The sequence below is a fragment of the Paenibacillus shenyangensis genome (assembly GCF_000346635.1).
GTDB classification, from domain to species: Bacteria; Bacillota; Bacilli; order Paenibacillales; family Paenibacillaceae; genus Saccharibacillus; species Saccharibacillus dauci.
Genome location: NZ_AOIG01000032.1, coordinates 1 through 57,671 on the forward strand (window position 1 = coordinate 1; position 57,671 = coordinate 57,671).

General features: G+C 47.3%; 53 protein-coding genes and 1 tRNA gene. 7 read left to right on the forward strand and 47 right to left on the reverse strand.

The window, feature by feature from the left end; genetic code table 11:
- Positions 1-96: 96 nt before the first annotated feature.
- The 4 genes from H065_RS0122700 to H065_RS0122715 all read right to left on the reverse strand — a co-directional run bounded on the left by H065_RS0122700 (position 97) and on the right by H065_RS0122715 (position 4,551).
- Positions 97-1,596, reverse strand: a complete 1,500-nt coding sequence (locus H065_RS0122700) for an aldehyde dehydrogenase family protein (protein WP_017815398.1) — start codon at positions 1,594-1,596, stop codon at positions 97-99.
- Positions 1,597-1,628: 32 nt separating this feature from the next.
- The gene (locus tag H065_RS0122705; protein WP_017815399.1) at positions 1,629-2,714 is read right to left on the reverse strand and encodes a 5-methyltetrahydropteroyltriglutamate--homocysteine S-methyltransferase; all 1,086 of its coding nucleotides are present in this window, start codon (positions 2,712-2,714) and stop codon (positions 1,629-1,631) included.
- A 140-nt stretch (positions 2,715-2,854) separates the two neighbouring features.
- Positions 2,855-4,021 (reverse strand): MFS transporter, encoded by a 1,167-nt coding sequence (locus H065_RS0122710; RefSeq protein ID WP_017815400.1) that lies wholly within the window; start codon positions 4,019-4,021, stop codon positions 2,855-2,857.
- Between the two features lie 65 nt (positions 4,022-4,086).
- The gene (locus tag H065_RS0122715) at positions 4,087-4,551 is read right to left on the reverse strand and encodes a VOC family protein (protein WP_017815401.1); all 465 of its coding nucleotides are present in this window, start codon (positions 4,549-4,551) and stop codon (positions 4,087-4,089) included.
- Positions 4,552-4,650: 99 nt separating this feature from the next.
- Here H065_RS0122715 and H065_RS0122720 point away from each other — a divergent pair, with 99 nt between their 5' ends.
- The gene (locus H065_RS0122720) at positions 4,651-5,562 is read left to right on the forward strand and encodes a helix-turn-helix transcriptional regulator (protein WP_017815402.1); all 912 of its coding nucleotides are present in this window, start codon (positions 4,651-4,653) and stop codon (positions 5,560-5,562) included.
- Positions 5,563-5,573: 11 nt separating this feature from the next.
- On the opposite strand, the gene H065_RS0122725 is transcribed toward H065_RS0122720, so the two are convergent.
- The gene (locus H065_RS0122725; RefSeq protein ID WP_017815403.1) at positions 5,574-6,458 is read right to left on the reverse strand and encodes a TetR/AcrR family transcriptional regulator; all 885 of its coding nucleotides are present in this window, start codon (positions 6,456-6,458) and stop codon (positions 5,574-5,576) included.
- 137 nt (positions 6,459-6,595) lie between these two features.
- Between H065_RS0122725 and H065_RS0122730 the strand changes: the two genes are divergently transcribed.
- Positions 6,596-7,174 (forward strand): isochorismatase family protein, encoded by a 579-nt coding sequence (locus H065_RS0122730; protein WP_017815404.1) that lies wholly within the window; start codon positions 6,596-6,598, stop codon positions 7,172-7,174.
- A 357-nt stretch (positions 7,175-7,531) separates the two neighbouring features.
- Here the strand turns inward: H065_RS0122730 and H065_RS28395 are convergent, their stop codons facing one another.
- From H065_RS28395 to H065_RS0122745, 3 genes are all read right to left on the reverse strand, one after another.
- Positions 7,532-7,702, reverse strand: coding sequence for an NAD(P)-binding domain-containing protein (locus H065_RS28395; protein WP_017815406.1), 171 nt, complete (start codon positions 7,700-7,702; stop codon positions 7,532-7,534).
- 70 nt (positions 7,703-7,772) lie between these two features.
- Entirely contained in the window at positions 7,773-8,531 is a 759-nt protein-coding gene (locus H065_RS0122740; protein ID WP_017815407.1) for a DUF2306 domain-containing protein, read from the reverse strand.
- A 352-nt stretch (positions 8,532-8,883) separates the two neighbouring features.
- On the reverse strand, positions 8,884-9,438 hold the full coding sequence (locus H065_RS0122745) for a TetR/AcrR family transcriptional regulator (protein WP_017815408.1): 555 nt from the start codon (positions 9,436-9,438) through the stop codon (positions 8,884-8,886).
- A gap of 164 nt (positions 9,439-9,602) precedes the next feature.
- Here H065_RS0122745 and H065_RS0122750 point away from each other — a divergent pair, with 164 nt between their 5' ends.
- Complete coding sequence (locus H065_RS0122750) at positions 9,603-10,523, forward strand: alpha/beta hydrolase (protein ID WP_017815409.1); 921 nt, start codon at positions 9,603-9,605, stop codon at positions 10,521-10,523.
- 120 nt (positions 10,524-10,643) lie between these two features.
- Here the strand turns inward: H065_RS0122750 and rlmH are convergent, their stop codons facing one another.
- The 13 genes from rlmH to H065_RS0122825 all read right to left on the reverse strand — a co-directional run bounded on the left by rlmH (position 10,644) and on the right by H065_RS0122825 (position 28,742).
- Complete coding sequence (gene rlmH / locus H065_RS0122755) at positions 10,644-11,123, reverse strand: 23S rRNA (pseudouridine(1915)-N(3))-methyltransferase RlmH (protein ID WP_017815410.1); 480 nt, start codon at positions 11,121-11,123, stop codon at positions 10,644-10,646.
- 499 nt (positions 11,124-11,622) lie between these two features.
- Complete coding sequence (locus tag H065_RS0122765) at positions 11,623-14,781, reverse strand: S-layer homology domain-containing protein (protein ID WP_017815412.1); 3,159 nt, start codon at positions 14,779-14,781, stop codon at positions 11,623-11,625.
- Positions 14,782-15,078: 297 nt separating this feature from the next.
- A complete protein-coding gene (locus H065_RS0122770) occupies positions 15,079-17,157 on the reverse strand; it encodes an acyltransferase family protein (RefSeq protein WP_017815413.1) in 2,079 nt (692 codons plus the stop codon).
- Between the two features lie 470 nt (positions 17,158-17,627).
- Positions 17,628-17,795 (reverse strand): CxxH/CxxC protein, encoded by a 168-nt coding sequence (locus H065_RS27535; RefSeq protein WP_017815415.1) that lies wholly within the window; start codon positions 17,793-17,795, stop codon positions 17,628-17,630.
- Between the two features lie 39 nt (positions 17,796-17,834).
- The gene (locus H065_RS0122785) at positions 17,835-19,109 is read right to left on the reverse strand and encodes a S1C family serine protease (protein WP_017815416.1); all 1,275 of its coding nucleotides are present in this window, start codon (positions 19,107-19,109) and stop codon (positions 17,835-17,837) included.
- Positions 19,110-19,182: 73 nt separating this feature from the next.
- Positions 19,183-20,022 (reverse strand): MBL fold metallo-hydrolase, encoded by an 840-nt coding sequence (locus H065_RS0122790; RefSeq protein WP_017815417.1) that lies wholly within the window; start codon positions 20,020-20,022, stop codon positions 19,183-19,185.
- A 6-nt stretch (positions 20,023-20,028) separates the two neighbouring features.
- Positions 20,029-20,775, reverse strand: a complete 747-nt coding sequence (gene yycI, locus H065_RS0122795) for a two-component system regulatory protein YycI (RefSeq protein ID WP_017815418.1) — start codon at positions 20,773-20,775, stop codon at positions 20,029-20,031.
- Positions 20,776-20,793: 18 nt separating this feature from the next.
- Entirely contained in the window at positions 20,794-22,107 is a 1,314-nt protein-coding gene (locus H065_RS0122800) for a YycH family regulatory protein (protein WP_017815419.1), read from the reverse strand.
- Entirely contained in the window at positions 22,104-23,954 is a 1,851-nt protein-coding gene (gene walK / locus H065_RS0122805; protein WP_017815420.1) for a cell wall metabolism sensor histidine kinase WalK, read from the reverse strand. The genes H065_RS0122800 and walK overlap by 4 nt, the downstream gene beginning before the upstream one ends.
- 1 nt (position 23,955) lies before the next feature.
- The gene (gene yycF, locus H065_RS0122810) at positions 23,956-24,687 is read right to left on the reverse strand and encodes a response regulator YycF (RefSeq protein WP_017815421.1); all 732 of its coding nucleotides are present in this window, start codon (positions 24,685-24,687) and stop codon (positions 23,956-23,958) included.
- A gap of 143 nt (positions 24,688-24,830) precedes the next feature.
- Positions 24,831-26,399 (reverse strand): peptidoglycan DD-metalloendopeptidase family protein, encoded by a 1,569-nt coding sequence (locus H065_RS0122815; protein ID WP_017815422.1) that lies wholly within the window; start codon positions 26,397-26,399, stop codon positions 24,831-24,833.
- A gap of 370 nt (positions 26,400-26,769) precedes the next feature.
- A complete protein-coding gene (locus tag H065_RS0122820) occupies positions 26,770-28,056 on the reverse strand; it encodes an adenylosuccinate synthase (RefSeq protein ID WP_017815423.1) in 1,287 nt (428 codons plus the stop codon).
- A gap of 308 nt (positions 28,057-28,364) precedes the next feature.
- Entirely contained in the window at positions 28,365-28,742 is a 378-nt protein-coding gene (locus H065_RS0122825) for a GNAT family N-acetyltransferase (protein ID WP_017815424.1), read from the reverse strand.
- Between the two features lie 242 nt (positions 28,743-28,984).
- On the opposite strand from H065_RS0122825, the gene H065_RS0122830 reads away from it, so the two are divergent.
- On the forward strand, positions 28,985-29,353 hold the full coding sequence (locus H065_RS0122830) for a DUF2512 family protein (protein ID WP_017815425.1): 369 nt from the start codon (positions 28,985-28,987) through the stop codon (positions 29,351-29,353).
- A 190-nt stretch (positions 29,354-29,543) separates the two neighbouring features.
- On the opposite strand, the gene dnaB is transcribed toward H065_RS0122830, so the two are convergent.
- From dnaB to mnmG, 21 genes are all read right to left on the reverse strand, one after another.
- Positions 29,544-30,902: a replicative DNA helicase gene (gene dnaB, locus H065_RS0122835; protein WP_017815426.1), complete on the reverse strand. Its 1,359-nt coding sequence runs from the start codon at positions 30,900-30,902 to the stop codon at positions 29,544-29,546.
- A gap of 2 nt (positions 30,903-30,904) precedes the next feature.
- Positions 30,905-31,348, reverse strand: a complete 444-nt coding sequence (rplI, locus tag H065_RS0122840; RefSeq protein ID WP_017815427.1) for a 50S ribosomal protein L9 — start codon at positions 31,346-31,348, stop codon at positions 30,905-30,907.
- Entirely contained in the window at positions 31,345-33,336 is a 1,992-nt protein-coding gene (locus tag H065_RS0122845) for a DHH family phosphoesterase (RefSeq protein WP_017815428.1), read from the reverse strand. Before H065_RS0122845 ends, rplI begins: the two co-directional genes overlap by 4 nt.
- Positions 33,337-33,347: 11 nt before the next feature.
- Positions 33,348-34,241: a DUF2232 domain-containing protein gene (locus H065_RS0122850; RefSeq protein WP_274517944.1), complete on the reverse strand. Its 894-nt coding sequence runs from the start codon at positions 34,239-34,241 to the stop codon at positions 33,348-33,350.
- A gap of 136 nt (positions 34,242-34,377) precedes the next feature.
- On the reverse strand, positions 34,378-34,836 hold the full coding sequence (locus H065_RS0122855) for a CBS domain-containing protein (protein ID WP_017815430.1): 459 nt from the start codon (positions 34,834-34,836) through the stop codon (positions 34,378-34,380).
- 154 nt (positions 34,837-34,990) lie between these two features.
- Positions 34,991-36,013, reverse strand: coding sequence for an LCP family protein (locus H065_RS0122860; protein WP_017815431.1), 1,023 nt, complete (start codon positions 36,011-36,013; stop codon positions 34,991-34,993).
- A 445-nt stretch (positions 36,014-36,458) separates the two neighbouring features.
- Positions 36,459-38,096, reverse strand: a complete 1,638-nt coding sequence (locus tag H065_RS0122865) for a copper amine oxidase N-terminal domain-containing protein (RefSeq protein ID WP_017815432.1) — start codon at positions 38,094-38,096, stop codon at positions 36,459-36,461.
- A gap of 521 nt (positions 38,097-38,617) precedes the next feature.
- A complete protein-coding gene (gene rpsR / locus H065_RS0122870; RefSeq protein ID WP_017815433.1) occupies positions 38,618-38,893 on the reverse strand; it encodes a 30S ribosomal protein S18 in 276 nt (91 codons plus the stop codon).
- 21 nt (positions 38,894-38,914) lie between these two features.
- Positions 38,915-39,412, reverse strand: a complete 498-nt coding sequence (gene ssb / locus H065_RS0122875) for a single-stranded DNA-binding protein (RefSeq protein ID WP_017815434.1) — start codon at positions 39,410-39,412, stop codon at positions 38,915-38,917.
- Between the two features lie 38 nt (positions 39,413-39,450).
- Entirely contained in the window at positions 39,451-39,738 is a 288-nt protein-coding gene (rpsF, locus tag H065_RS0122880; RefSeq protein WP_017815435.1) for a 30S ribosomal protein S6, read from the reverse strand.
- A gap of 307 nt (positions 39,739-40,045) precedes the next feature.
- Positions 40,046-40,137 (reverse strand) — tRNA-Ser (locus H065_RS0122885).
- 606 nt (positions 40,138-40,743) lie between these two features.
- Entirely contained in the window at positions 40,744-40,959 is a 216-nt protein-coding gene (locus H065_RS0122890) for a DUF951 domain-containing protein (RefSeq protein WP_017815436.1), read from the reverse strand.
- 125 nt (positions 40,960-41,084) lie between these two features.
- A complete protein-coding gene (locus H065_RS0122895; RefSeq protein WP_017815437.1) occupies positions 41,085-42,107 on the reverse strand; it encodes a mechanosensitive ion channel family protein in 1,023 nt (340 codons plus the stop codon).
- A 24-nt stretch (positions 42,108-42,131) separates the two neighbouring features.
- Positions 42,132-42,389 (reverse strand): putative Se/S carrier protein, encoded by a 258-nt coding sequence (locus H065_RS0122900; protein WP_026136402.1) that lies wholly within the window; start codon positions 42,387-42,389, stop codon positions 42,132-42,134.
- 263 nt (positions 42,390-42,652) lie between these two features.
- Positions 42,653-43,153, reverse strand: a complete 501-nt coding sequence (locus H065_RS0122905) for a DUF4446 family protein (RefSeq protein WP_017815439.1) — start codon at positions 43,151-43,153, stop codon at positions 42,653-42,655.
- Positions 43,154-43,367: 214 nt separating this feature from the next.
- Positions 43,368-44,534: an aminotransferase class V-fold PLP-dependent enzyme gene (locus H065_RS0122910; protein WP_036630650.1), complete on the reverse strand. Its 1,167-nt coding sequence runs from the start codon at positions 44,532-44,534 to the stop codon at positions 43,368-43,370.
- A 58-nt stretch (positions 44,535-44,592) separates the two neighbouring features.
- Positions 44,593-45,441 carry a ParB/RepB/Spo0J family partition protein gene (locus H065_RS0122915; RefSeq protein ID WP_017815441.1) on the reverse strand — a complete coding sequence of 283 codons (849 nt, stop codon included), beginning with the start codon at positions 45,439-45,441 and terminating at the stop codon, positions 44,593-44,595.
- Positions 45,434-46,195, reverse strand: coding sequence for a ParA family protein (locus tag H065_RS0122920; RefSeq protein ID WP_026136404.1), 762 nt, complete (start codon positions 46,193-46,195; stop codon positions 45,434-45,436). Before H065_RS0122920 ends, H065_RS0122915 begins: the two co-directional genes overlap by 8 nt.
- An 82-nt stretch (positions 46,196-46,277) precedes the next feature.
- Positions 46,278-47,096, reverse strand: a complete 819-nt coding sequence (gene noc, locus H065_RS0122925; RefSeq protein ID WP_017815443.1) for a nucleoid occlusion protein — start codon at positions 47,094-47,096, stop codon at positions 46,278-46,280.
- A gap of 308 nt (positions 47,097-47,404) precedes the next feature.
- Complete coding sequence (gene rsmG / locus H065_RS0122930; protein WP_017815444.1) at positions 47,405-48,127, reverse strand: 16S rRNA (guanine(527)-N(7))-methyltransferase RsmG; 723 nt, start codon at positions 48,125-48,127, stop codon at positions 47,405-47,407.
- A gap of 2 nt (positions 48,128-48,129) precedes the next feature.
- Complete coding sequence (gene mnmG, locus H065_RS0122935; RefSeq protein WP_017815445.1) at positions 48,130-50,016, reverse strand: tRNA uridine-5-carboxymethylaminomethyl(34) synthesis enzyme MnmG; 1,887 nt, start codon at positions 50,014-50,016, stop codon at positions 48,130-48,132.
- Between the two features lie 251 nt (positions 50,017-50,267).
- On the opposite strand from mnmG, the gene H065_RS0122940 reads away from it, so the two are divergent.
- Positions 50,268-50,462, forward strand: a complete 195-nt coding sequence (locus H065_RS0122940; protein ID WP_017815446.1) for a YjzC family protein — start codon at positions 50,268-50,270, stop codon at positions 50,460-50,462.
- A gap of 36 nt (positions 50,463-50,498) precedes the next feature.
- Here the strand turns inward: H065_RS0122940 and mnmE are convergent, their stop codons facing one another.
- The 5 genes from mnmE to rpmH all read right to left on the reverse strand — a co-directional run bounded on the left by mnmE (position 50,499) and on the right by rpmH (position 54,430).
- Positions 50,499-51,875 carry a tRNA uridine-5-carboxymethylaminomethyl(34) synthesis GTPase MnmE gene (mnmE, locus tag H065_RS0122945; protein WP_017815447.1) on the reverse strand — a complete coding sequence of 459 codons (1,377 nt, stop codon included), beginning with the start codon at positions 51,873-51,875 and terminating at the stop codon, positions 50,499-50,501.
- A 117-nt stretch (positions 51,876-51,992) separates the two neighbouring features.
- Positions 51,993-52,739 (reverse strand): RNA-binding cell elongation regulator Jag/EloR, encoded by a 747-nt coding sequence (gene jag / locus H065_RS0122950; protein WP_017815448.1) that lies wholly within the window; start codon positions 52,737-52,739, stop codon positions 51,993-51,995.
- A gap of 63 nt (positions 52,740-52,802) precedes the next feature.
- Positions 52,803-53,663, reverse strand: coding sequence for a YidC/Oxa1 family membrane protein insertase (locus tag H065_RS0122955; protein ID WP_026136405.1), 861 nt, complete (start codon positions 53,661-53,663; stop codon positions 52,803-52,805).
- Positions 53,664-53,739: 76 nt separating this feature from the next.
- A complete protein-coding gene (gene rnpA / locus H065_RS0122960; RefSeq protein ID WP_017815450.1) occupies positions 53,740-54,090 on the reverse strand; it encodes a ribonuclease P protein component in 351 nt (116 codons plus the stop codon).
- Between the two features lie 205 nt (positions 54,091-54,295).
- Complete coding sequence (rpmH, locus tag H065_RS0122965; RefSeq protein WP_017815451.1) at positions 54,296-54,430, reverse strand: 50S ribosomal protein L34; 135 nt, start codon at positions 54,428-54,430, stop codon at positions 54,296-54,298.
- A 248-nt stretch (positions 54,431-54,678) separates the two neighbouring features.
- On the opposite strand from rpmH, the gene H065_RS0122970 reads away from it, so the two are divergent.
- Positions 54,679-55,623, forward strand: a complete 945-nt coding sequence (locus H065_RS0122970) for an SMI1/KNR4 family protein (RefSeq protein WP_017815452.1) — start codon at positions 54,679-54,681, stop codon at positions 55,621-55,623.
- A gap of 668 nt (positions 55,624-56,291) precedes the next feature.
- The gene (gene dnaA, locus H065_RS0122975; protein WP_017815453.1) at positions 56,292-57,644 is read left to right on the forward strand and encodes a chromosomal replication initiator protein DnaA; all 1,353 of its coding nucleotides are present in this window, start codon (positions 56,292-56,294) and stop codon (positions 57,642-57,644) included.
- Positions 57,645-57,671 lie beyond the last annotated feature (27 nt).

Below are 57,671 nucleotides of genomic sequence, written 5' to 3' on the forward strand. Positions count from 1 at the left end.
CTACAAAATAGGGGCTTGACCAGATTGGCAGGTAGGGCTTTTAATTAGCGTCTGAAACCGCAGCAAACTGCAGGATTCTGGAACAACCTCTACTCTTTATTCGGGAATATAAGGAAGGTCCAGCATCTTCGGCACATTGATCACATGCTGTTCCGTATACGTGCGGATGCCTCCTACGCCGTATTCACGGCCGATCCCGGACTGCTTGAAGCCTCCGAAGGGGAACCGAACATCCAGCCCCTGTACGGCAGCGGTATTAATCATCGTCGTTCCGGCTTCGAGCTGACGTGCCAGGAGAATCGCATCTTCTTCTTTCCCCCACACCGAACTCGTCAATCCGTAGATGCTTTCATTGTGGAGATGGATTACCTGCTCTTCATCGTCGAACGGCAGAACCGGAACCGTAGGGCCGAATTGTTCCTCCACGACGATCGGGTCATGCACATTGCATCCCAACACAAGCGTAGGCTGCAGATAGTACCCTTGGTCGAACAGCTTCTGATCCAAAATTGTGCCGAGTGGAATGACCTTCGCGCCGCGCTGCTTCGCGTCTTCGACCAAACTCTGCACGTACTCTTTTTGCTTCAGGTTATTGACCGGACCTACCGTCGTATTGTGATCGAACGGATCACCGATACGAATCCAGCGATTGGCCGCCTCGATATATTTTTCCACGAACGCATCGTAGATCGAACGGTGGACATACACGCGCTTGGCGATCATGCAAATTTGACCTGTCGTCAGGAAATTGGAAACGACGATCCGGCGCATCGCGCGCTCGTCGTTCACGTCAAAGCTCTCCAGGAAGATCGCCGCGTCATTGCCGCCGAGCTCAAGCGTCATATCCTTGATCGTGTCCGAAGCTGCTCTAATAATATGCTTGGCCGTCTCGGTTCCGCCGGTAAAAGCGATTTTCGTCACGTGGGGATTCGTCGTCAGCTCCACGCCTACATCCGCAGCTCCATGAACCACGTTGATGACACCCGCAGGGAATTCACCTGCGATAATCTCAGCCACTTTCGCCGCCGCCAGCGGCGCATACGGACTTGGCTTCAGCACAATCGTGTTGCCCGCCAGCAAGGCAGGAGCGATCTTGATCGTAGACAACGCAATCGGATAGTTCCATGGACTGATCGCCGCCACCACGCCGATCGGGTCATACGACAGAATCGTCTTGCCGTGATCATGCTCCTGAATTTCATCCTTGAGAGCCGCTGCCGCTTCATTGCAAACAAACTCCATCCACATCAACGCAACATAAATTTCACCGTGTGCATCATACAGCGGCTTGCCATGCTCTCTGGACAGCAAATGTACAATTTCGTTCTCGGCTGCTCTGATCTTTTCGATCGCTTTGCGCATGCTCGCAACGCGCTGCTCGATATCGGTTTTCTTCCATGTTTTAAAGGCTTCTGCGGCGGCTTCAATCGCTTCGACAGCTTGTTCTTTCGTCGTCACAGGGAAATAGCCAACGATCTCGGCTGGATTAGCCGGATTCTCTTTGGTGGATTGGGAAAGGGACTTTACATTCTGGCCATTGATCAACGCTTCAACCGTAACGATATTCGAGGCCTGATGGTCTGCTTGAATTGTCATGTTATAACCCCTTTTTTATCTGAATAAATGGATTATGCCCATACCTCGTCTGCAATTTCCTTCACGTAACGAAGCTTACGCCATTGCTCGTCTTCTGTTAAAATATTGCCCTCTTCTGTAGACGAGAATCCGCATTGCGGGCTCAAACAAAGCTGCTCCAGAGGCACATACGTAGCCGCTTCGGCAATCCGGGCTTTGATGTGTTCTTTATCTTCCAACTCGCCGGTTTTGGATGTGAGCAGACCGAGCACGATTTTCAGATCTTTGCGATTCACATGTTTTAATGAATCAAAGCTGCCGGAGCGCTCGTCGTCAAACTCCAAAAACAATCCATCTACGTCCAAGCCGCCGAAAATCACCTCAGAAGCGTAATCATAGCCGCCCGTCGAGAAATAGTTCGATTTGTAGTTACCACGGCAAATGTGCATCGTCACTACCAAATCCGCCGGTTTATGAGCCAATGATTCGTTAATCATGCGCTGCATCGTGTGCAACTCTTCCGCGGGCTCCAACCCTTTGGCGCGCAGCTTATCATGCCCTGCTTCCGAGAAAAGGTCTGCCCATGCGGTATCGTCCAGTTGCAGGTAGCGACATCCTGCGTCATAGAACGCTTGGATCGCTTTTTGATACGCTGCAATTGTATCCTGCAGGAACGCCTCGCGATCCGTATACACATTGGCACCGTTCTCCAGGCGATATAGCAGCATGTTCGGACTCGGAATCGTCTGTTTCGCTACGACGTCACCTGCATGCTGCTTAACGAACTTGAAATCCTCCAGGAAAGGATGTGTCGAGAAATCGACTTTGCCTACAACGCGAATACCGCCTTTGCGCGTTTGCATATTGTGGAATTGCGGGCCGTCGATCTGTTCATACAACTCTACGCCGTCCAGACCGCCCAGGAAATCAAAATGCCACCAGCTTCTGCGCAGCTCACCATCCGTAACTGCGAGCACGCCGTTTTCCTTCTGCTTTTCAATGATACGAATAATCTCTTGATCTTCTACAGCTCGTAATTGCTCATGGGTGATGCTGCCTGCTTTATATTGTTCACGCGCCTGACTCAAATTGCCAGGACGTAAAAAGCTACCTACATGGTCATGTCGAAAGGGAATCATATCACTTGCTCCTTCTGCCTTTTTGTTCTAATGAGTATAACATGAGGGAAGAGGAGTTCTGTCATATGAAAAAGGTATGTCTGGTCATATGTTGGAGCTATAGCCAAGAGATTCATTTCGCATTTGCAACATCCGCTATTTCATGCTTGCTCAGCCTTTGATTTAAAAATGAATATTCGGATCACGATGAGCAAGAACGCAAGCGTACAAAACAGTACACCGCTCCAGACGAGCTGCTGCGCGCCCAATCGAGAAATAAACATACCTCCGACCCATGTTCCTAACGTAATGCCTACATTGGAAAAAGAAACGAATAAACTGTTGCCGAATTCGGGAGCTTCGTTCGCATCAGTCATCAACAAGGATTGACTTACAATCAGTCCTCCGGCATGAACAGCGCCCCACACGAATACGATGACCGTCATCGGCCAAAAATAAGAACCTCCGTAATAAGCCAATAAGTAAACGGCCGCGTACACGAGAGGAAACAGGATCACCGTTCGGGTCAGTTTTTTGTTCAGCAAAAAACCGAACAAGAAATTCCCTACAATCATCGTAATCCCGAAGATCATTAACATCAGGCTGATCCAGGTCCCGTTCATATGCGTGACTTCTCCCAGATATTCGGCAAAGTAACTATAAACCGAACTCATCGCCGTAAAAATCAGGACTACGATCAAGATCGTTAGCCACAATTGAGGTTTACGCAATACGCCGAGCTGCTTGCCGAAAGACATTCTTTCTTTTATAGGCATCGAGGGCAGCCAGACCAGTATGTCTGTAAAAGCAATGATGCTCACTGCCGCTCCGAACAAGAAAGCGACTTCCATTGAAATTTTTGCAGCGAGATAGGAGGTGATCGGAACGCCGAAAGCAAATCCGACGGTGACTCCGGCCATCACCTGGGTGATAGCTCTGCCGATCTTTTCGGGAGAAACCAGACTGGCTGCGGTCGCAAGCGCTATCGAAAAAAAGATTGGATGAAAAAACGCCGGAATAACCCGGAAAGCCAGCATCACTTCGAAACTCGACGTATACGCATACACCCCATTAGAAACGGCAAACATCAGGATCGAGAACAGCAGGATCGTTTTTCGATCCATGCCGGAGGCTAGCAGCATGAGAAACGGGCCCGATACGGCGACGATCAGAGCAAATGCGCTCACCAGGTAGCCGGCCTGCGAGGGCGTGACGTGAAACTTTTGAGCAATTTGAGGAAGAACGCCGATCATGCCCATTTCCGTCGTGATGATGCCGAATATCCCTAAAGCCATAAAAAAGATCAGCGAAGCATAGCTGTTTTTCATTACTCGTGCCTCCTTTGGCATATAAAAAAATGGCCTTCGGTGGGAAGACCATTTTTCGGAATCAATTAAGATCGGTTTGAGATGACGTTGTCCAGAAATTGATCCGCGTCGCTATTGAACTTCCAATTCACGCCGAACTGATCGATCAGCGTTCCGAAGCACGAAGACCACGGATAAGCCGATAACGGCATGGTGACATGACCGCCGACGGACAACTCTTTGAAATACTGCTCCAGTTTCGACTTATCGTCCATGACCAGACTGATCAGAATATTGTTTCCTTTCACCAGCTCGCCTGTCACCGATTGCATGGAAGGCAAAATGTCGGATATCATGATCTTCCCGCCTTCGAACTCGATCGAAGACTCCATAATCATCTTCAACTCGTTTTCGGGCATCGGATAATTAGGGTCTTGTGGAATATCCCCGAATCTTACCTTTTTAACTTCGGCTGCTTGGAAAGCCTCCGAATAAAATTCAATCGCTTGTTCTGCGTTTCCGTCAAAGTTCAAATACGCGATAGCCGACATATGATGTCTCCTCCTTTTCGTTATGGTTGTAGTATAATTCATGAAGGGTGACAGCTGTATGTCACCGTTCTATACTCATCAGAAAAAGAGGGAGAACCCATGGACAAGGTTGAACGATTAATATCGATCATTATGATCCTGCTGAAAAAAGATATCGTTTCGACTACAGAATTCGCGCAATTATTCAACGTTTCCAAAAGAACGATTCTGCGCGATATGGAAATGCTGAGCGTATCGAATATCCCTATCTATTCGGTTATCGGAGTAAACGGCGGCTATGGCAATATGGATGAATACAAAGTGGATAAACGTCTCCTGAGCAGCGCCGACTTGGAGAATATATTGACGGCGCTTAGCGGTTTGGAACAAATTCTGATCAGCGAAGAAGTCGAAGTGACGATCAGAAAAATCGAAGCCATGGTGAGCCCATTAGCTCCCAAAGCTTCGATTCATCTGTCTTTTTATGATTGGGAAGGCCGGTCCGAGATTCGTCAAACCCTGAGAACCTGCCAAGAAGCCATAGTAAAGAGTCGATTGGTTTCCTTCGATTACATCGATAAAAACGACACGGCCACCAAAAGAATCATTGAGCCTTACCAGCTTCATTTTAGCGAAACGAGCTGGTATCTGAAAGGATTCTGTTTGGAGCGTATGGGATATCGCACGTTTAAGCTCTCTCGGATGGATGATCTTGCGATGAGCGATCAGACGTTTAGCCCGAGAGAGGATTTCTTGGAGCAAGAAAGGGAGTCCGATTACCGAGCGGAACTGATCGAAGTCAAAGCCTTGATCTCCCCTAGCGTAAAAGATCAGTTTATTGAAAGGTACGGACGAAAGAGCATTGAAAACTATAGTCCCGAATATTTAATGGCAACTATTCAAGTTCCTCAAAGCAGTGCGGGATTTCAATTTCTGGCGAGTTTCGGAACGAATCTCGAGATTGTAGAGCCCAGCAGCTATATCGAAAGTTTTCGGGAGTTTTTAGCTAAAATGATGGGGAAGTATAGATGAATGGCTGCGCATTACTCTTCCATAAGCATTTGCTTCAACTGAATAACGGCACTTCTTAACTCCTGTTCGTGTTCCAAGTAACCGCACAGGGCCTGAATAAGCGATTTCTTGGGCTGAGACTGAGAGATCTCGGTCTCCAACAGTCGAACAATCTCTTGCAGCTCCTGCTTTCGAGCGAGCCCGCCAGACCACGCTTCAATCCGCGCCATTACCCTGCTCAATCCTTCTTCGATCCTTTTTTGCCTATCGTTCATCCAGTCCTGCGAATCCGGATGAATGAATGCTGCGAAAGCCTTCGGTCCAAGTAGTCCTTTGGAGCCCGAATCGGACATATGTTCAACGAGAGCATCTATTTTGTCGACAATGAACCAGGCTGTATCCTCAATCGACAGCTGCTTCGCCTCGGAGATGAGGCGCTGCAGATAATCCTTCAGAATCGCGCGATAGATGAATACAAGATCCCATAGAAAAGGTTCGATTCTCTCTCCATAAACATCAAGCAGCCAAGATTTATGCCCCTCCATCATCCGGGCACGCACATGGTTTCGAAGCGAACGGAAATTGGCATACTGCGTAATCGGCAGCTCCACAAAGTCGACCATGATATGCCGGTATTCCATAAAATACTGAAAACGAAATACGATTTGCTTCACAAGTCCTTCCTTGGGCGTGCCTGTCCAAGTTCGTCGGAGCTGTTCCGCCTGTTCAAAATAAGCCGTTTGGCAATCGTCGAAAACTTCGCATAACAGGTCTTCTTTGGAAGGAAAATATTTATAGACCGAGCCTTTTGCAATGGCACAGTCTTGAGCAATTTCTTGAATGGAAGTGGCCATGAATCCTTTTTCTTGAAACATCTTGGCAGCCGAACGAATAATATCCTGTTTGGTCACGCTCATCTTCACATACCCCCGCTTGACATTTTTAAACCCATAGTACAAAATCATGAACAGGCAGTCAAATGACCTTATGTTTAAAATATAATACTACCGGTCATTTAAGAAAACTCGATTTCTGAATAGGAGCGTGAGTGATCTTGGAAGAACTTTTGTATTCATTTCCCCGGACGGCATTGATCGTAATCGATTTGCAGCAGTGGCTGGGGAGCCATTACGCGCCTCACTCAGCAGAGCAAGTTGTCACCCGTGCCGCCGCCATGGTCCAAGCCTTCCGCGAGGCAGGAGCATTCGTTGGACTCGTTCGTGTATCTTCAAAAGATTTTAAAGACATGCCGCGTCCGCTCCTGGATCAGGCTCCTCCTGCTCTTAATCTGATACCTGGTTGGGACGAAATCGTGCCGGAGATCGGGGTAACGGATAGTGATCACCTCATTACGAAACGTCAGTGGGGAGCCTTTTACGGAACAGACCTGGATCTGCAGCTGCGCCGACGGGGCATTACGACCCTTATACTCTGCGGCATCGCTTCGGGTATCGGCGTCGATACCACGGCACGCGAAGCCTTTGCCCACGGGTATCAAGTGATTTTTGCAACAGATGCCATGACCGGCTTCAGCCAAGAAGAACATGACCATGTGGTTCACACGATCTTTCCGCGTATCGGAAGACTACGCTCGACCGAGGAGATCCTCGCCTGCGGTGCGCTTCAAATCTAAAAAAAGGACTGCAGCAGGCTTAGGGTAAGAGGCCTGCTGCAGTCCTTAACAGTAATTGCATTATGTTCGGCTCCGATCTCCGTTCTCCAGCAGATCAAGCAGCAACCCGGAAAGCGGAGCCGGAACTTGTACATGCTGCGCCGCCGACAGCAAGAGGCCGACATCTTTCTGCGGAATTTTACTGTGGGATATAGAGGACTTCTCGGCGATCATTTTGCCTTAACTTTGATAGATCGGGGCGGTAAACAGCGTGCTGGTCAGCATGTTAACGGCTGCTGCGGGATCAACTCCGCCACGCTCGGCTATTGCTAATGCCTTCCAGCGAGCGTGCGGCAGAGACGATCAGGAAGTTACCGATCAGTTTGACGAGCACGGACGAACCGCTTGCTGCGCTCCTTGGGCGACGAGCGGTTGCGCTTTTTCCGGAGTACGGTTGTATACGGTTAACGCATAGCCGGCTTGCAGCAGATTGACGGCGACAGGCATACCCAGAGATCCAAGTCCGATAAATCCAATGTTTTCTCGCATGAACGTAACCTCCCTCGCATGTTAACATCAGGGGTTTAAAATATAAAATGGCTATAACTATCAAATATGATTAAATTCCATCCTTATACCTATTCAGCCGCTGCCTCATTCCGGCAATTATGGCTTCCATGACGAGCAGATTAGGAATCCAACAAAGCCAAGCGACAACCCGAAACGCTGCCTCGAAATCGCCAAGCAGAATAGCCAACGGCGCTAAAAAGATTCGAAGCGTGACCGCTGAAAAAGTAAGCGCGTAACTGCGAAGCATCCATTCTTTATGAGCATGGATGTCTTTGGCCATAATTTTTCTCGTTGCCGTAATCGTAGTCCCTACCCACAATACATCGAGCGACATAAACCCAAGACTGGAAATCCAGCCTCCTGTCGCAAAAAGGGATAAATACACACTCACGATCCCACTAACTACAATCGAAAAAACATATCCATACCCGAATAGGCGATGCCAACGTCTTCTGGTATGTGTTGGCTTTATAAATAGTTGAAAAGGTCCTATGATCAGGGCAAATATCGCGGTAAAAATATGGATGTATAACACATACACCCATGGTTGGAGTTCAAAATCCGGCTTTTGCAATTTGAAAGAGACCAGTCCAGCATCACTCGCTTGAAGAACGCCATACTGAACCATTGCGTATCCGGCAATCGAAAATGCGAGAATGAACACGAGTGCCCGAATCATTTTACTTGTCATATTCTCAAAAAGCTCCTCTCCTATCGGTAGGATATTTACTCTAAGTATAGGGGAGTAAATACTGTAGTCTTTGCCTTTTCTGTTAAAGTTTTTGCCTGATTCAACAAATTCCGTCATTTAATAAAGAAAAATCCGCAAGCTTCATGCTCGCGGAAATTGAAAATTCGTTTATGTGTGCGTTTCACTTCAACTGCTGCTAGTCTTGATGCCATCTTGTGATATCTCTAGCTGGAAGGGCTGTTTGTTGTCAGAATCATAGTTCTAGCATATTGTGCAGTCTCTATCTGTGCATTAATTTTCAAAAGTTCACCCTACTTATGATACGGTTTAGCTTGACGGGGCTATCGGTGAAAGATAACAAGGAATTTACCTAAACAAGCGTAAAGAAAATGATGGTAAAAGGACTTGTTCTTCAGAATTAGCAATTAGCAGTAATTAGCAGTAATTAGCCGTTTCTGCATTTTGGGGACTAGCACATACTCAGGGGATTTAAGCGCTTATAGAGCTGCACAACTTGCGCTGCTACAGATTCAATATCTCTATCTATTTCATCAAGTACATAAGATTCCAATACTCCCATAGTTGCCGTTCCCAAAAACTTTAAAAAAATATGTCGATCGATAATTGGATGCGAATCCTGGTCAATCTTTTTACTTATCTCCCCCATAGTAAAAGACAATAGTTTTTTGCGAAATGATGAGGCATCTCTGCTTTTAAACAATGCGGCAAAAAATAATTTATGCTGCTCAAAATAAGAAAACCATAAGATCGAGCCTTCTATAATTCCCATTTCTTTTTTTTGATCGCATATTTCTCGCAGCTGTACGATATGGTCATCTATAATCCTGTCTAACAAATCATACTTATCCATGTAATGCAGGTAGAATGTTTTTCGAGCAATATTGGCTTCCTCCGTAATATGTTTAACCGTAATCTCGTCAAACCCTTCCTTATTCAACATTTGCAAAAAAGTCGATTGAATGCCCTGTCGAGACTTTAGAATTCTCCGATCTATTTTATCCATACGGCACGCATCTCCTTTACTTTATACACAATGAAAACAATATGCGTATTAATACACATATTGCGTAATCTGGTATTGAATCAATTGTACTTTCACCTTACTGTAAATATACATAAGACAATTAATACACACAAGTGTATTTAAACGCGAAGGAGATTTTAACTATGATAGTTATTAAAAAGAAAGTTAAATTTCGTGCCCATGGGCTACATGTGGCAGCAATTCTAAATATACCTAAATATGCTGAAGAGAAGAAACAAAACCCAGCCATTGTTTGTGTTCATCCGGGCAGCAGTTGTAAAGAGCAAACAGCGGGCATTTATGCAGAGAAACTTGCTGAGCGAGGATATGTGACGATCGTATTCGATGCATCTTATCAAGGGGAAAGCGAAGGCGAGCCTCATTATGCCGAATACCCAGCCGCTCGTGTTGAGGATATTCGGTGTGCGGTTGATTACCTCACTACCCTAGAGTATGTAGACGAAAATCGTATTGGCGTGTTAGGAGTCTGTGCGGGAGGCGGATATGCTGTAAATGCTGCAATGACAGAACGCCGCATTAAAGCAGTTGGTACAGTCGTCGGTATTAATATTGGTCGGGGCTATCGCGGTGAAGGCGATCCGATAAAAATGTTAGAGGCCGTTGCTCAACAGCGCACAGCTGAAGCGCGCGGAGCCGAACCTATGGTTACACAATGGATTCCTAATAGTCATGCTGAAAGAGAAGAATCCGGTATGACGGATATTGACCTTGTAGGAGCAGTTGATTACTATAGAACGCCAAGAGGTCAGAATCCTAACTCTCCAAACAAATTGAAATTCACCAGCGTGGACTCGGTAATCGGCTTTGATGCTTTCCATTTAGCAGAAAGTCTGTTGACTCAACCTTTACAAATCATTGTCGGCGGAGTACAAGGAGCGTATGGTTCATACAAGGATAGCCATGAGCTTTATAACCGAGCAGCTTCCGATAAAAAAGATTTGCTCATTATAGAAGGGGCGAGCCACTATGACCTATACGACAGGCCAGAACCGGTGAGCAAAGCCGTTGAAAAATTAGGTGCTTTCTATCAAGAAAATCTATAGTAATTCTGAAAATGAGGGTGTCTCGAACGACACCCTTTCGATATTTTCCCTCGAGGTTCCAATGCAATTCATACTGTCATCAGATCCCGGGCGTGTATCATATACATGATTCAAATGCCGTTACTTATGATACGGCTCTCCTCGGTTAATCTTCACCGCCCGGTAAATCTGCTCCACCAGCACCAATCGCATCAGCTGATGCGGCAGCGTCATCCGACCAAAACACAGCTTCTGCTGCGCACGCTTCAGCACTTCATCCCCAATCCCATGACTACCACCAATCACAAATACAATATGACTGCTGCCATACGTACCTAATTTATCAATCTCGGCTGCCAGATCCTCGGAGCTCCACAGCTTGCCGTCCAGCGTCAGTGTAATTACATGCGCATCCGGCTTGATCTGCGCCAGAATTCGCTCGCCTTCTTTGTCTTTCACAATCCGTACTTCGGCATCGCTGAGTGTATCTGGTGCCTTCTCGTCACTAACTTCAATCACCTGGAACTTGATGTATGGCGTCAGCCGCTTGGCGTACTCGGCGATTCCCTGTACGAGGTATTTTTCCTTGAGCTTACCTACTCCAATAATCTGTATGAACATGAATAATTTCCTCCTGAATACTACTGCTTTGTCGTCCGTCGCTGGAACTCACATGTTATTATCATACCAGATATCATGATAGAGTCTGCTAATATCCTCTTTCATCATTTCAAAAATCATGTCATACTTTATTTTCTGAGTTTTATTTTGAATAGATACTTTATTCTATGTAGACTATTTTAAGATCTATTTACATAAGGAGGCTTCATATGATTATAGGAGTTATCATTTTTTTTATTATAGTAACCTCTCCAATCTTGTATCGTCAAAATCGAAGAATACGTCTATTGGAAGAACAAGTACGTGCAATGGATGAAAAAAATAAACCTTATTATTAATATATAGAATCTTTATCCATCTTCTACTCAGCAGGAATAAAAGTCTAAAAGAAAGAGACCTCTCAATAACAGAAGGGTCTCTTTCTTCTTTAAATATACTATCCTATGTTGCAAGCTCTGTCAGACGTCAGATCGTCTGGGCAGCAGGTTGCACAAATGACTTAGATCAGTTCTGCAAATTTCAGAATCCGCTCCATCAGAGCAGCAGTCTCTGCACGAGTTACAGCGCCTTTGCTATTCAGCATACCGGCTGCATCTCCCTGCATGATGCCTTTCTCTGTCGCATAACTTACGTCCTGCTTGGCCCATCCGGAGGTTTGAACGCCGTCCTTGTAGCTGTTCAGTGCTGTTGTACTGCTGGCGGATGGGTTAATATCGGCTAGTCGGGCTGCACGGATCAGGATGGAGATAGCTTCCTGACGGGTAATGGTCTTGTCAGGCTTGAACGAACCATCGGTATAGCCATTCAGCAGGCCATACGCAGATGCTGTGCCTACATATGGCGTATACCATGTACCACTGGCTACATCGGTAAAGGATTTGCCTACTGCATGATCATCCTGAAGTCCAAATGCACGAACCGCGATCGCGGAGAATTCAGCACGAGTAATCTGGCGATTCGGATCAAACGTCGTCTCATTCATGCCTTCTACGACGAGGCGAGAAGCCATGTTATCGATAGCAGCCTTGCCCCAATGATTCGTCACATCATCGAATGTTTTCTCGTTCCAGATCAATGCATACGTTCCATTGCTCACCAGACTGTTGATCTGGGCATAATATTGACCATCAATACGCACAACCTGTGTTGGTACGTGCATGAATGAGGTCTGGTTCTCATCGTAAATGATACCTGTTGTAATACGATTCGGATCATAACCTGCTGGCAGCGGAATCAGACGCTGTGCATATTGTTCAAAGTTCGGAACCTGTGTCTGTTCTCCATTGTACGTGGAAGTCGCACCAAAGTTCATCGCCGGGCCGACCAGACTTACCTTTTTGGATGCAGCTGTATTCTGGATGCCTTGCTCGGCTGAAGTCGAAGCTGCTGATACAGTGACATTCAGATGCAGCTGGGACAGGCTGGCTGCTGCATTATTTTTGACGATAAGTTCATTTACACCAAGCTGCTTGGCTGGCAGAATATATCTTCCGGTTGGTGATTGCAGCTCGATTGCGCCATTTTTGTTATCCAGCCATTTGGCGATGGTACCATCCAGCTGGGTATGGGTCTCATCCGCATTTTCATCGGAATGAATAACCAGTATGCTGCGGTTGGATTTTTCCAGGGATTCAATCGCTTTCTCACTATCCACTGCGATCGTAGCTGTCTTTTTGCCGTCTTTTTCCTGTTTGATTAATGTAGCGATCGGTTCGCTTGTAGAAGGATCGGCAATCACCACTTCAGGAGGTGCAATCGGCTCAGGATTAGGTTTGGAAGGTACGGAGCCCCCGCCTCCGCCGCTGGTCGTATTATTATTTTTGGAGTCATCTTTTTCGGTTACATTGACCCGAATAGTGAATGTTTTGCCTGCGTATTCAATCGTAATGTCTGCACTGCCCTTGGATCTGCCCGTGATAACACCATTGCTGTCGATAGTAGCGATTCTCTCATCGGACGATGTGTAGTGAAGACCACTGGTGATGACTGCATTGGTACCATCATCGTACACCGCACGCGTTACAGTAGATTGGGTCGTGCCTTTGCGAAGTGTATAGGATTCACTGTCTACAGACAGATTTACAAGCGTCGGTGGCATAAAGTATACATTTACTGTTACCTGTGCTGTTAGACCATTGTACACTGCTGTTACGACCGTATTGCCTTCAGCTACACCTTTTACCAGACCTTTGTCATCGACCGAAGCGATCTCCGGTGCCTGAGAGCTGAATGTCACACCATCTGTAATGGTAAACAGGCTATTATCACTTTCATAGACGGATTGAGCGACTGTCTGATGAGTCTCGCCCATTTTCAGGCTGTAATTGTAGCTGTCGAGCAGTAGTGGGGACTTCTTCTTAGTCATGAAGCTGACATTGTCACCATAAGCGACGTTGCCATAGACATCAATTGCATACGCGCGATACGTATAGTTGGTATCCGGCTTCAAATCGGTAACATTCAACGTATAGCTACCTAGCTGATTATCCGGTGCTGCCTGGCGGGTGACCAGATCGCCATCATTCAGTTCAATCCCTGCATATTGTACAGGAGATTTACCTGCAGATAGCAGTTCGCCGGACAGGGAAGCGGAAGTCGAAGTGACTTTCTCTACGATTCCTGTTTTTACTTTTGGCAGATTCTGCAGAATCCAGGTATCCCGTGGAAGAGCAGATACTCCCGATGTGAATCCACCAAACATCACGATCTTGCCATTTTTGCCATCGTAAGCGAGAGCCAGATGGGCATGCGAGGTGAAGTTACTTTGTAAAGACTGCTTCTCCCACTGATTGCCATCCCAGATCCATGTGTCATTCAGGGAAGTACCACTACCGTCGCCGCCAGCCATAATGATATGTGAGTCGTCAAAGGCCATACCGCCTCCGGCTCTTGCCTGTGGTGTATGACTCGCTGACAATGTATGTTTGGTCCAACTGGAACCATCCCATGTCCAGGTATCATTATAAAATGTATTGTTACCTACACCACCAAATAATACGGTGTTCTTGTGAATCGGATCATAAGCCATCTGACCAAATGATCGGGCAGAAGGTCCTGTATTCATACCTGCCAGAACCCAGTCTGTACCGGTCCAGATCCATGTATCGCTATACTCGTTGTTATTGCTGTCCAATCCGCCAAATAGCAAGATATTGGTCCCGCCGTTATCATCTGGAGCCATCGACATATAAGGTATACGGCGTACACCTGGATTATGGGCTGTAAGAAGCTTCTTCCAATCAGTTCCCGTCCAAGCCCATGTATCGGTTCCTCCACCATCGCCACCATACATAATCACTTGGTGGCTATTCGGATCATAAGCCATACCGCCTCCGCTGCGAGCAGGAGGTTTAGTCGCTGTAGTGAGCTTTGTCCAGTTCTGGCCATCCCATTTCCATGTCTCACCCGACCATACACCGGATACCAGACCACCGAACAGAATAATATACTTATTGACTGGATCATAGGTCATCAGTGGTGCTGTTCTGCCTGTGGGATAAGTAGTAGGCTTCATTTGTACCCATGTATAGTTTGAAGAATAATCCACACTTGCGGATTCAGCGGATACGCTTGTTGTCAGACCTACTGGTGTTGTGCATACAACAGCAGCCGTTAACAGCATAATAGCTGATTTTTTGAGCACCCCTAATCGTTTCAAACCAAAACCCCCGTTTATTCACTTAGATAGTTACCAATTAAATATCGGAGGAATCTATGTAAATATTTAATTTTTTCAAAAAATAATTAAAAACTCCCTCCACGCTGACTGAATGGCAGTCGGCCCGGAGGGAGCACTTGTGATACACGATTTTCTTCCTTTTATTATATCGAACATTTGTTAAATGAGCTGTATAGGACTTACGTATGAATTGTAAAATATATCCTCTAAATCTAGTTATATACACCAGAAATCTGTTTCGCTAATATGATTTGACTACCGGCGTTCACTCCCAATTTACTTACCGGCAATCGCGTTAGCAACCAGCGTCGCGAATACTTTGGCACCTGACGGATTCACATGCACGCCGTCGGTCGCGAAGAAGCTGTCCTGTCCCTTACTCGCCGAATACCAGTCTACAACAGTAATGCGCGAATCTTCCGCAGCTACTGCGTTGATCGTATCATTCACGAGCGTCTCCCATGGACGTGGCACCCGTGTATTGACCAGGATGATCTTCTTCGCATCGCCCAGTTCATCCAGTAGACCTTCCAGCTGTTCCCGGGTAAAGGAACCATTGGTACCGAGCTCGATAATCACCTTGGAGCCCAGGTGACCACTGCGGCGCAGCTGCTGGATTTCTGCCGGGGCTTCGGTCATCTGGCGACCTACCCGGCCATCGATCGTAATACCCGGCATGACTTCGCTCAGATGACGGGCAACGTCCAGCATAACCGAATCCCCAATCGCAGTTACTCCGTCGCCAGAGACGATTTTATCCAGCACTTTCTTGTTCACCGCAGATGCAGGATCAGAAGAATTCTGCTGGGAAGCCGACGCCAGCTTGCTCGGCTGACCGGAAGTCGATTCCTTGGTACTGCCCGAATTCAGGCTGCTCGATCCTGTCGTTCTGCCGGAGGATGGCTTGCTCGTCGGTTCAGCGTTACTCTCGTTAGACTTGTTATCCGATGAGTCGGCATTTTCTTTGTTACCGGCATCCTGTCCAGCTGTGCTGTCCTGAGAAGTAGTCTTATCTTTGGGCTTCACAGTCTCTGCTACTTCCTTGGGCATCTTGTCCGTCTTCGAGTCGGACTTGTCTTCGGTAGAAGCAGGCTTGCCGACGATGAACACGGATTGCGGCTGCTGCGGATCGACTTTGGGTGCCGAACTGGAGACGACATGTCCCAGCACGAGTGCCGATACGACGAACAGCATGGCAGCACCGCCGCCGTAGATCAAGGCGCGAGAATTGCGCCATTGGCTGCGCTGTGCATACGTGCGGTTCAGCACCTGACGGAAGCCGTTTTTTCGAATCGGCTCTTCGACATATCTCCAGCTAAGCTCGGCCAGTGCCAGACTGACTGCCACCTGGATAATGGCTCGCAGAATCGAAGGCTCCTCCGTGCTGACCTGCGGCGTACTGAGCGTAATAACGGGAAAATGCCACAGGTACAGACCGTAGGAGCGCTTGCCCAGCCAGCGCAGCGGCTTGCTGCCGACGATAACTGCCAGGCGGCTCGCCGGATGAGCTAGTACAGCGATTAGAATCGCGGTTAGGATAGCGATGAGCAGCATGCCTCCGCGATACAGGAACGGCTGATATTCATTCGTATGCCAGACGAGCCAGATCAGCACCAGCAGAGAGATGGTACCTATTCCATCGAGTACATTCCGTGCAGGAGCAGATACGCTGCTTTTGAGCTTCATGCTCGGCCAGACAATCGCCAGCGCCGCCCCGATCAGCAGGGCGAATATGCGCGTATCCGTTCCATAATATACACGGCTAGGATCTTCACCCGGCACATAGATGACGGCCATGAGCAGTGCCGAGATAATGGACAGGCTGACAATCCAGCCTGCCAGATTACCGCGCTTAGGCAGGAATTTCAGTCCAAGCAGCAGCAGGAACGGCCATAACAGATAGAACTGCTCCTCTACGGCGAGTGACCAGAGATGACCGAGTGGTGAAGCCGGTCCGAAGCTCTCAAAGTACGATACTTTATGGAAAATAAACCACCAGTTGCTCACATACAGCAGGGCTGCCGGAATATCTCCAGCCAGCGCGCTAAGTCTGGAGTGGTCGCCGATCAGACACCAGACCGCTACTACGGCGATCATGACGAACATGGCCGGCAGCAGTCTGCGTGCGCGGCGAATCCAGAAGTCCTTCATGGCAAAGCGGTGATGGCGTTCCCACTGCCCAGCCAGAATATCCGTGATCAGATAACCCGATAACACAAAGAAGATTCCAACACCCAGCAGTCCGCCGGGTGCCCAATCGGTATTGAGATGATAAATAATAACAGCCAGTACGGCGAATGCCCGGAGGCCATCCAGCCCTGGCATATAACGGTGTTGCTGGAGCGGCTTAGGCATATACCCACCGCCCTCTATGTATATTGAACCCGGTATGTCCGGAGTACCTTTCCCTCTGTTGCTGCGGTTCCTTTTTGTTCATTGTGAGCATTCCATACCTGATGTCTATCATTATTCCTTTCCTTTCCCTGGGCATTCTGATTCTGCATACTGACGCGCATAAACCGACATGTCCCATTATATCCAAGTATTCTGCAGCAATCGTCTCAAAGCAGTTAAAATTGGTTTACAGCAAAGTCGTAAATGAAAAAAAGCCTACGGCTCTGAGGGCAACAAGAAACAAGGACCGCGATATCCGGTCCTTTCCCCTTTGTTCCGTCATGATCAGTACGCGCTAATGGAATGTCTGGCTGTTATATAGTAGTGTAAGGCATTCGTTATCTCTCTGTATCAGCTTGACCCGTCTCTTCTGTCTCCATTCTTGGAGCAGGCAAAGACGGGCTGTGTATCATCCGGAACGATCCGGCAAATCAGACGACCAGAAACTCACCGTGCTGATCGCAATAAATACATTTGGCGGGCGGGTCCCAGTCCGAGAATTCGGTTTCTTTCAGATCTACGACATCCGGAGCATCCTCGAATTCATCGACGAAGGCTTCCAGTGCCTCTTCCACATGATCTTTGCATACGACATACATCAATAGTTTCAAGCTTCCTTTCCGGTGTATCCTGAGTTGTTATTTATGATTATCCGGCTGGGACTCCAGAGTGACGCTGACCGTCTTCTTGGCTCCACTGCGGTAATACGTGATTTTGAGTGTATCTCCGGCTTTTTTGTGGTGATACAGATATTTGCGCAGTTCCAGCGTAGAGCCGATTTTCTCGCGATCCAACTGGACAATGACATCATCGGCTGCCAGCCCCGCCGCTTTGGCAGGTCCGCTTGCTTCGACGATCACTGCACCCTCTTTGACATCATCGGGAAGTTTCGGCTTTTTGGACTCCGTTTCTTCTTCGTCATACGATGGATAGGCATATTCATTATCCAGATCGATACTGTAGACACCGAGATACGGGCGATTGATTTTGCCATCTTTCATCAGCTGCTCGGCGTTATCCATCACTTCGTTGATCGGAATGGCAAAGCCCAGTCCTTCGACACCGGTATCGGCAATTTTCATCGTGTTGATCCCGATCACCTGGCCGCTGAGATCGACGAGTGCGCCGCCGCTGTTGCCTTCATTGATCGCTGCATCGGTCTGAATCACGTTCTGTTCCCAGTCGTAATTGCCATCCTGGTTAAGCGATACGGGGATGAGCCGGTTGTCATAACTCACAATCCCTGATGTCATCGTACCATTAAACCCGAGCGGATTGCCAATAGCCAGCACGGTCTCGCCCAGCTGTAGCTGATCCGAGTCACCAATCTGGGCGACGGTATCCACATCTTTGGCACTGACCGACAGCACAGCGATATCGCTAATAAAGTCGGCACCCACTACCGTAGCCTTCAACATTGTGCCGTCTGTTAATACAGCATCCACTTCGTCGGCATCGGAGATCACATGGTTATTGGTGACAATATAGGCTTTGCCGTCTTCTTTGCGGAAAATAACGCCAGAGCCGAGCGCTGATTCATCCAGTGCAGGCGGCGTATCCAGTTCCTTTTCCCCATTTCGGTAATTCACTATGCTGACTACCGCAGGACGTACCTGCTCGGCAACCCGGGTCAGCTGCTCATAAGGATTGCCTCCGGTCTGCTCCAGTGGCAGCAGACTGCTGGCTGATGCCGAAGCAGGGTAGCTGTTATGATACCAGATCAGGGCTCCCAGTACGGCGAATACGGTGACTGCACTCGTCAATGCACTGACCAGCACGATCTTCAGCATGGACGATCTGCGCGGCTGTACACGAAACGAGCGGGGAACCGGATAAGAAGGTGGAAGCGAAGCCTGGCGCCGGGATTTTCGCGGCACTTTGGTGGAATAGAAATCATCATCAAACAATGCCATGCTCATCGCCCCTCTGCGTTCTTCTGCTGTGCTTTATCTATTACCTGCGGTTCCCTGCTGTTCAAACGCCGGATTATAACATTTTCTCCGATATATAGGTTTCGCTGAGCATATCCCACGGTGTAGGCCGATCATAGTACGTATCACACAGCTGGAATTCGCTGTCTTTGAAAAAGCAGCCTCTGCTCTCCATCGCATCTCTCACAGTCATCTTGGCAATTTCCATCATGTTATGGTCCCGGCTAAGATGCGCCAGATACGTGCGCTTCATTTTTTTGCAGAGCAGCTCACTGAGCGCTTCTCCGGCTGCATCATTGGACAAGTGACCTACATCGCTAAGGATACGCCGCTTGGTGTTCCACGGGTAACGTCCCATGCGCAGCATTTCGATATCATGATTGGCTTCCAGCACGAGCACGTCCGAGTCGGAGATACTCTGCATCACCTTGTCGCTGACATAGCCGAGATCGGTCGCCACGCTGAGCTTCTGATCGCCATCCCGGAAAAAGTAACCTACCGGTTCAGCCGCATCATGCGAGATGCCGAATGACTCGATTCGCAGCGAACCAAAAGTCAGAAAGTCTCCCGTCTGCATAATCTGCTTTTGCTCGGGGGTAATTTTGCCGACTGCCCGTTCGATAGCCATCCAGGTCTTCTCGTTGGCATAGATCGGCAACTGATATTTGCGCGCGACTGCGCCCAGTCCTTTGACATGATCAGAGTGTTCGTGAGTGACCAGAATGCCGCTCAGTTCCTCTCCGGTCATCTCCCGCTCGCGCATCAGCTCATCGATCCGTCTGGCACTGAGGCCGGCATCGATCAGAATTGCCGCGTCTTTGTTGCGAACGACAGTCGCATTGCCTGTTGAACCACTCGATAATACTGTAAATTGTATACCATGTATGCCTATCATTTATGTCTACTCCTCATTTTCTGCCGCCGGGGATCTCATGACTTCCCCGTTTATTCCCTGTACATAATAGATTTCGCCGCTCTCCAGTACGATTCTCCAGACCGGTTCAGCTTTGAACCGGCTGCTGTCCAGCGGCTGTCCATAGAAACCCAGCGATATATCTTTAACTACCGCGTTGTCCGGCAGTTCTTTTTCAATCAAAGTACCTAGTGCTACGGAAGCCGACAGAATCTCCTGTCTTGGCTGTCCTTCATTCTCGCCATCCACCATCAATTGCGGGGCGGTATAGGAAATAATCTTCTGATTACTATAATACAGCTCCAGATTCGCATTAAACAGGGGTAAATCGTTATTTATAAGCGGATGCATCACAAAAATGCCTTCTTCGGTAATAAACGGATCATATTGATACTTGTTGATATTCTGAATCTCGCCATTCAGCTGGTTTTTCAGCTCGTCTTCATTGAAAATAAGCTGGCTGTCCACCGGACGCGACAGCTTCATCGGCTGCTGCACCGCCGGCGCATTGCTGCGATAGATCATTTCCGGCAGAATCGGAGTTTCCCTCGGAATCTGGGCGGTCACCTGCACATGCTTGTTCTCCAGGGCCCGCTGTGCATTTTCACTGAGGGAAGCGATATCCAGATTGGATTGGGCCTGATCACGTATATCCATCCAGAGCTGGTAACCCAATATGATATTCAGCAGTAAAAAGGCGCTGATCAGTACACTTTTGGCTCTTCCCCAATCCATCTTGGACCTCCTCTTCGGTTACAGTTTGTGATTTGACTGAATAAGCTGATGCGTCCCATCCTGCAGCTCTACCATCCATACCGGTGTCAGTACCACGACGCCGTTGCCCAGTGTTGGACGATAGGCAGGAGACAGATTGCGAATCGTCTGACCGGCTGGAATCTGCTGCTGCAGCAAATGGGTCAGCTGCTGGCCTCCAGGCAGAATCTGAATCTGCGAATTGGACGATAGCGGCTGATCAGCCAGCTGCTGATCGGCTGTCAGATACAGCAGGGAACGCTCATAGGAAGATACGGTATTGTATTCGACCATCAGCCGCATATAACCAAATCGGAGCTTATCTGTATCCATAATCGGATACGAATGATAGTACTGACGGAACGTAAAGCCTTTTTTGTTGTCTGTACTGCTCATATTCAGCATATACGTACCCGGCCACCCCCCGTGCTGATTGACGAATTCGACAGCAGACAGCACATTATCGACTACACTGTTCGTGCCGGTTGTCGGTGCTGTCGGATCGGTATAGGTCATCCATCTCTGCTGCGTATCGACCTGCAGACTGCGCTTGCTGTCCGTATAGATTTCCGTACCGTTCTCTTCGTTGATATTCCGAGTCGCGCCCGGATCAAAAAACAGATTGCGCTGCATCTGCTCGGTTGTCAGACTGTCCAGCTTGAGCGTAACGGTCGGAATACTCAGACCGGTCTGGGGAACATAATACCCACCTGTGGCATACTGATAGTTGATACCATTTTCGCCAATCAGTACATGCTTCAGTACATCCTGGCTGGTCCACTTCATATCAGTCGCTTCATAGACCACATCACCACCGGCACTGAAAAAGAAAGCACGCGGCGTATTATTTTCGGCAGCGTTATAGATAAGGATACGATTAACGGCATCTCCTTCGAACAGGGAATCCGGATTCAGATTCATGCTGCGTTCCAGCAGGCTGACGGGAATTCCACTGTTAAAGGTCAATTCGATCCCGGCTTCACTGCGGATCATATCCCAGTCCATACTCTGCAGCGGCAGACGACGGAATTGTCCAAAGCTGCTATTTTTGAGATCGGTATAGATCGAATTGTAATTGGATGAAGAAGGATAGAAAATCGTATGTCGATTTCCCGATTTATGAATAATCATCTGATCCGGAAACACGAGGTTCTCGACATCTGATCGTGGACCGATATCTTCTGCCTGTACATAACCGGCTTCCGAATTGGCGACCGAGTCGGCACCCGGCATCCGGTAGATCAGAAAATAACTCTGGATCAGACTGAGCACAATCAGAAGCATGAGTGCACATGATTTGATGTTCTCTCTCAACTCATACCCTCTCCTTCCTCATGCAGCGGCAGCATAACGGTCACAGTTGTGCCCTGTCCAAGCTCGGAATCCAGCTCAATCGTACCGTCATGAGCGCGTACCATTTCCCGGGCAATAGACAGACCAAGTCCGGTACCGCCCATATTGCGGGAACGGGCTTTGTCTACCCGATAAAAGCGCTCGAAGATCCGTCCCAGATCCTGCTTTGGAATACCGATACCGGTGTCCTCCACAGATAACGCCAGCATGCCATCCTCTGTACAACGCGCTCCCAGCTTGATACTGCCGCCGTCAGGCGTGTATTTGAGTGCATTGGAGACCAGATTATCGAGTACCTGATCCATCTGATCCCGGTCGATCCATACACTGCCTACTTCCGGCTGCATATCGATCGATGAACGAATATCCTTTTGTTTCATTTGTACAAAGAAACGATCAATTGTATCCTCCAGCAGCTCCAGTACATCCGTACGCTGCTTGCGCATCATCGCTTCGCTGGAATCCAGACGGGAGAGATGCAGCAGATCACTGACGAGCCGGATCATGCGCTGGGTCTCATTGCGAATTACACCAATAAAGCGTTCCGCGAGTGCACGTTCATCCAGTGCCCCATCTTCCAGTGCTTCGGTGTAGCTCTTGATCGTCGTAAGTGGTGTACGCAGCTCATGCGAGACATTGGCAACAAATTCTCTTCGTGCGCCTTCCAGCTTCTCCTGATCGGTCACGTCCTGCAGAACGGCTATTGCACCTGCAATATTGTCTTTGCGCCGGTGAATCGGACTGAATGTGACACGTATGATCGAAGTATTGCCTTCTTCTTCCTGTCCCATTTTCAAAATGACATGACGCAGCGTACCAGCCTGCAGCTTGCTGCGATCCTGTTCGGATAGTGGCAGCAGTTCGATCAGCGTTTTGCCGGTAATGTCCTGCTCGCTCGTATCCAGCATGGCACCTGCCACCCGGTTCACCAGAATCACACAGCCATGTTCATCGGTCGCTACTACGCCGTCGCTCATATTTTTGAGAATAGAAGCCAGCTTGTCTTTTTCCTCTTCATTCTGGGCCAGCGCATCCCGCAGGCGGCTGGTCATATAGTTAAAAGCTTCACTCAACTGCCCGATCTCGTCATTGCTGTATACCGTCATATGATGGTCAAAATCACCCTCAGCCACCTGTTTGGCACGCCGGGTCATTTCCTTGATCGGCTGGGTGATCGTATGAGCCAGAATCACACCGAGTACGGCAGTCAGCGCCAGTGCGATCAGCAGCCCTGACAGGAAGATCCCATTAATCCGCTTCATCGTATCGTACAGATCGGCCATCGACGCGACAATATAGACGGCACCCACTGTACGGTTGCCGCTCATAATCGGCTCGGCCACGACCCGTTTACGTTCGCCGGTCTCGTCGATAATATATTCTTCATTATCACTGATTCCCTGCAGAGCGCGGCTGACTACGGTCTGTGTATTACGTCGGGCTTCCGCATTGGAATCGGAATCCAGCGAAGAAATGACGATCCGTCCACTCACATCCAGCAGCTGAATCTCCTGAATCTCGGTACCGCTCATATTATAGAGATTGTCTACCATCAGTTTCAGATCGCTGACCGAGTTCGAGCCAGTCTCTCCGCTGCCGGACCATTTGTCAGCTGCGAGTACAGACAATAGCTCGGCACGTTCCTGCAGATCCTGAGTAAAGTTGCTGGTGAGGGAATTTTTCATTGAACTTACAAAATAGACACCGATCAGCTGCATCGCAATCAAGATGAGCAGCACATAAATAATGATCAGCCGCGCCTGAATCGTGCGGCTGAACCCTGGCAGCAGCCGAAGCCTGCGCTTCACCTTACCACCCTCCTGCTTTTGGACTGCGCATCATATAACCGAGTCCACGGCGGGTCAGGATATATTCCGGCTTGCTCGGATCATCCTCGATCTTCTCCCGCAGACGGCGAATCGTTACATCGACAGTACGCACATCCCCAAAGTATTCAAATCCCCACACCGCCTGCAGCAGATGCTCGCGCGTCATCACTCTGCCGGCATTTTTGGCCATATAATAGACCAGTTCATATTCACGGTGAGTCAGATCAAGCGGCTCTCCGCTTTTATACACCAGATACATATCCGTATCGATAAATAATTCAAATAAAGCCAGTCCGTTCTTCTCCTCCGGTACTTCCGGTACTACCGCAGCGGCTACAGGCGCTTTTTTCTGCTGACGGCGTACATGGGCTTTGACCCGGGCCAGCAGTTCACGGGTGCTGAACGGCTTGGTCACATAATCATCGGCTCCCAGCTCCAGTCCAAGCACTTTGTCGATCTCGGCGTCCTTGGCAGTCAGCATGATGATCGGCATATCCAGACGGGTCCGTACCTCGCGGCACACGTCCATCCCGTCTTTGCCAGGCAGCATCAGGTCAAGCAGAATAAGATCCGGTTCCTCGGCAAAAGCCTGTTCTACCGCACTGATCCCATCAAAAGCACATATGACTTCATAGCCTTCTTTTTCCAGGTTGAATTTCAAGATATCTGCTATCGGTTGTTCATCGTCTACGACCAGAATTTTTCCCTGCATTGGGTAGTCACCTCATACCTGCTTTGATTCTTTTATTTTACCATATTCAAGGCTATAAAAAATGCAGCTTCTGAGTATCGATTCAGAAGCTGCATTGATATAAGACAGGTCTCGTTCAGATGACCTATCCATTCCGATAGGGATTAACGCAAATAGGAGAGTGGATTCTGCAGCGCACCGCCGCTATGAATCTCAAAGTGCAGATGCGTACCGGTTGAATGGCCGGTATTGCCCATTACACCGATGTGCTGGCCCTGCTCAACGACTGCACCATTACTGACATCAATCTGGCTCAGATGACCATACAGGGTCTCGTAGCCATTGCGGTGATCGATAATAATGACATTGCCATAGCCAGTCATGGTACCCGCATAGGTAACGACGCCATCATCGGCCGCCATCACCGAGGAACTGCCCACAATATCGATTCCTTTGTGCATACGACCCCAGCGCTGTCCGAACGGACTCGTTACTGTTGCACCGCTGGATGGCCAGATAAAGTTACCACTGCCTTCGCCAACGACTACTTTGGTACCTTTAATAATGATTTTGGGTGAAGCTTCCTTGACTACTTCCTGGCCTACCCATTCTTCGCGAACCATCTGACCGTTTTCTTTGGTCACCCGGTAGTCGATCCGTTTCAAGCCTTTGCTGCCGGCAGAGATCACTTTGGATTCGCCTGCACGCATCGTATCACTTTTGCGAATCTCTACCGCAGGTTCTGTCACGACCTGCTCCGAATAATCTTCCACAGTAGTAACAGTCACCGGCGGCTGCGGTACAGTTAGTGTCAGCTCATCGCCAATCTGCAGGGAAGTTTCCTGAATACCCGGATTATTATCGAAAATTTCCTGCTGGGATACATCATAAGCAGCAGCAATCGAGCTGATTGTATCTCCTTCACGTACTGTATATTTAAGTGGTGATTCCACGCCGGTTAGCATCACTTTGGCCAGCTCTTTGCTGCTCAGCAGCTTTTGCGGATTGGCTTTGATTTCTTTGGATGTGACCTTCTCGTTGAGCTTGACCGATTCCAGCTTGTTTACCTTTTTGCTATAAGCATAGCTCTGGGTAAGCTTTTTCACGGATGTCTTGTTCATATTTTTGGCAGCATTTTCGGCTTTGCGGGTATAGTTGGTCTGTACCAGCTTAAGCGCTTGATCGATCGTTTTCTGATCATCAACGATACCGATACTTTTGCCACCGATCACGACTTCTCTACCTTTGGCATAGGCAGTCAGCATGCTATCCAGCTGCTTCAGTGTAGATGTAGAATCCACCTGGGCTTTGAATGCTTTTTCCTCGGTAGTGGTGATGCCGTTGGTATTCAATACCATTGTGGCATCCGGATACTTCTTCTGGTATGCAGCACGCTTCTCATTAAAAAGCTTATCCAGCTGCGATTTTTGCAATACGCTGCCGATAGCCTTGTCTTTGACATACACTACATAATACGAAGTGGTATTCGCGGTTACATAGTGGTTCCCCGCCAAAACAAGACCGCCTGCTACAGCTACACTGGCAGCTGCAATTATCAGACGACGACGTACTTTGTTTTTCCCCTGGCGGATCGAATCCACGGTAAGCGTGTACCACTTGGACGATGATGTCTCTTGCTGTTCACTGGACTGCTGATCGTTGTGCTGTTCTTCCCGGACTGTCTGCTGATCAGACTCGTTGCCGGTTCCCCGTTTACCTTTCAAACCTTTCATGACCGTCTCCTTTTGTGCTTTAGCATGATTCATTTTAATCGTTCAATAGCCTTTTCCGTTATGCGATTCAGCTGTTTAAGACTGCACCCGATTCATGGCATAAGGCCTATAAGGTCAAATATTACGTAAATTATGAATAATTGTAATCAATTAATGTCAAAAAATTAACCTTTATAACTCCCCGTTTACTTTACCATAATCCCGTCAAAACTTTCAACTTTCACGCTATAATAACCTCTACGCCTATCAAGTATTCTCAGCGATTCAAAAGGCTTCCATAAAAAAAGACACCCCGCAGGGTGCCTTGTCATTATTAAGCTCTGTCTCTATCATCTATATCGCTATTTCACTACATCCCTTACAGATGCAATTATACGTAAATCGGTGCCACCAGATTCGTCTGCTCACGGTTACGTCCAACCGAGAAAATCGCAATCGGAATACCGGTCAGCTCGGATACACGGTTTACATAGTTGCGCGTGCTTTCCGGCAGTTCTTCCAGCGTCTTCACGCCGGTAATATCTTCGCTCCAGCCCGGCATTTCTTCGTATACCGCTTCACATTCCGCCAGCATTTTCAGGCTTGCCGGATAGTGAGTGATGAACTCGCCGCGGTATTTGTAGCCTGTGCAGATCTTCACTGTATCCAGACCAGTCAGTACATCCAGAGAGTTCAGGGACAGACCGGTAATACCGCTGACGCGACGTGCATGACGTACTACAACGGTATCGAACCAGCCCACACGACGCGGACGTCCGGTGACTGTACCGTATTCATGACCCGTTTCGCGGATCTGATCACCTACTGCATCATGCAGCTCGGTAGGGAAAGGACCATCACCTACACGAGTAGTGTAGGCTTTGGCTACACCGATAACCTGCTGAATCTTGGCAGGACCTACACCGGAACCGATGCATACACCACCGGCAGAAGGGTTGGATGAGGTCACGAACGGATAAGTACCTTGATCGATATCCAGCATGACCCCTTGCGCGCCTTCGAACAGTACGCGTTTGCCTTCATCAATAGCATCATTCAGCACAACAGAAGAATCACGTACATAAGGACGCAGTGTCTCTGCATAACCGAGATAGTCCTGCAGGATCGCTTCTACATCAACCGGCTCGCCGCCATATACTTGTGTAATCATCTGGTTTTTCTCTTTGACCAGATGACGCAGCTTCAGTTCGAATTCTTCAGCGTCCATCAGATCCGCGATACGGATACCTGCACGGGCTGCTTTGTCCATATAACAAGGACCGATTCCTTTACCGGTAGTACCGATTTTGTTCGGTCCTTTGCGTTCTTCTTCGAGCTTGTCGAGTACCATGTGATACGGCAGAATCACGTGCGCACGATCGCTGATCGTCAGGTTTTTGGTAGAGAATCCATTTTCATGCACATAGTTGATCTCTTCGATCAGTGCAGCCGGATTGATAACCATACCATTACCGATTACACATGCTTTTTCTTCATAGAAGATACCGGATGGTACCATTGTTAATTTATATTTTTTCTCATTAATCAGAATCGTATGTCCTGCATTGTTACCACCCTGGTAACGTGCAACCACATCCGCTTTTTCTGAAAGATAGTCGGTAATTTTACCTTTGCCTTCGTCTCCCCATTGCGTTCCCACAACGACTACAGTTGACATAGAATCATTCCTCCGTGGGTGTATGTACACCGTTATATTTGGGCTGCCCGTTCCAACACACATGACAAATGGACAGCATGAAAACCTCCATGCGAGGAACGGTCGGGCGGACAAACACATAATAACCGTTTCGCGGGCGGAAGTTCATCCCTTATGGGTGAGCCGGGTATTACATCTGACAGCATACTCCCATAAATAGAGTCTGTCGCGCTTTACCGCAGCATTAACAGTGTAACAGGAGCCTTTTACAAAGTCAAACAAAAAGCGAACAATAACATGTTAAAAAAATAACATTGTTCGGAATTAATTCATTCCTTGCGCCATACGCCTCCATTACCTGTCGTAAACCCGCATTTTTGATAAAAGGAGCGATGTTCTGCAGCAAAAGTGGCGGTTACGATTTCGACGCCTTTCTGTCCGGCATACTCTAGCAGACTCTGTACTAGCTGCTGCCCGACTCCTCTTCCCTGCATGGATGGATGCACCATCACATCTTCCAGATACCCATGCTGCAAGCCCATTCCACATATATAAGCAAAAGCAATCAGCTGTCCCTGATCATCCCGACTGCCTGCATAGAACAGACATCGCTCCAGCAGTACCGGATAATCCGAATCTCGGCGATCCCAGCCTATCTGCTGTCTGAGATCCGGAACTTCATGACGCGCCAGCGGCAAATTTATCATTATTTTTGGAGTATCCAGAGAGTACACTTCCTTTGTTGATAATAGTTGACTTTCTTATGTAAGAGCCGTTGTTTCGCGAATTAGTAACTATCTGTATAGTCGCGTATGTCCTGATCCTTTCTTACTTTATCACAAAAAAAGAATATAAATAGAAATGGGAAATCAGGAATTATATGTTTAATACTGGAATAAAGGTTTATTTATACTTAACTATAATTCAAAGACATAAGGAGGCACAAAACATGGACAAAATTCTTACCAAGCTTGTCGTAAATGGTGTGGTTGTTATTGCTTCCCTGATGCTGCTGAGTAACGCAGGCTTCTGGGGTTCGCTGGTGACTGTAGTGGTATTGGGAGCACTCGCCTATGTGCTTGGAGATATGATGGTTCTTCCTGCTACCAATAATACGATAGCCACTATCTGTGACGCAGTGCTTGCTTATCTGGTATTGTGGGCAGCTTCGGCTATGGCTGGTTGGACCATGTCTTTCGTCGATCAGCTTGTTCCTGTCGTGATTGTTGGCGTATTTGAATATGTATTCCATATGTGGCTGCTGCGTGATGGCATCCCAGGACGTACACGAAGCATCAACTCCAATTCCAGTTTGTAAGCCAGACTGGATGCAGGTTTGAAGATCAACAATAGATGATGTACATCGTAGATCGATATCGCTCCCGCCTACCCATTATCATATCGGGTGATTCCATATTGGTTCCTATCGGTCTGTAACCAAATAAAAGACCCTGAACTCTGCAAACAGGATAACTGTCTGCTGCAATTCAGGGTCTTTGTTGTTGCTTTTATCCTGCGAACATATCCGACTGGACACGTTCGTAATTGACGAATTTATTGAAGTTCTTGAGGAAGACCAGTTCGACGGTACCGACCGGACCATTACGCTGTTTGGCGATAATGATCTCGATGATATTCTTCTTCTCGGTCTCCTGGTTGTAGTAATCGTCACGATACAGGAACGAGACGATATCGGCATCCTGCTCAATCGAACCGGATTCCCGAAGGTCAGACATCATCGGGCGCTTGTCCTGACGCTGCTCGACACCACGGCTGAGCTGGGACAGGGCAATTACCGGTACGTGCAGCTCACGGGCAATCTGCTTCAGTGTACGGGAGATCTCGGATACTTCCTGCTGACGGTTCTCGCCCGCTTTACCGCGTCCGGAGATCAGCTGCAGGTAGTCGATTACGATCATGCCGAGGCCTTTTTCCTTTTTGAGACGACGGCATTTGGCACGAATCTCGGAGACGGTAATCCCCGGTGTATCATCGATATAGATTTCTGCTTCTGACAGGGAGGCAATCCCCATGGTCAGCTTCATCCAGTCCTCTTCCTTGAATTCACCGGTACGCATTGCATTTGCATCCAGGTTGGCTTCTGCACAGATCATACGCTGTACGAGCTGAGCCGCTGACATCTCCAGACTGAAGATGGCGACTGTCTCTTTGGCGCGAACAGCAACATTTTGCGCGATATTCAGGGCAAATGCCGTTTTACCTACTGATGGACGGGCAGCTACGATAATCAGGTCACTGCGCTGGAATCCTGCCGTCATTTTATCCAGATCGATAAAACCTGTCGGAATACCAGTCGTATTTCCCTTATTCTCGCTCAGCGTCTCCATTTTCTCGAATACTTCCATCAATACATCACGAATCGCAATAAATCCGCTGCCTGTACGTCGATTGGAAATTTCCAAGATCTTGCGCTCTGCATCGCCGAGCATACTGCCTACATCTTCGCCACCGGTATATCCTTCGCTGACGATCTGCGTCGCTGTACGAATCAGTCGGCGCAGCATCGATTTCTCTTCAATAATCTGTGCGTAATAATCTACGTTGGCTGCGGTCGGTACAGCATTGGCCAGCTTGGCCAGGTAGCTGACACCGCCGATATCTTCCAGCTGCGAACGATCCTGCAGCAGGGAGGTCAGTGTGATCAGGTCAATCGGCTGATTCTCTTCCCCCAGATGAACCATAGCTTCATAGATCAGCTGGTGGGTTTTGTCGTAAAAGTCTTCGGTGTCTACTCGCTCCATGACGCTGATCAGTGCTTCGGCCTGTAGTAAGATGGCACCCAGAACCGCCTGCTCAGCCTCCAGATTCTGTGGGGGAACCCGGTCGTAAAATATATCGCCGCCCATGATTATTCCTCAGTCACTTGGACTTTAAGCGTTGCTTTTACTTCAGGATGCAGCTTCACAGTAATCTGGGTAACTCCCAGTGTACGGATTGGCTCATCCAGTTCAATTTTGCGCTTATCGATCTTGTGTCCCTGTTTACCCAATGCTTCAGCAATCTGCTTGCTGGTGATTGCGCCGAACAGACGGCCGCCTTCACCCGACTTGGCTTTCAGCTGAACGGTTACTTCTTCGAGCGTTTTGCCCAGTGCTTCCGCAGCTTCTTTTTCTTCCTGTTTTTGTCTTTCCACAGCAGCAGTCTGGTTTTCCAGAATTTTCACGTTACCGCCTGTCGCCGGTTTGGCGTGGCCGTTTTTGATCAGGAAATTCTGTGCGTAACCGTCCGAGACTTCCTTGATGTCTCCTTTTTTACCTGTTCCTTTAACATCTTTTAGCAAAATAACTTTCATTCGAATAACCCCTCTTCCTCATTCATTTGATGTAATACTTCGAGCAGCCGGGCTTCGGCGTCTTCGATTCCGCCTTCCAGCTGAACCGCTGCATTGGTCAGATGACCTCCTCCGCCCAGGCGCTCCATAACCACCTGTACATTCATCTTGCCAAATGAACGGGCACTAATACCAATCAGCCCATCCATCCGCTCGCTGATCACAAAGGACGCATAAATATCATTCATATTCAGCAGCGAATCCGCCACCTGTGCAATCAGCAGCTGTGGTACCTGTTTGCCTGGACTCGTAACAGCAAGTGCTACATGGTCATGAATAACACGGGCTTTTTTGATGATCTCCGCTTTGGCGATATACTCGGCCAAATCTTCTTTCATCATCTGCTGTACCATGACGGTATCTGCGCCATTGCGCCTCAGGAAACCGGCAGCTTCAAATGTCCGTGAACCGGTATGCAGGGCAAAATGCTTGGTATCCACTGTAATCCCTGCCAGCAGAGACGTAGCTTCGAGGGTCGTAAACTGCACCTTGTCGTGAATATACTGCAGCAGTTCAGTGACCAGTTCGCAGGTCGATGAGGCATAGGGCTCCAGATAGACCAGTACCGCATCATTGATAAATTCTTCACCCCTGCGATGATGATCCACCACCACGACCCGGCGCGAACGATCTACCAGCTTCGGCTCTATCGTCATGGAAGCTTTGTGAGTATCCACTACTACGGTCAATGTACGCTCGGTCATCATGCTGAGCGCATCCTCAGGCGTAACGAAGCGCACAGACAGACGCTCATCCCGGGAAATACGATCCATCACTTTCTCGATGGACGGATTCACTTCATCAAGCACAATGTAGGCTTCCACCTCATACATATCGGCAGCCTTGAGCATACCAATTGCAGCTCCGATCACGTCCGTGTCGGGAATCTTGTGCCCCATGATCAGTACCTGATCACTGTCGAGCATCAGATCACGCAGCGCGTGCGCGATGACCCGTGCCCGGACACGTGTACGTTTCTCGATCGCATTGGACTTGCCTCCATAAAAGGAAAGCCGCTGCTCCGCTTTGACGGCAGCCTGATCACCACCGCGACCAAGTGCCATATCCAGACTGGACTGAGCCAATTCACCCAGTTCGCTGATCGTTTTGGTACCGAATCCGATACCGATACTAAGCGTTAGCGGTACTTTGAGATCAGCGGTCATTTCGCGAATCTCATCGAGAATCACGAATCGACTCTGTTCCAGTTCACGCAGTGATTTCTGGTTGAGCAGCAATAGATAGCGCTCGGAAGATAGACGACGTACATAGATCTGGTAGCCTTTGGCCCAGTCGGTAATACGCGTCGCTACGCGGGCTATCATGCTGGCCCGTTGCTGATCGTCCATCCCTTGGGAAGCTTCATCAAAGTTATCCAGGAATACGATACCGACAGCCAGACGCTCCTCATCATACCGGGAGCGCATATCCGCATATTCGGTAATATCCTGAATATAGATCAGACGCTCATCCGGCAGGACGATACATTCCAGTGTCTTATCCTGATGCTCCAGTTCAAAGCGTACTTCCTTGGCTCCATCCTTGCGCCCTTCCCTGGCCGCTTTGTAATGCTCCTGAAATTGCGTAAAGCATTCTTCCAGCGGCGTGCCAACCAGTGTCTTGCGTCCGAATAAACCGGCAATATAGCGGTTATGCCATTCTATCGAATATTTGTTATCGTACAAAATAAGACCAAAAGGAAGCGTACTGACCGCTTCCTCCTCAACGCGCCTGATCCGAAAGGATAATCCGGCAATATACTCCTCCAGCTCCCGGCGAAAGGCAAGCTCTGAACGAAGCAGAACCGCAGCGAAAAGGATGACGCAGCATAGCGCAGCCAGCCCGATCATCCAGTTGAACCAGGACAGCACAATCACCAGTCCCAGCATGAGCAGAGATGCCCATACGGACCGGTAACCATGCCAGCGGTTTAATAAAAAATTAGGCATCATTCATCACCTTACCGTTTCGGTCTCGTAATATACTCACGGAGCGGAAATGCCAGATCCAGAATACCAATAATGCGAAGTGGTGGAATCAACACAACGACAATGGATAGCAGGAACGGCAGGAACGAATTCCATTTCCGGTGATTGGCCCAGAAAAACACAAAGCCAATCGTCTGGATCGTAAAGGCTATGTGGATCAGCGGCATAAAGTTCAATACAATGGCAGCCAGCACACCGGTCATATTCGTACTTGCGATAAACTCCAGGAATACCGCAATCAGATAATACCAGATCATCGAACTTGGCAACCGCCAGTCGCGTGCAGGCTTGAGACGCGGTACGGAATAACCCATACTTTCCAGTAGTGGACGCGATATTGCATGCGTAATTACAGCCATCGTAAAGGAGGCAATAATCAATGCACACGGAATGAGCATTAATGTATAATTGCTCAGCCCGATAATATATTCCGGTGTCAAAATATCATTTAATTCCGGATTCACATCCGCCATCGCCTTCATAGGAGCGACCGATATCTCAATAACATCACGGATATAAGCGCCCAGACTGAAATCAAACATGACACGCGCTGCTACCAGCAGTACAAGCAGTTCGATCAATGTCGTAATGCCACCGGCAATAATAATACGTAATGCAGGCGTAAACTTTTTGTACATTCTTCCCATGACAATACCGGGAATCATAAAGAATACGCCCAGAATGGGCAGAAATAATCCGGCTTGCCCGGCAATAATAATCGCCACCAGCCAAACGGGAACCATGTGCATAATAAATTGGCGCAGGGTCAATGTCGAATACAGCACAACGACAGGCACGATCAGAAATAGCATACCGATGATTCTTACAGAAGTTATTAGAGATAGCAGTAGAAGCAGGTAAGCCATGCTCCATGCTATGGATGTCCAGCGCAGTTTCAAACGATTCACCTCTTACGCACAAGTTGTTCGGCGCCTATAAAAAAGATTTACTCATCATTATAGCATAGACGCCGATAATCACGCACGGGTTTGTGCAGAAGGATCAGGACATATTCATGTCTTTGGACATTCTGCTTTTCTCGGGCGTGTACTCTCCACCGCGGACAAATTGTTCGCAGTATTCAATAATCTGACTGCGTCGTACAATACCGATAAATCGGTTCATATCGTCCACAACCGGTACAAAGTTCTGTACTTTGGCCAGATTGATCAGGTCTTCCATATTCGCATCAATGGATACCGGTTTGTCATCCCGCTGCAGCGGAACTTCGGCCAACAGGAATTTCGAAGCGTTCTCAAAAGTCGCCTTACCGTCTGAATTTTTCATAAACCACAGCAGGTCGCCCTCGGTAATCGTTCCTACATACTTGCCATCCTTATCCAGCATAGGCACGGATGTATAGCGGTGGTACTCCATTCTCTCCAGCGTCTGACGCAGCGTCGAATTAAGGGTGACGCAAACGACCTCCTGCTTGGGAAGCAGAAAAAACGCGATATTCATGCAAAAACCTTCCTCCTCGCAATTTGAAAAATTGCAATTGTATAGTCCGCTCTTGATGCTGTATATCTATGTTGCTATCCGTTCCCCTGAGAGGGGTACTCTTCTATTTTAAGCGATAAGTATGACACAATAAAGCGGGTTATTCGTTATTCATCTATTGTACCTGAGATTGTGCTTCCGTATTTACCGGGTTGGCCGTTTCTCCCTGGGCAGCAGCCGGCTCCGGTCCCTGCGGACTCATCCACTGATCAATCAGATGCTTGGCTTTTTCCAGATCGTCTTCATTTGGTACATCATAATATACCCCGTCGATATATTCGCCCTCTCCCGCAATCGTAAAGGAAGTAATCTTGGGATCACCACCACGCATAATCTGACTGGCCAGTCCGGTCAGCATCTGCGGGCGCATATCTGTCTTGAAGTTGCTACCCATAATATTCAGCAGCTCCGGGATTTGATCAATCTGGTTCAGCTGTATCGCCTGATCGGTAATCGATTGCAGGAAAATCTGCTGACGCTTGGTTCGGTTAAAGTCGCTGTCCTCACGATAGCGCACATAATATAGCGCTTCCTGTCCGGAGTAGATCGGTTTATTGGCTTTGATCGTGAATTTCTCATGGTTCGGATCGCGGTTTGCAATATCTTTTTCGATAGGCAGTTTGACGCCACCGAGAGCATCAACCGCATTCACCAGTCCCTGGAAATTGACGCTGGCATAATAATCGAGATCTTCATCCAGAAAATGCTCTACCGTATCCATCGTCATCTTGATCCCGCCAAAAGCATATGCATGATTAATCTTGTCCATACGGTCTCTGCCAATAATTTCGGTATACGTATCTCTTGGAATGGAGATCAGCAGGACTTCCGGTTCCATCGGACGTACGACAGCATAAATCAGTGTATCTGAACGGGCCTTTTCATTTTTGCGTTGGTCACTGCCGACCAGCAAAATGGAGAATGGCTCTGTCATGACTACACCTGGTTCTTCTTGCTCCTGTTCGCCACCGGTCTGACGTACAGGCTGATAAGTCTGCTCCAGCTGATTCTCCAGGGTATCCGCTACAAACCAGTCAAACATTTGGGCTGAAATCGGCTTCCACCACAGGAGCAGGCTGCACGCGATAAGAACTACAGCAGCGGCAATCGCGGACAGAATCTTTTGCTTTTTCGTCATTCTTCCATTCCTCATTTCGAGCAGACGTATATTCTTACTTCATTAAACGCCTCATACCAGCCGTGACACAGATGAGAATATTTTGTTCCATTTCTTCAGTTTCGCTTAAAGCTAGGTGAATTGCAAGCCTATTACAGGCACAGGTACTGGAAATAACAGGGCTATCTACATCCTTATGACGGGAATCTGTTATTTTAAATTTATTATTTTGAGTATGAACAAGTTGGATTTTTATATCCTTTGAATGTCCATGTTCTCTATTACCTATTCTCTATTAATAGTAGAAACAGGTTTGTTTTCTTTGCTGGAAGAAATGGTAGATACCCCGTATTGCATTGTAACAACGGCATAAAAAAGCCTGCTGACTCTGTGGAATCAGCAGGCTTTCTCGTGATCTTAATGGATCATCGGACAACTGTCCAATAAGATTCATTTGTTTTGTTAATTACATGGATTTAGTCAGGGTAATTTCACCAGTGGACTTGTTCCATTTTACATCCCAACCCAGCAGTTCCGTGATAGAACGCAGAGGCACCAGGGTTCTGCCATCGTTGTTTACCATAGCAGTTGCTTCCAGCTGCTGTGTTTTACCATTTACATCTACTGCTGTTTTGTTGATCCAGAATTTCATTGTGTCTTTACCTGCCATTACAGTCACTTCACCAGCAGATTTATTCCATTTTACTTTAGCGCCAATGCCTTCTGCCAGATAACGCAGCGGGATATAAGTCGTTCCGTTTTTCACGACAGGCATTGTATCCATCATCGTAGTTTTGTCGCCCACTTTGAGTTGTTTGCTGTTCAGCTTCATCCATACCATCATCATTGAAGCATCCGAAGCTTTAGCTGGAGCTTTGGCTGGAGCCTTAGCCGGTGCTGCTGCTTTGAATTTGTCAGGGTACTGCTTCACGATCGCACCACCCAGTGCTTCGCCGATACCGAACATGGTTTTGAATCCTTCACGATCTGCTTTGTAAGCAGCTGCATATTTTTTGGATGCATACTGGTCAATTACAGATTGTACCTGCTTCTCATGAGTCATGAGTGCTTTTTCTGCTGCACTTGCTGGCAGATTGTTAGCTGTAGCAGTTCCAAGGAATGTGGAGAATTCTTTGGTGAAATCGGTAATACGGTCTTTAACTGCCTGCAGGGAAGTTTTATCTCCTTTTTTCAGAGCAGCTACATAATCGCTTTGTGCTTTGATGTGGTTGGTGACCCAGATCTTCTCGAACTGGTTACCACCCTCTGCACCATAGATCGAAGTAATAGCTTTTTTAAATGCTGCTGTATTCGCTGCTTCTGCTTTGATCAGCGCATCGGAATCTTTGGCTTTGCCATTGTATTGTTTTTGCATTTGCAGGACGGACAGGGCAAAGTGTTCTGCTGCCAGATGATTCAGAGCCGAACGCAGATCTGCTGCCGGTGTATCCACTGATCCATTGCTGAACTTCGCTGGGTTCTGGGCTACGATCGCGCCGGACAATGCTTTACTTACAGTAAACATGGTCTCAAAGCCTTCACGATACTCCATGTACGCGCCATTGTAGTCACCTGCTACATATTTCTCAAATACATCCTGTACTTGATCTTCATGCATGCGCAGTGCTTGTGCTGCTGCTTTTTGTGGCAGTTTGCCTTCTGTAGCTGTAGCCAGGAACTTGGAGAATTCATCTACGAATCCCTGTACTTGTGCTTCGGCTTTTTTGATTGCTGCCTTGTTATTCATTTTGGTAGCTTTAACGAGGTTATCTGTGTATTTGTTGTGGGCACGGAAGATTCTTTCGAATTCAGCTGCGCCTGCTTTTCCGTAGATCGCTTCAATAGCCGGCTGCATGTCCAGTGCATTCTGATCCAGTGCTTGATAAGCTTCTTTGGCATCAGGTGCGCCTTCATAGGCTTTGGTCATGGCTACAACAGCCAGTGCGAAATGTTCGGATAGTAAGTAATCCAGGCCTGCACGAAGATCGGCTGCCTTGGTGCTAACCGTTGGTGTGGCAGTTGCCGGAGTGGCTGCAAATGCTCCAGCTGCCGGAAGAAGTAGAGAAAGACTCAATGCAGGTACAATCAGTTTCTGAATTTTCATAGTGTACGCTCCCTATTGTAAGTGAATTTGTTTTTCTATTTCTGTTTTGCCGTCCATGATTGGATAAACGGGCGCAATTTCGTTTTGGATCACTTTGTTTGTTTTTTTATCTGGATGATCTTCGAAATCTACCCTGCATGATAAGCGTATTTCACTAAAATACCTGATATTATTCGCCTTCTCTACCCACACTCGTTCGTATACAAATGAAGTACAAAACTCCGGATTTTTCATACGTCGTTTATGTATAATGAATTAGAGGTATTAAGTAAGTAAGTGATTTTTCGGTACGATAAAATATAACCACTAACTTGCTGTTTAAACCTGATTTACAGCTTATATTATAAAAAATTATTTTATAGTAAGGTAAATCTGACATCTTATAACTTCTGATTGAGGCTAATTTATGCAGAAATAAAACAAAAAACGCACCGAATGCATACCTTCCACGGGGAAGATTTCATTCGGTGCGTTCTAATTCAGAATACGGTTAAACCGCTGCTCTGAATTTATTTCTGCTACTATTCAGTAGTGTATGGCAGCAGTGCGATTTGACGGGAACGTTTAATCGCGATAGTCAGCATACGCTGATATTTTGCACTTGTACCAGTCACACGACGTGGCAAGATTTTACCACGCTCACTGATAAATTTACGAAGCAGGTCCGTATCTTTATAGTCGATGTGAGTGATTTTGTTTACAGTGAAGTAACATACTTTACGGCGCTTGTTACGGCCACGGCGTCCGCCTGGACGTCTGCCTTCTCCATCTCCGCTTTCACGTCTATTAAAGCTCATCTGATTCATTCCTTTCCGGTTTTAAAATGGCAAATCATCATCGGATATATCTATCGGTTTACCGTCATCGGAAAATGGATCCTGATTGTCACGCGAGTAGCTGTTTCCATTGCTGCTGCGGTTCGTATTGCTACTGTTACCGCCGCCGTAAGGTGCTTCCTCACGATTACCTCCACCGCTGCTGTTTCCTCCACCATCACGGTTAGACTCCAGGAAGCGTACATTATCAGCAATAACTTCAGTCACGTAGACACGTTTACCTTCGTTATTCTCATAGTTACGTACCTGAATGCGTCCTTCAACCGCTGTTAAGCGGCCTTTCCGCAAATAGTTGGCGCAAGTCTCTGCTAGCTGTCTCCAAGTTACGACCGGAATAAAGTCCGCTTCGCGCTCTCCACCCTGGCTCGTAAAAGGACGATCCACCGCCAGCGTAAACTGCGTAACAGCCACACCTGCAGGTGTGTAGCGAAGTTCCGGGTCTTTGGTCAACCGTCCGATCAAAATGACACGGTTCAACAATCCAATCCCCTCCTCAAACGAGTTTACAATTCAATTTCTTATTTTGTTACATCAACAGTAATGAGATAACGAATAACATCGTCAGAAATTTTCATGATACGCTCAAGTTCTGCAACAACAGCTGGTGTAGCTGTGAAGTTAACAAGAACATAGATACCATCACGAATTTTCTTGATCTCATACGCAAGGCGACGCTTACCCATTACATCGTGCTTTGTAATTTCGCCGTCAGTTGTAATGATGCCTTTGAAACGCTCGTTGAGTGCTTCAACTGCTTCTTGCTCCATTTCTGGACGCAGGATGTACATTACTTCATAATTGCGCATAGTTTTCACCTCCTCTTGGACTAAGGCCCCTGATCATTGCCAGGAGCAAGGAACGAGCACAAACTCGAACCCTATTAGTCTATCAGAAATAAAGTAGAAGTACAAGACATTTTTAATAAGAAAACAGGTTCGCCAACTGCATACCGATTTTCCCTTTTATCCTGTCCCTTGATCTTTTATTCCAGTTTGCAAATAAATGTATAAAATAAAGAAGCTCCACCGCAGAAAACTGCAGCAGAGCTTAGTCACGATGTTTGCCGCGCTCCAGTGCCGAGCGCTATATATACGTAGCAAAATCAATATGGGATGGCGGAGAGAGAGGGATTCGAACCCTCGCACGCCCTAAGACGCCTAACTGATTTCGAGTCAGTCCCCTTATAACCACTTGGGTACCTCTCCATAACATAGTTACGATCAACCCGCCAATTGGAAATGATCGATTTACAACAAAACTGATTATACTTGATTATATGGAGGTTGGCAATATACCTGCCGCAATAAATTCTGTTCGTCTGCTTTTAATACCAAGTCCTAAATATTATCGATCTGCACGTCCTATACTTTGTTTGGGTTTGTTTAGTATGAGCAGATTGAATTCTACTGTTGCCTTTTGGTAAAGAATACTCTCTTATTTGCGTTATCCTTCTTTTGACATTATGATCACATTACGTTTACAGCTAATTTATTCTACATAGGATCGGCTATATGAACGATGAACCGACTGAACATATTGTCTAACCCAACAGATCTGCTCTTCACTAACTGCATTCTCCGTCTATGTTCTATTCATTTATTGGGAAATTGCATACTAAATGTACCGCAACGCTATTTCAACCTGGACAGTAACGAAACTGACGACTTTTATTTTATGCACTGTGTCCCTATATGCTTATACTTTCAAGTTCGAATACTCAAATAAAAAAAGGTTATCCACTGTGGATAACCTTTTAAAGTCTTTCTATTCTTCTCTAACCACTGTTGATAACTTTTTTGCTGCGTTTTTTATTACTCTGGCAAAGGTGTCTCTTCAGCTGCCGATTTCAATACTTTTTTCATGTTTTTCTCAAACTTCGCTCTCGGTACAAGCACACTATGCTTGCAGCCTACACACTTGATCCGGATATCCATCCCCATCCGGATTACCTCCATCTCATTGCTGCCGCACGGATGCGGTTTTTTCATCTGTACGATATCTCCCAGTTGAAACTGCTTGCGCTCCATTCGGTCCACCCTCTCATTGTACTGAGCCGCTAGCTGTTTGCGGCTGTGCATAACTTTATTAATGTGCCTCTGTTATGCTGCCGATAGTTTATCCACAACCATTTTACCAGATTTTCTTGCTTTATTTAATCATTGGATTCCTTTGGATCTCTTTTTTCATTAACTTCTGTTTTCAATACACCGGTTACCGGTGCATTTCCGGTAGTTTGCTGTTCCTGAGGCGCTGCTGACTGTACTTCTGCTACTGCTTTGCGTTCTTCTTCCAAGCGCGCCTGTTCCTTGTCGCGATCCAGCTGTGTTTTGATCGCTGTATGAATAGCTCTTTCCACATCGGCACGTGAATTGGGCTGACACTTGGCGATAATTCGTAGCGAATATTCACCGGTTGTCAGTGTCTGGATACCCAGAATTTCCGGCGCATCCAGTACTTCGTCCTTGTCGTTTTTCATATGTTCGGTAGCCCGGGTAACCAGCAACCGTGCATCTTCCAGCGAGCGATCCATGCTCATTGGAACATCGACTACTGCCAGAGAATTGGACAGCGAGAAATTCGTTACGCTGATAATCGATCCGTTGGGAATAATATTCACTTCCCCGTTCCAGCTGATCAGGCGCGTCGTACGCAGACCCACCATCTGTACGGTTCCTTTATACGTACCGGTCTGAATCACATCACCTACTGCAAACTGATCTTCGAAAATAATAAAGAATCCGGTAATAATATCCTTGATAATACTCTGTGCACCAAAGCTGATCGCCAGACCGGCTACTCCGGCTCCTGCCAGTAGCGGTGCCAGATTGAAGCCAAATTCGTTCAGGATCAGCATAATCATAATAAAGTTGAATACACTGGATACTACATTTTTGGACAGCTCGCGAATAGTGATAAGCCGTCTTGGATTGGCGGCAAGTCGTGTTTTGTCCTTGCCTGCCAGCGAGCGGTCAATCACCTTATTGATCAGTTTGATTGCAATCCGTGTCAGTATAAAAATAATAACGATTCGCAGCGCCGAGAAGGCTATATGCGACCACATGCTGATATCTGTGAACCAGTTCCAGAACCCGCTGGTAAAACTGTTAAATTCCTTGGCGGCATTCTCTGTAATATCCTGTGCCTCTGTAGCCTTGCCTGTTAAAAACAAATTCATGATTCGTCCTCCTTGCTTTTCCGCTTATGTTGGTTGTGCCAGTAGTTCATACCGGCCCTGGTTGTTCTGGAAAATTCCCCGAATCTCTACCTGTTCTTCGCGGACAATCTGTCTGACCTGCTCCAGTTCCGCTGCCGGGAACTGCAGGGACAATGCGCACCCTGCCGTAATTTCCTTGGGCGTCGGGAACATATCGTTTTCGATATCCGCATATTCCAGCAACATCTCTGCCCGTAGTGCCTGCTGGGTCGAATCAAAAGCCATTACCAGACTATCTTCCATCATTACCTTTACCCCCTTCTGTACAGACTATCTCGCCCTGCCACAGATTTGTCTTATGTACTAGTGTAATAATAAATAGGGCTCTTCTTCAATTCCGGCTGCATATACTGCCAAAAAAAGCCGGTACTCCAGCAGACATCCATATCGGATAAATCTGTGAAATACCGGCGATTCAGGAACATTTTCCGCGTCTGGAAATGCCCACACGTACAATAAACGGATCCTATTCACCCCCAAATGAGATAAATAACATCTTCTCTGAATCAAGAAGAGGATTTGGCAATACTGATGGCTTCCCGTTCTTCCGGAGATAGATTGTAAGTGGATTCTCCTTTGACGATCGGCTTGGCATATACGTAGGAGCTATCCCGGTTGTGCAGCCCGGTCAATACGATTCCGTCCATTTCATCATTCAAAAGGGCTACCGAGAAGCTAAGATCACTGCCATGCTCCGAGAACGCATTATACCGCTTGATACCGGTGTAGGCTTGCACTCTGCGCAGACGATCCTCGATCGCCTGAAAGCGCGCCTTTTTCTGATTCTCTCCATCTTCCAGGGAATCCAGCTGCAGCTTCAGATCAAGCAGCAGGCTCTCCAGATCCTCTACTCCATTACCGGACATCATCAATTCATACCGCTTGCGCATTTTCCGCAATTTGGATCCCTGTACCATGACAATGATCAACAAGATCACTACCAGCAGGGCAATTGCACCTACACATACAAATAATTGTTCTTCAATCAGACTATTCAATTCCGCCATCGTTGTCCGCTCTCCTCTTATTTCTTTCCGTACTGTAATGTTCTTTTGTTTTCACTGCTTTTCTGACAGTGGTGGCGTCTGCAGCATGTTATAGGTTCAGGATATTTTCCTGCTTCCGAATTTTACCACTTTCTACCTTGCATTCACCAGATTACTCATGAATATGACTGTAAGATGATCATTTCGGTATAACTACAGCCGTTGTCTTGGCCATTCAGTTGTCCTGACGCGATAGCCACTGCACTGCTTCGATCAATGCCTGTACCTGATCCGCTGTCGTTCCATAACCGATACTAGCCCGTACCGCACCAGTACCGATTGTACCTGCCGACTGGTGAGCAAGCGGCGTACAGTGCATACCTGCCCTGACGGCAATGCCGAATTCACGATCCAATCGAAAAGCAATCTGTGACGGGTCCTGATGTTCCATTATAAAAGATACAATACCTGTACGCTCTCTGCCAAGTTCCGGTCCCAGTACCTGTACTCCCGGTATGGATAGCAGTCCTTCCATCATTTGATGGGACAACTGCTGCTCCTGATTGGCAATATCGGTAACGGACTGTTCCAGCACATGCCGTACCCCTGCCGCCAGACCTGCAATCCCTGGTGTATTGGGTGTACCCGGCTCATAACGATCAGGTCGTACAGCCGGCTGACCGGATGATTCGGACTGACTGCCTGTTCCTCCGTATATCCAGGGTTTGAGCTCCATATCCGGCGCAATATAGAGACCGCCGGTGCCTTGCGGCCCCAGCAGTCCCTTATGTCCAGGAAAAGCAGCCATATCGATCTTCCACTCTTCCAGCGATACCGGGATATGTCCGGCACTCTGTGCGATATCCAGCAGAATACGCGCTCCCCGGCGATGTGCCATTTCCGCCAGCTCGGCTGCCGGTAGTATGCTGCCCAGCAGATTGGAACTGTGGTTACAAATCAACAGGCGGGTGTTAGATCGAAAAGTTTTATCCAGCTGCTGCAAATCCAGCTGTCCCTGTCTGTCCACCGGAATATAATCCACCTGCAGCTGTAAAGCCTCTTTTAGAGCCTCCAGCGGCCGCCATACGGAGTTATGTTCAGTCATGGTAGCAATGACATGGTCACCGATTTCAAGAAAGCCCTGAATCGCCATATTGAGCGCCATTGTTGTATTGCCGGTAAAAGCAATATCTACCGGATTGCGAACATTCAGCAGTTTGCCTAGCACTTTGCGGCAGTCAAATAATACTCTGCTGGCTTTGACAGCCATCCGGTGGCTTCCTCGCCCCGGATTAGCCGCGTCATATTGAAGAACATGCAGCACCGCCTCATACACGGCAGGCGGCTTCGGCCAGGAAGTCGCTCCATGATCGAGATAGATGATTGGGCGTTCCGCTTTCATTTCCGTATCCAATCGTTCCGTATTCGCCTGTTCAATATCCAACCGGATTCCTCCGTCATTACATATTATTCAGCATTTCCAGCAGCCGTTCCAGCTCCTGTCTGCTGTAGTAATTCAGCTCAATCTTACCTTTATCTTTGCTGCTATTGCGGATTTTGACCGTTGTCTGGAAACGACTTTGCAGCGTCTGCTCCACATCGACCAGATACGGATCGGCTTTTTTGTCTTTATCCTTATCATTATCCTTGCGTCTGGTTTCCAGGTTCTGCACGGCTTCTTCCAGCTGTCTTACACTCCAGCCTTCTTCTATTGCGCGGTGAGCCAGCATCAGAATCAGATCTTCCTTTTTGATACCTACCAGAGCACGAGCATGGCCCATGGACAATGTTCCACGTGAAACATATTCTTTCACTTCATCAGGCAGTGATAATAACCGCAGGAAATTGGCAATATGCGAGCGTGATTTGCCTACCCGTGCCGACAAGTCTTCCTGGGTTAATTTAAACTCTTCCATGAGTGCCTGATATGCAGTAGCTACTTCCATCGCATTCAGATTCTCGCGCTGCAAATTTTCAATCAGGGCAATTTCCATTACCTGCTGATCACTAAATGTGCGTACAACTGCCGGAATCGTCTTTTTACCAGCGACCTGTGAAGCACGGAATCGACGCTCTCCGGCAATGATTTCATAACCTTTTAGTACTTTGCGTACAATAATCGGCTGAATTACGCCATGCTGGGCAATAGAATCAGCCAGTTCCTGAATATTGTCATCATCAAATGCTTTACGTGGCTGAAACGGATTGGGACGCAGCTCTTTTAACGGTATCTCGATCACTTTATCATCCTCACTCACGGACAGGGAGGGAATCAATGCATCCAGCCCTTTACCAAGACGTTTACTCATAAGAAACCACTTCCTTTGCCAACTCTAAGTAAACTTCTGCACCTTTGGAACGCGGATCGTAGGTGATGATCGCCTTGCCATGGGAAGGGGCTTCACTCAGCCGAACATTACGCGGAATAATGGTCCGGTACACTTTGTCCTGGAAGTATTTTTTGACTTCTTCAATCACCTGCAATCCCAGATTGGTACGGGCGTCCAGCATCGTCAGCAGCACACCCTCAATCTGAAGATCCGTATTCAAATGTTTCTGTACAAGCCGAACCGTATTTAACAGCTGGCTCAGTCCTTCCAGCGCATAATACTCGCACTGTATCGGAATCAATACCGAGTCGGCAGCTGTCAAAGAATTAATTGTCAAAATACCAAGCGAAGGCGGACAATCAATCAATATGTAATCATAAGATTGCTTCACCTGTGCAATCGCATTTTTGAGCCTTAGTTCACGTGAGATAGCCGGCACAAGTTCCACTTCTGCTCCGGCCAGCTGAATCGTCGCTGGCAGAATATCCAGCCGTTCAATCGCTGTGGACTGAATCGCTTCCCTTGGTTCTACATCATTAATAATGACATCGTAAATGCAATTTTCCACATCCGCCTTGTTGATGCCTACTCCACTGGTCGTATTGCCCTGAGGATCAATATCAATCAAAAGAACACGCTTTCCCAGCGTAGCCAGACAGGCTCCTAGATTCACGGATGTGGTTGTCTTCCCTACTCCACCTTTTTGATTCGCTATGGCAATGATCTTTGACAACTACTTCACCCCAATGTTATGAAAATCGTTCTGTGATCAGCGTCGGATAAGACAGAAAAAGCGGCTGAATGCCGCCTTGCTGTCAGCGTTTTGGTATTTTGATTACAATTTCGTAGTGATCTTCATGATCTTGCTCGGACGTGTCGATCGCCAGGCCGGAACCCGAGACCATATCGATCGACTGACGAATCGTATTTAGCGCCAAACGTACATCCTTGCTGTAGGACACCCGTTTGGACTTTTTCGCCACCTTGCTTTTTTCTTTATAAAAAGCGACACGCGCTTCGGTTTGTTTGACATTCAGCTCTTTTTCGATAATTTCGTTCATCAGGCGCAGCTGAATCTCCTCGCTGTCGAGTGACAGCAGGGCTCTCGCATGTCTTTCGGTTAGCTGACGGTTCATCAGTGACTGCTTGATTTCTTCCGGAAGTTGCAGCAATCTGATCTTATTGGCAATTGTCGACTGGCTTTTGCCAAGACGCTGTGCCAGACTTTCCTGGGTTAATGAATGCAGCTCAATCAGCTTATGGTAGGCAATAGCTTCCTCGATGGAAGTCAGATTCTCCCGCTGCAGATTCTCGATCAAAGCGATTGACGCTGCCTGCGAGTCATTGAACTCACGTATAATGGCCGGAATGGTAGCCAATCCGAGTTTGGTTACGGCTCTCCAGCGTCGTTCCCCCGCAATAATCTCATATTTTCCATTTCGCATCCGCACGACAATCGGCTGAATTACTCCATGCGTCTTGATCGTCTGGCATAACTCGTCGATTTTGGCATCATCGAAAATAGTACGGGGCTGAAACGGACTGGTTGTAATATTCGCAACCGGTATCTGTTTGACTTCATCCCCGCTAGCACGTTCAGACAAGCCAAACAATTTGGAAATTTGTTCTTTCATTCGGTATGAGACCACCTAATCTTATGATAGCAGCACCTGGTCTGCAGGTGTGCTTTATACTGACTCTCTGGCTGCATAATCCGGACCTGTCCTGCTCCGGTATTTTCCATCTGCTCCGTCTACTCATTTTATCACTTTTCGCCCTATAATCCTATGATTACCGTAGAATTTTCTATGAAAACTTCCGTCTGCAATTGTTCTGTAAATACTGTCGTATAGCTGTTTTTTACGGATACCAACATAAAAAAGGCGCCTTGCGGCGCCTTTGGCTTTTTCCTTTATTGTTCCACGTGAAACATCAAATTTGCTTATAGCAGCGGTTCTTTGAGTGGTGTACCCGGCTTACGTGGATACTTCACCGGCGTAGCCGCTTCTTTTTGTATGAGGATAATATGACGATCGGATTCCTCAACCGGCAGCTGGAAATGATGTACCTGCTGCACTTTGCCTCGCAGCAGTCCCAGACTTCGATAAGCTTCCTGAATCTCTTCAGCAGGATCGCTGCCTTTCATCGCTGCGAATGTTCCACCCGTTTTGACAAAAGGAAGACAGAACTCGTTCAATACTGCCAGTTTGGCTACAGCACGCGCTGTTACCAGATCATGCGCATCCCGGTATCCATCTTTGCGTGCTACTTCCTCTGCACGTCCATGAATCAGTTCCACATCTACCAGACCGAGACGATCCACTACACTTTGCAGGAATTTGATTCGCTTATTCAGGGAATCAATAATCCGCAGCTTGATATGCGGGAACAGTATTTTCAGAGGAATACCGGGAAATCCTGCACCCGAACCAATATCGGCAAGGGATTGTACACGATTCAGATCGGTATAGAATGCGAGCGTCACCGAATCATAAAAGTGCTTGTTGTATACCTGATCCCGCTCGGTAATACCGGTCAGGTTCATTTTTTCATTCCATGTGATCAGTTCTTCATAATAATCTTCGAACTGCTGCAGTTGCTGCTCATTCACCTGGATATGGTGTGCTGCGAGTGCTTCTGTAAATTGCTGCTGTACCTGATCCATTATTACCCCCGTGCTGCCGTTACCCGGTTATAGTGCTCCAGATAGACAAGCAGAATCGAAATATCTGCCGGCGTCACACCGGAAATACGGGAAGCCTGTCCGATCGACAACGGGCGGATTTTAGCCAGTTTTTGCTGAGCTTCAATCGCCAGTCCTTTTACGTCTTCGTAAACAATATCTTCAGGCAGCTTTTTCTTTTCCATTTTTTTGAGACGTTCTACATGAGCCTGCTGTTTCTCGATATAGCCGGCATATTTGGTCTGAATTTCGACCTGTTCCTTCATTTCCTCGGTTAGCTCTTCCGGTGATGGAGAGATGCTTTCGATATGAGTATAGCCTACTTCGGTACGACGCAGTACAGTCAGCAGATCGGTACCATTTTGCAGTGGTGCCGACTCCAGACTGGCCAGCAGTTCATCTACCTCTACCGGCTTCACTTTGACTTTGCGCAGACGCTCGATTTCACGCTCTACTTTGGACTTTTTGTCCAGGAACTTCTGATAGCGTTCTTCGGTAACCAGGCCAATCTCATGACCAATCTCGGTCAGACGCAGATCTGCATTGTCATGACGAAGCAGCAGACGATATTCCGCGCGCGAAGTCAAAAGGCGGTACGGCTCGTTGGTTCCTTTGGTAACCAGGTCATCGATCAGCACACCGATATAGCCCTGGGAACGATCCAGTACCAGACCTTCTTTACCCTGTGCTTTGCGTGCTGCATTGATACCAGCCATGATGCCCTGTCCTGCCGCTTCCTCATAACCGGATGTTCCATTGATTTGTCCGGCAGTGAACAGACCTGGCAGACGCTTGGTTTCCAGTGTAGGCCACAATTGCGTAGGTACCATTGCATCGTATTCAATCGCATAACCGTTACGCATCATTTTCACATTTTCCATACCCGGGATCGAACGCAGTACCCGCAGCTGTACATCTTCCGGCAGACTGGTAGACAGTCCCTGTACATAATACTCGGATGTGTTTTTGCCTTCTGGCTCCAGGAAAATCTGGTGCTTCGGCTTGTCATTAAAACGTACCACTTTATCTTCAATCGATGGACAGTAACGAGGACCCGTTCCTTCGATAATTCCGGAGAACATCGGCGCACGATGCAGATTATCACTGATGATCTGGTGCGTCTCCCCGGATGTATAGGTCAGCCAGCATGGCAGCTGCTCATTAGTGGATGACTCAGTTTCGTAAGAGAAAAACTTGGGCTTGTCGTCTCCCGGCTGGATTTCCGTTTTGGAGAAATCAATCGTATCACGGTGTACACGCGGTGGTGTTCCCGTTTTGAAGCGAACCAGTTCAAAGCCCAACTCGCGCAGATGATCCGACAGTTTGAGTGACGGCTGCTGGTTGTTCGGGCCGCTCTCATAAGCCAATTCACCCATGATAACCTTACCGCGCAGATACGTACCGGTTGTCAGTACGATAGATTTGCCTTTGTAGGTTGTACCCGTCTGTGTAATCACGCCGGTACATACACCATCTTCAATAATCAGACGATCCACCATGCCCTGGCGAAGTGTCAGATTCGGCTCATTTTCCATCGTTTCTTTCATACTGTGCTGATACAGGAATTTGTCAGCCTGTGCACGCAGTGCATGTACAGCTGGACCTTTACCGGTATTCAGCATACGCATTTGAATAAATGTCTTGTCGATATTGCGGCCCATTTCGCCGCCCAGTGCATCAATTTCACGTACAACATGGCCTTTGGCCGGTCCACCGATTGACGGGTTACATGGCATAAAAGCAATCATATCCAGATTGATCGTTACCATCAGCGTACTGCATCCCATTCGTGCTGCAGCCAGAGCTGCCTCACTGCCGGCATGACCTGCGCCAATAACGATTACATCGTATTCTCCACCCATATAGCTCATGGGTATTCCTCCTCTATAGCTCAAGCTGAATCTTCTCAGCTGACAGGTAAATTAAAGGCTGCAAGAATAGACTCACAGCCATACTCAAGTAGTATATCGTAAAATGAACAGCGATATGAGAGAAAATGAAAATTAAAATAATTTTAAATAAGTGGGTAAATATAGTATAGCGGTATCTAAAGCCGCCAAGAGCATCTCAATTTATGAAATTCACATGAAATCCTTATTTCACTTTAAAAGGAGGACTCGATATGACAGATCATAATCACAAACCTGGTGAAAAGGTGACCGATTCCGGTCAATACCAGGAGCGCGGACCTCATGAACAGAAAGTGACCGAAAATGAGACTACTGCCATAGAAGGCAAGACGTTCCCGCCGACTGATAAAGCCGGTGACCACTGGACGCTCGTTGATAAAACCAAGCACAAGCGCAGTGGCAAATAAAATACCGATTCTGGATCATCTCTCCCGGTTTTCTGTTTATTTGCCCAGACAGAACTGGGAGAAGATCTGGTCAATCAGGGAATCGGGCGCGGAGTCGCCGATAATCTCGCCCAGCTGTTCCCAGGCCAGACGTACATCAATTTGGATCATATCGATTGGAATCAATTGGTCAGCCGCTTCATACGCATCTACCAAAGATTGTCTGGCTTGTTTAAGCAGACCAATATGCCGCACATTACTTACATAGGTCATATCTGCTGCTTCCAGCTTACCGCCAAAGAATAGGGACGAAATAGCCTGTTCCAGACGATCGATTCCTTCCTCATTTACAATGGACATCGGCACTATGCTTTCTTCCTGTACATATTGCAGCAGCTGATCCATATCCAGCTGACGCGGCAAATCAATCTTGTTCATAATCACGATCACCTGGCGATCACGGATCTGTTCCAGCAGCTCCAGTTCATCTACGTTCAGCGGTTCACTGCTATTCAGTACCAGCAGCAGCAAATCCGCTTCATTTACAGCACTGCGTGAACGTTCCACACCGATTTTCTCGACAACATCCATGGTTTCGCGGATCCCTGCCGTATCCAGCAGTTTGAGCGGGATATTATTAATACTGACGAATTCTTCAATCACGTCACGTGTCGTTCCCGGAATGTCGGTTACAATCGCACGATTATCCTGTGCCAACGCATTCAGCAGTGACGATTTACCGGCATTGGGCCTGCCGACAATCGCCGTAGTAATACCTTCGCGCAGTATTTTGCCTTCATTGGCTGTACGCAGCAGCTCATCAATCGCCTGGATTACCTCTGTAGATTTATCCTTGATCAGTTCGGAAGTGAATGATTCTACATCATGCTCCGGGTAATCAATATTCACTTCAATATGAGCCAGCGTCTCTATCAGTGTCTGCTGTAGAGGCTTAATCTGACGGGACAGCTTGCCTTCCACCTGCTTCAATGCCACGGTAAAAGCACGATCCGATTTGGAACGAATCAGGTCAATTACACCTTCTGCCTGCGACAGATCGATCCGTCCATTCAAAAAGGCACGTTTGGTGAATTCCCCCGGCTCGGCGATACGAATCTTCTGCTGTAGCAACATATCCATCACTCGTCGTACCGCCACAACACCGCCGTGGGAACTGATTTCCACTACATCTTCCATCGTAAAAGAACGTGGTGCACGCATGATCGTTACCAGCACTTCCTCTACTTTTTCCCCGGTTGCCAAATCCGTAATAAATCCATAGTGCACCGTATGACTATCTGCCTGCTGAAGCGGAATCCGTCCTTTAAAAATAGCATCCACTTCCTGTACAGCTTCAGGACCGCTTACCCGGATTACCGAGATACTCGCTTCGCCTACCGCTGTCGCAATTGCTGCAATTGTATCGCTGATCATTGCTGCTCCACCCTTTCCCATTTTCCTATCTATCGTTACAGAATCCTGTTCTGCTGTTTGGCTAAATAAAAAGCAATGATCTCCTGTCCGCAGACAGAAAATCATTGCATGTAAGACTTAACGAAGAGTAATCACTACACGGCGATTCGGTTCTTCACCTTTGCTGACCGTTTTGACCCGGTTATGATTTTGCAGCCGGGCATGTATGACTTTGCGTTCCTGCGAAGACATAGGTTCCAGTACGACTTCCTTGCCGGAGCGAATAACACGATTCGCCAGCCGGTCGGCTAATTCTTCCAGCGTTTTGCGGCGCCGATCACGGAAGTTCTCCGCATCCAGCATAATACGAATGTATTTATCGGAATAACGGTTCGCTACGATATTGACCAGATACTGCAGTGCATCCAGTGTCTGACCACGGCGGCCAATCAGCAGACCCAGATCATTACCGGATATGCTCATAATATAGCCGTCGCGGGTTCGTTTTACATCCACTTCCAGCTCCATACCGATACTGTCACCGATCTCTTTGACAAACTGTACTGCTTCTTCGTAAGAGGAAGCTTGCGCTCTGGAGTCGAGCTCCATCGGTTCGGTATCCGGCTGGACCGGAACGGCAGCCTTGGCTGGCTGTAGCTCCGGCGCGGGCTGGGGAACATCTGTCGGAATAGAAACCTGAGCAGCGGGCTCATGTGTCAGCGTCAGTTCGACCTGCGCCTGTTTTACACCAATCAAGCCCAGGAATCCTTTTGACGGCTGCTGCACTATTCTGATTTGAACATGTTCTTTACTCGTATTAAGACGGGCAAGTCCTTCGGCGATAGCATCATCAATTGTTTTTCCAGACGCAATGACTGTAGTCATTCGATGTTCGGCCCTCCTTGCGGTGGTCGGAATAGTAGAACACAATACTGCTCATGCAGTACATTAGCGGCGTTTCTTTTTGGACTTTTTCTTGTTGCGGTTTTTGTTGGCACCGTTACCGGCAGTACCGCGTGTATCTACCGCTACACCCAGATCGGTAACGATCGGTTGGTTGTTGCGATACAGGAAATAGTTCTGAACAATTGTGTAGATATTACTGTATACCCAGTACAGCGGCAGCGCTGATGGGAAACTCCAGGCCATAATAACGATAATGACCGGATAAATGTACATCATCATTTGCATCGGTCCCTGCATGGAAGCCGGATTCATTTTCATCATCATCCAGGTTTGCAGGAAAGTAGTGATTGCAGCGATAATCGGGAGGATATGCCATTTGTCAGGCTCACCGAGCTGCATCCATAAGAAGGTATGCTCACGAAGAGCACTGTTATAAATAATCGCATTGTACAGGGCAATAAAGATTGGCATTTGAATCAGGAGCGGGAAACATCCGGCAGCCGGATTAATCTGATTCTCCTGGAACAATTTCATTGTTTCCGCCTGCTGCTTTTGCGGATCATCCTTGTGTTGTTCACGCAGCTTTTGTAATTGAGGCTGAATCGCCTGCATCGCTTTGGAGCTTCTTACCTGCTTGAGTGTTAACGGCAAAATCAGTGTACGTACAATCAATACCAGGACCAGGACAGCCAGACCATATTCACCGTTGAACCATTTGGCAAATGTGTCCAGTGCATATGCAAACCAGTATACGACATACCGGTTCCACCAGCCATGATTTAATAAATCTGCTGTTGTATGGGTTTGTACATTGGAAGGCGTACAACCAGCCAACAGGGCTACCATTGCTACAGCAGCCATAAGGAGAAACCATCGTCCTCCACGAGTCTTCAATCGCGACACTTCATAACCCCTCTCTTAACCATTGCATTTCCTTGCAAATCATATCATATTTGCCAGCACAAATAAACCGAAACCACTAGCGTTGTGAACGCTTAAGTAATGAAGATTTGCGCAGTACATGCAGGATACTTTTTTCGAGTTCCTTATATTGAAGGGACAGGGCTCCCTTGCGTACGATCAGTACCATATCAATATGCGGGACAATCTCCCCGGCATGATGACGTACGATTTCCTTGACTACACGGCGCATCCGATTCCGGACAACCGCATTGCCTACCTTTTTGCTCACAGACACACCCATGCGGAATTGCTCAATCTCTTTTTTGTGAAACCAGTACACCACAAACTGATGATTGGCAAAGGAGCGGCCATGACGGTAGACACGGCTGAAGTCGGCTCGATTCCGTAAACGCAGCTTTTTTTGCACCGTAAATTCTCCTTACTGTTTACTTGGGCATCGCTTGCTGAATTATTTATCTAGTGACCCGTTCTCCATTTTATTGCAAAACCATCTGGAAAACAGATTCATTTTCATTATAAAAAGCTTCCTTAACGACGGATCGGGACCAAAATAGATCCCAAAAATCCGGAATTAAGAAAAAAAGACCACCGCAGTGGTCTTTACGTACATATTAGGCACTGATGACTTTTCTGCCTTTAAGGCGACGAGCCGCCAGCACTTTACGGCCGTTTTTAGTACTCATTCTTTTACGGAATCCGTGTACTTTACTACGTTTTCTTACATTCGGTTTGAATGTCGGTCTCATATTGTGCACCTCCTTGCAGGTAATCTATATCCCATATTGATTCTATGTCTAATTCACATAAAAATACCATTTTATATTTAATCATGAATAGTACGGTGGCGTCAATGGATTTTCTGCAATTTGTTAGAATAAATTATGGCCCCCTATGCAATATGAAGCCTGATGCATTCGGGATTCTCTTGAATATACCTGATAAAATCATATTAAGCTATACCTATTCCATAAATTTAAGAAAAGGGGATATCTGTATGAATTCGGAATGGATTGAACAATTGAACAGCTGGCATGAAGAGGAGCAGTATGAACGGATTGCCAAACAGATCGAAGAAATTCCGGCAAGTGAGCGAAATTATGAACTCACCGGACAACTGGCCAGAGCCTATAACAATCTGGCACGTTACCGGGAAGCACTGGAACTTTTGTTGTCCACAGCTTCTGAAGGAAAAGAAGACTACGCCTGGCATTTCCGCCTGGGATATGCCTATGCTCACCTGGCTTACTACGATAAAGCTATTTCTGCTTTTGAGCAGGCAAACCGGCTTCATCCAGAAGATGAGCATGTTCAGGAATTTCTATCGGGCTTCCGGCCTTATGCACAGAAAATGGAACAGGATCGACAGCGGTACGAACAAGAAGCGGCATTATGGAAACAACAGCATGGTGCGCAGCTGCCTTTTGACTCTTTTGACCTGAGCGATTTTTGGGAAGAGAGCGAATATGCTACGGAAAATCATATAGAGCCTCCTTTTGATGAGGAAATAATCCGATCGATTGAGCAGAAGCTAGGTTACAAGTTACCAGCTTCTTATATCGCCCTGATGCATACGCAAAATGGCGGCTTTCCTACCCGTACTGATTTCTCGACAGCAGAAGCCACCTCGTGGTCAGAACATCATATAGCCATTACGAGTATATCCGGAATTGGCAGCCAAAAAGCATATTCTCTTACCGGAGAGATGGGCAGCCGTTTCATGATCGAAGACTGGGGATATCCGGATCTGGGCATTGTAATCTGTGATTGTCCTTCTGCTGGACATGATGTTGTTATGCTGGATTATCGTTTTTGCGGACCTTCAGGCGAACCAGCCGTTGTTCATGTTGATCAAGAGGGTGGATATGAGATCACGTATCTGGCTCCAAACTTTGAAGCTTTTATCTGTGGATTGGTAAATGCAGAGGAATTTGATCTGTAAGGAAATGCTTCTATTTATCCATGAATAACCATCCTCTCTCCTCTCGATAGCTGCAGCTCTTCCGAACTTCAGACTTTTCAGTAGAAATATAAACGGCTAAATACAAAAACGACTGCTATCCGTTCTCTCGGAGCAGTCGTTTTATATATATATCTGATTTCTCTGTTTTCTCAATGCTGAATCAACAGAGGGTGTACTTATCATCCTGTCCTCTTCTCCTCCATTTCCAGTTTATCCACAATCAACAGAAATCCCGAAATTATACACAGTTATTCACTTATTGACAGAAAGCCTGTGTATAATCATTTTTGGTTCTTCACAACTTCCACTTCTGTTCCGAACAATTTATAAACAATATCTAGTGGTGTGAATAACTTTTATACACAACAGATTGAATTTGTGGATAAATTATCAGTTTTCGTTGAAATAAAGGGTTCTTTTTGCTATTATGATATTGTTTTCGTTGTGAATAGATAATTAAAACTTAAAAACTATCAACAGCCTGTGGATAAAGTTGTGAACAATTTCTTCTTATCCATTTTTTATTTTATTCACCGTTTCGGTATTCTGGGGATAAATCATGCCATTTACCATATCCATTATCTATATTTCCGATATCTGCACATGGCTTCAGCCACACATTGGAAGTTTAAAAGGAGTGACAGTCTGTGGACAGCCATACCTCCGAATTATGGCAGCAAATTCTATCTATTATTCAGACAAAGCTAAGCAAGCCCAGCTTTGACACTTGGTTCAAGGCAACCAAAGCGCTGACATTTACGGAAAATCTGATCGTTATTTCAGCACCGACCACCTTCGCTGTAGAATGGCTGGAAAGCCGGTATACCAAACTGGTTAGTTCCACCGTTTTTGAATTTTTGGGAAGACAGGTAGACGTCAAATTCGTCATTGAAGAAGCCGTTCCCGAGGAGACACTTATCCCCCAGCAGGCACCGGTGCAGCCGGCAGTTGTGCAGTCGGAAGAGCCCCTCGCCAATATGCTCAATCCCAAATACACATTTGATACCTTTGTTATTGGTGCGGGCAACCGTTTTGCCCACGCTGCTTCACTTGCTGTCGCCGAAGCGCCGGCCAAAGCCTACAATCCGCTGTTTTTATATGGTGGTGTGGGACTTGGCAAGACGCATCTGATGCATGCGATCGGACACTACATTTTGCAGCACAACCCCAACAGCAAAGTCGTCTACATTTCTTCGGAGAAATTTACAAACGAATTTATCAATTCAATCCGGGATAACCGCGGAGAAAGCTTCCGCAACAAGTACCGGAATATCGATATTTTGCTGATTGATGATATTCAATTTCTGGCGGGAAAAGAGTCGACACAGGAGGAGTTTTTCCATACGTTTAATGCCCTGCATGAGGAAAGCAAGCAGATCATTATTTCGAGTGACCGCCCTCCAAAAGAGATTCCAACATTGGAAGAACGGCTCCGCTCAAGGTTTGAGTGGGGATTAATTACAGATATTCAGCCTCCGGATCTGGAGACGCGGATTGCTATTCTGCGGAAAAAGGCAAAAGCGGAGAATCTGGATATTCCGAACGAAGCGATGATGTATATTGCCAATCAGATCGATACCAACATCCGTGAGCTGGAAGGTGCATTGATCCGGGTGGTAGCCTATTCCTCTCTGACCAATCAGGATGTGACTTCCCATCTGGCAGCCGAGGCTTTGAAGGATATTATTCCTTCCAGTCGCCCCAGAATCATCACGATTCAGGATATTCAGCAGCGGGTTGGCGAATATTACAACCTCAAACTGGAAGATTTCAAAGCAAGAAAACGGACCAAAGCTGTAGCGTTCCCTAGGCAGATTGCCATGTATCTGTCCCGTGAGCTGACAGACTACTCGCTGCCCAAAATCGGCGAAGCTTTTGGCGGACGTGACCATACAACTGTCATACATGCCCACGAGAAAATTTCCCAGTCACTCAAAGTGGACCAAGAATTGTTTAAAGTCGTTAACAGTCTGATGGATAAGATCAAAAATCCATCCTGAACAACTAACAAGCCTATACACACTTTA

What these genes read in the sequence shown, in the direction of transcription:
- H065_RS0122700 (WP_017815398.1), bottom strand. Translation starts at nt 1,596, where the DNA reads ATGACAATTCAAGCAGACCATCAGGCCTCGAATATCGTTACGGTTGAA.
- H065_RS0122705 (WP_017815399.1), bottom strand. Translation starts at nt 2,714, where the DNA reads ATGATTCCCTTTCGACATGACCATGTAGGTAGCTTTTTACGTCCTGGC.
- H065_RS0122710 (WP_017815400.1), bottom strand. Translation starts at nt 4,021, where the DNA reads ATGAAAAACAGCTATGCTTCGCTGATCTTTTTTATGGCTTTAGGGATA.
- H065_RS0122715 (WP_017815401.1), bottom strand. Translation starts at nt 4,551, where the DNA reads ATGTCGGCTATCGCGTATTTGAACTTTGACGGAAACGCAGAACAAGCG.
- H065_RS0122720 (WP_017815402.1), top strand. Translation starts at nt 4,651, where the DNA reads ATGGACAAGGTTGAACGATTAATATCGATCATTATGATCCTGCTGAAA.
- H065_RS0122725 (WP_017815403.1), bottom strand. Translation starts at nt 6,458, where the DNA reads ATGAGCGTGACCAAACAGGATATTATTCGTTCGGCTGCCAAGATGTTT.
- H065_RS28395 (WP_017815406.1), bottom strand. Translation starts at nt 7,702, where the DNA reads ATGCGAGAAAACATTGGATTTATCGGACTTGGATCTCTGGGTATGCCT.
- H065_RS0122740 (WP_017815407.1), bottom strand. Translation starts at nt 8,531, where the DNA reads ATGACGGAATTTGTTGAATCAGGCAAAAACTTTAACAGAAAAGGCAAA.
- H065_RS0122745 (WP_017815408.1), bottom strand. Translation starts at nt 9,438, where the DNA reads ATGGATAAAATAGATCGGAGAATTCTAAAGTCTCGACAGGGCATTCAA.
- H065_RS0122750 (WP_017815409.1), top strand. Translation starts at nt 9,603, where the DNA reads ATGATAGTTATTAAAAAGAAAGTTAAATTTCGTGCCCATGGGCTACAT.
- rlmH (WP_017815410.1), bottom strand. Translation starts at nt 11,123, where the DNA reads ATGTTCATACAGATTATTGGAGTAGGTAAGCTCAAGGAAAAATACCTC.
- H065_RS0122770 (WP_017815413.1), bottom strand. Translation starts at nt 17,157, where the DNA reads ATGCCTAAGCCGCTCCAGCAACACCGTTATATGCCAGGGCTGGATGGC.
- H065_RS27535 (WP_017815415.1), bottom strand. Translation starts at nt 17,795, where the DNA reads ATGTATGTCGTATGCAAAGATCATGTGGAAGAGGCACTGGAAGCCTTC.
- H065_RS0122785 (WP_017815416.1), bottom strand. Translation starts at nt 19,109, where the DNA reads ATGGCATTGTTTGATGATGATTTCTATTCCACCAAAGTGCCGCGAAAA.
- H065_RS0122790 (WP_017815417.1), bottom strand. Translation starts at nt 20,022, where the DNA reads ATGATAGGCATACATGGTATACAATTTACAGTATTATCGAGTGGTTCA.
- yycI (WP_017815418.1), bottom strand. Translation starts at nt 20,775, where the DNA reads ATGGATTGGGGAAGAGCCAAAAGTGTACTGATCAGCGCCTTTTTACTG.
- yycF (WP_017815421.1), bottom strand. Translation starts at nt 24,687, where the DNA reads ATGCAGGGAAAAATTCTGGTCGTAGACGATGAACAACCGATAGCAGAT.
- H065_RS0122815 (WP_017815422.1), bottom strand. Translation starts at nt 26,399, where the DNA reads ATGAAAGGTTTGAAAGGTAAACGGGGAACCGGCAACGAGTCTGATCAG.
- H065_RS0122820 (WP_017815423.1), bottom strand. Translation starts at nt 28,056, where the DNA reads ATGTCAACTGTAGTCGTTGTGGGAACGCAATGGGGAGACGAAGGCAAA.
- H065_RS0122825 (WP_017815424.1), bottom strand. Translation starts at nt 28,742, where the DNA reads ATGATAAATTTGCCGCTGGCGCGTCATGAAGTTCCGGATCTCAGACAG.
- H065_RS0122830 (WP_017815425.1), top strand. Translation starts at nt 28,985, where the DNA reads ATGGACAAAATTCTTACCAAGCTTGTCGTAAATGGTGTGGTTGTTATT.
- dnaB (WP_017815426.1), bottom strand. Translation starts at nt 30,902, where the DNA reads ATGGGCGGCGATATATTTTACGACCGGGTTCCCCCACAGAATCTGGAG.
- rplI (WP_017815427.1), bottom strand. Translation starts at nt 31,348, where the DNA reads ATGAAAGTTATTTTGCTAAAAGATGTTAAAGGAACAGGTAAAAAAGGA.
- H065_RS0122845 (WP_017815428.1), bottom strand. Translation starts at nt 33,336, where the DNA reads ATGCCTAATTTTTTATTAAACCGCTGGCATGGTTACCGGTCCGTATGG.
- H065_RS0122850 (WP_274517944.1), bottom strand. Translation starts at nt 34,241, where the DNA reads ATGGCTTACCTGCTTCTACTGCTATCTCTAATAACTTCTGTAAGAATC.
- H065_RS0122855 (WP_017815430.1), bottom strand. Translation starts at nt 34,836, where the DNA reads ATGAATATCGCGTTTTTTCTGCTTCCCAAGCAGGAGGTCGTTTGCGTC.
- H065_RS0122860 (WP_017815431.1), bottom strand. Translation starts at nt 36,013, where the DNA reads ATGACGAAAAAGCAAAAGATTCTGTCCGCGATTGCCGCTGCTGTAGTT.
- H065_RS0122865 (WP_017815432.1), bottom strand. Translation starts at nt 38,096, where the DNA reads ATGAAAATTCAGAAACTGATTGTACCTGCATTGAGTCTTTCTCTACTT.
- rpsR (WP_017815433.1), bottom strand. Translation starts at nt 38,893, where the DNA reads ATGAGCTTTAATAGACGTGAAAGCGGAGATGGAGAAGGCAGACGTCCA.
- rpsF (WP_017815435.1), bottom strand. Translation starts at nt 39,738, where the DNA reads ATGCGCAATTATGAAGTAATGTACATCCTGCGTCCAGAAATGGAGCAA.
- H065_RS0122890 (WP_017815436.1), bottom strand. Translation starts at nt 40,959, where the DNA reads ATGGAGCGCAAGCAGTTTCAACTGGGAGATATCGTACAGATGAAAAAA.
- H065_RS0122895 (WP_017815437.1), bottom strand. Translation starts at nt 42,107, where the DNA reads ATGAATTTGTTTTTAACAGGCAAGGCTACAGAGGCACAGGATATTACA.
- H065_RS0122900 (WP_026136402.1), bottom strand. Translation starts at nt 42,389, where the DNA reads ATGGAAGATAGTCTGGTAATGGCTTTTGATTCGACCCAGCAGGCACTA.
- H065_RS0122905 (WP_017815439.1), bottom strand. Translation starts at nt 43,153, where the DNA reads ATGGCGGAATTGAATAGTCTGATTGAAGAACAATTATTTGTATGTGTA.
- H065_RS0122910 (WP_036630650.1), bottom strand. Translation starts at nt 44,534, where the DNA reads ATGAAAGCGGAACGCCCAATCATCTATCTCGATCATGGAGCGACTTCC.
- H065_RS0122915 (WP_017815441.1), bottom strand. Translation starts at nt 45,441, where the DNA reads ATGAGTAAACGTCTTGGTAAAGGGCTGGATGCATTGATTCCCTCCCTG.
- noc (WP_017815443.1), bottom strand. Translation starts at nt 47,096, where the DNA reads ATGAAAGAACAAATTTCCAAATTGTTTGGCTTGTCTGAACGTGCTAGC.
- rsmG (WP_017815444.1), bottom strand. Translation starts at nt 48,127, where the DNA reads ATGGATCAGGTACAGCAGCAATTTACAGAAGCACTCGCAGCACACCAT.
- mnmG (WP_017815445.1), bottom strand. Translation starts at nt 50,016, where the DNA reads ATGAGCTATATGGGTGGAGAATACGATGTAATCGTTATTGGCGCAGGT.
- H065_RS0122940 (WP_017815446.1), top strand. Translation starts at nt 50,268, where the DNA reads ATGACAGATCATAATCACAAACCTGGTGAAAAGGTGACCGATTCCGGT.
- mnmE (WP_017815447.1), bottom strand. Translation starts at nt 51,875, where the DNA reads ATGATCAGCGATACAATTGCAGCAATTGCGACAGCGGTAGGCGAAGCG.
- jag (WP_017815448.1), bottom strand. Translation starts at nt 52,739, where the DNA reads ATGACTACAGTCATTGCGTCTGGAAAAACAATTGATGATGCTATCGCC.
- rpmH (WP_017815451.1), bottom strand. Translation starts at nt 54,430, where the DNA reads ATGAGACCGACATTCAAACCGAATGTAAGAAAACGTAGTAAAGTACAC.
- H065_RS0122970 (WP_017815452.1), top strand. Translation starts at nt 54,679, where the DNA reads ATGAATTCGGAATGGATTGAACAATTGAACAGCTGGCATGAAGAGGAG.